Source organism: Streptomyces jumonjinensis (assembly GCF_009600885.1).
In the GTDB taxonomy this organism is placed as follows: domain Bacteria; phylum Actinomycetota; class Actinomycetes; order Streptomycetales; family Streptomycetaceae; genus Streptomyces; species Streptomyces jumonjinensis.
In genome coordinates, this window is record NZ_VCLA01000024.1 from 1 (window position 1) to 57,671 (window position 57,671).

The 57,671-nt window shown below is 69.7% G+C and carries 47 protein-coding genes and 1 pseudogene (1 of these 48 running past the window's edge); 28 read left to right on the top strand and 20 right to left on the bottom strand.

Going from position 1 to position 57,671, the window contains the following annotated elements; genetic code table 11:
* Nucleotides 1-254: 254 nt before the first annotated feature.
* From FF041_RS03170 to FF041_RS03180, 3 genes are all read left to right on the top strand, one after another.
* Complete coding sequence (locus FF041_RS03170) at nt 255-1,064, top strand: glycerophosphodiester phosphodiesterase family protein (RefSeq protein WP_323391079.1); 810 nt, start codon at nt 255-257, stop codon at nt 1,062-1,064.
* 73 nt (nt 1,065-1,137) lie between these two features.
* The gene (locus FF041_RS03175) at nt 1,138-1,794 is read left to right on the top strand and encodes an ATP-binding protein (protein ID WP_323391081.1); all 657 of its coding nucleotides are present in this window, start codon (nt 1,138-1,140) and stop codon (nt 1,792-1,794) included.
* A 393-nt stretch (nt 1,795-2,187) separates the two neighbouring features.
* Nucleotides 2,188-3,174 carry a DUF5926 family protein gene (locus FF041_RS03180; RefSeq protein ID WP_153485249.1) on the top strand — a complete coding sequence of 329 codons (987 nt, stop codon included), beginning with the start codon at nt 2,188-2,190 and terminating at the stop codon, nt 3,172-3,174.
* A gap of 1,146 nt (nt 3,175-4,320) precedes the next feature.
* Here the strand turns inward: FF041_RS03180 and FF041_RS03185 are convergent.
* The gene (locus FF041_RS03185; RefSeq protein WP_153520938.1) at nt 4,321-5,013 is read right to left on the bottom strand and encodes a bifunctional DNA primase/polymerase; all 693 of its coding nucleotides are present in this window, start codon (nt 5,011-5,013) and stop codon (nt 4,321-4,323) included.
* A gap of 599 nt (nt 5,014-5,612) precedes the next feature.
* On the opposite strand from FF041_RS03185, the gene FF041_RS03190 reads away from it, so the two are divergent.
* The gene (locus FF041_RS03190) at nt 5,613-7,406 is read left to right on the top strand and encodes a PP2C family protein-serine/threonine phosphatase (protein ID WP_153520939.1); all 1,794 of its coding nucleotides are present in this window, start codon (nt 5,613-5,615) and stop codon (nt 7,404-7,406) included.
* 299 nt (nt 7,407-7,705) lie between these two features.
* Nucleotides 7,706-9,163, top strand: a complete 1,458-nt coding sequence (locus FF041_RS03195) for an aminopeptidase P family protein (protein ID WP_323372033.1) — start codon at nt 7,706-7,708, stop codon at nt 9,161-9,163.
* A gap of 150 nt (nt 9,164-9,313) precedes the next feature.
* On the opposite strand, the gene FF041_RS03200 is transcribed toward FF041_RS03195, so the two are convergent.
* The gene (locus FF041_RS03200) at nt 9,314-9,772 is read right to left on the bottom strand and encodes an ATP-binding protein (protein WP_153485247.1); all 459 of its coding nucleotides are present in this window, start codon (nt 9,770-9,772) and stop codon (nt 9,314-9,316) included.
* A 366-nt stretch (nt 9,773-10,138) separates the two neighbouring features.
* Between FF041_RS03200 and FF041_RS03205 the strand changes: the two genes are divergently transcribed.
* The 9 genes from FF041_RS03205 (at nt 10,139) to FF041_RS03245 (ending at nt 20,401) form a co-directional block, all read left to right on the top strand.
* On the top strand, nt 10,139-10,966 hold the full coding sequence (locus tag FF041_RS03205; RefSeq protein ID WP_228388008.1) for a hypothetical protein: 828 nt from the start codon (nt 10,139-10,141) through the stop codon (nt 10,964-10,966).
* Nucleotides 10,967-11,064: 98 nt separating this feature from the next.
* Nucleotides 11,065-11,862, top strand: coding sequence for a YcnI family copper-binding membrane protein (locus tag FF041_RS03210; protein ID WP_153520940.1), 798 nt, complete (start codon nt 11,065-11,067; stop codon nt 11,860-11,862).
* An 81-nt stretch (nt 11,863-11,943) separates the two neighbouring features.
* On the top strand, nt 11,944-12,603 hold the full coding sequence (locus FF041_RS03215; RefSeq protein WP_153485244.1) for an SCO family protein: 660 nt from the start codon (nt 11,944-11,946) through the stop codon (nt 12,601-12,603).
* Nucleotides 12,604-12,689: 86 nt separating this feature from the next.
* Nucleotides 12,690-13,112 carry a copper chaperone PCu(A)C gene (locus FF041_RS03220; protein WP_407698103.1) on the top strand — a complete coding sequence of 141 codons (423 nt, stop codon included), beginning with the start codon at nt 12,690-12,692 and terminating at the stop codon, nt 13,110-13,112.
* Between the two features lie 23 nt (nt 13,113-13,135).
* Complete coding sequence (locus FF041_RS03225) at nt 13,136-15,181, top strand: copper resistance protein CopC (RefSeq protein ID WP_153520941.1); 2,046 nt, start codon at nt 13,136-13,138, stop codon at nt 15,179-15,181.
* A 94-nt stretch (nt 15,182-15,275) separates the two neighbouring features.
* Nucleotides 15,276-16,538, top strand: coding sequence for an iron uptake transporter deferrochelatase/peroxidase subunit (gene efeB / locus FF041_RS03230; protein ID WP_323391084.1), 1,263 nt, complete (start codon nt 15,276-15,278; stop codon nt 16,536-16,538).
* 103 nt (nt 16,539-16,641) lie between these two features.
* On the top strand, nt 16,642-17,577 hold the full coding sequence (gene pheA / locus FF041_RS03235) for a prephenate dehydratase (protein WP_153520942.1): 936 nt from the start codon (nt 16,642-16,644) through the stop codon (nt 17,575-17,577).
* 737 nt (nt 17,578-18,314) lie between these two features.
* Nucleotides 18,315-19,592 (top strand): serine--tRNA ligase, encoded by a 1,278-nt coding sequence (gene serS, locus FF041_RS03240; protein WP_323372030.1) that lies wholly within the window; start codon nt 18,315-18,317, stop codon nt 19,590-19,592.
* The gene (locus tag FF041_RS03245; protein ID WP_323372028.1) at nt 19,589-20,401 is read left to right on the top strand and encodes an HAD family hydrolase; all 813 of its coding nucleotides are present in this window, start codon (nt 19,589-19,591) and stop codon (nt 20,399-20,401) included. Before serS ends, FF041_RS03245 begins: the two co-directional genes overlap by 4 nt.
* Nucleotides 20,402-20,878: 477 nt before the next feature.
* Here the strand turns inward: FF041_RS03245 and FF041_RS03250 are convergent, their stop codons facing one another.
* From FF041_RS03250 to FF041_RS03265, 4 genes are read right to left on the bottom strand one after another with little or no spacing between them, the layout of a single operon-like run.
* Complete coding sequence (locus FF041_RS03250) at nt 20,879-21,598, bottom strand: ABC transporter permease (RefSeq protein ID WP_153520943.1); 720 nt, start codon at nt 21,596-21,598, stop codon at nt 20,879-20,881.
* A gap of 16 nt (nt 21,599-21,614) precedes the next feature.
* Nucleotides 21,615-22,526 (bottom strand): ABC transporter ATP-binding protein, encoded by a 912-nt coding sequence (locus FF041_RS03255; RefSeq protein ID WP_323391086.1) that lies wholly within the window; start codon nt 22,524-22,526, stop codon nt 21,615-21,617.
* Nucleotides 22,523-23,425 carry an ABC transporter permease gene (locus tag FF041_RS03260; protein ID WP_153485240.1) on the bottom strand — a complete coding sequence of 301 codons (903 nt, stop codon included), beginning with the start codon at nt 23,423-23,425 and terminating at the stop codon, nt 22,523-22,525. Before FF041_RS03260 ends, FF041_RS03255 begins: the two co-directional genes overlap by 4 nt.
* Complete coding sequence (locus tag FF041_RS03265) at nt 23,422-24,399, bottom strand: ABC transporter ATP-binding protein (protein ID WP_323391129.1); 978 nt, start codon at nt 24,397-24,399, stop codon at nt 23,422-23,424. The genes FF041_RS03260 and FF041_RS03265 overlap by 4 nt, the downstream gene beginning before the upstream one ends.
* 339 nt (nt 24,400-24,738) lie before the next feature.
* On the opposite strand from FF041_RS03265, the pseudogene FF041_RS03270 reads away from it, so the two are divergent.
* Together FF041_RS03270 and FF041_RS03275 are read left to right on the top strand one after the other, a co-directional pair.
* Nucleotides 24,739-25,644: pseudogene (locus FF041_RS03270) on the top strand (alpha/beta fold hydrolase); the annotation flags it as partial.
* A 46-nt stretch (nt 25,645-25,690) separates the two neighbouring features.
* On the top strand, nt 25,691-26,638 hold the full coding sequence (locus tag FF041_RS03275; protein ID WP_323391088.1) for a MerR family transcriptional regulator: 948 nt from the start codon (nt 25,691-25,693) through the stop codon (nt 26,636-26,638).
* A gap of 274 nt (nt 26,639-26,912) precedes the next feature.
* Here FF041_RS03275 and FF041_RS03280 read toward each other — a convergent pair whose 3' ends face one another.
* Entirely contained in the window at nt 26,913-27,836 is a 924-nt protein-coding gene (locus FF041_RS03280; RefSeq protein ID WP_153520945.1) for an LLM class flavin-dependent oxidoreductase, read from the bottom strand.
* 270 nt (nt 27,837-28,106) lie between these two features.
* Between FF041_RS03280 and FF041_RS03285 the strand changes: the two genes are divergently transcribed.
* A complete protein-coding gene (locus FF041_RS03285) occupies nt 28,107-28,973 on the top strand; it encodes a Cof-type HAD-IIB family hydrolase (RefSeq protein ID WP_323391091.1) in 867 nt (288 codons plus the stop codon).
* Nucleotides 28,974-29,149: 176 nt separating this feature from the next.
* Here FF041_RS03285 and FF041_RS03290 read toward each other — a convergent pair whose 3' ends face one another.
* The 6 genes from FF041_RS03290 to hisC form a co-directional block, all read right to left on the bottom strand.
* Nucleotides 29,150-30,427: a peptidoglycan DD-metalloendopeptidase family protein gene (locus tag FF041_RS03290; RefSeq protein ID WP_228388009.1), complete on the bottom strand. Its 1,278-nt coding sequence runs from the start codon at nt 30,425-30,427 to the stop codon at nt 29,150-29,152.
* A 218-nt stretch (nt 30,428-30,645) separates the two neighbouring features.
* The gene (locus tag FF041_RS03295; protein ID WP_153520946.1) at nt 30,646-32,364 is read right to left on the bottom strand and encodes a GAF domain-containing sensor histidine kinase; all 1,719 of its coding nucleotides are present in this window, start codon (nt 32,362-32,364) and stop codon (nt 30,646-30,648) included.
* A gap of 280 nt (nt 32,365-32,644) precedes the next feature.
* A complete protein-coding gene (gene cydD / locus FF041_RS03300; protein ID WP_323391093.1) occupies nt 32,645-36,181 on the bottom strand; it encodes a thiol reductant ABC exporter subunit CydD in 3,537 nt (1,178 codons plus the stop codon).
* 64 nt (nt 36,182-36,245) lie between these two features.
* Nucleotides 36,246-37,247, bottom strand: coding sequence for a cytochrome d ubiquinol oxidase subunit II (gene cydB, locus FF041_RS03305; RefSeq protein ID WP_153485232.1), 1,002 nt, complete (start codon nt 37,245-37,247; stop codon nt 36,246-36,248).
* Nucleotides 37,248-37,269: 22 nt separating this feature from the next.
* Nucleotides 37,270-38,778 carry a cytochrome ubiquinol oxidase subunit I gene (locus FF041_RS03310; protein WP_323391095.1) on the bottom strand — a complete coding sequence of 503 codons (1,509 nt, stop codon included), beginning with the start codon at nt 38,776-38,778 and terminating at the stop codon, nt 37,270-37,272.
* Nucleotides 38,779-39,112: 334 nt separating this feature from the next.
* Nucleotides 39,113-40,192: a histidinol-phosphate transaminase gene (gene hisC, locus FF041_RS03315; RefSeq protein ID WP_323372019.1), complete on the bottom strand. Its 1,080-nt coding sequence runs from the start codon at nt 40,190-40,192 to the stop codon at nt 39,113-39,115.
* A 383-nt stretch (nt 40,193-40,575) separates the two neighbouring features.
* Here hisC and FF041_RS03320 point away from each other — a divergent pair, with 383 nt between their 5' ends.
* The 3 genes from FF041_RS03320 to FF041_RS03330 all read left to right on the top strand — a co-directional run bounded on the left by FF041_RS03320 (nt 40,576) and on the right by FF041_RS03330 (nt 44,224).
* Nucleotides 40,576-41,688, top strand: a complete 1,113-nt coding sequence (locus FF041_RS03320; RefSeq protein WP_153485231.1) for a LacI family DNA-binding transcriptional regulator — start codon at nt 40,576-40,578, stop codon at nt 41,686-41,688.
* A 158-nt stretch (nt 41,689-41,846) separates the two neighbouring features.
* Complete coding sequence (locus tag FF041_RS03325) at nt 41,847-43,244, top strand: metallophosphoesterase (RefSeq protein WP_323391130.1); 1,398 nt, start codon at nt 41,847-41,849, stop codon at nt 43,242-43,244.
* A 149-nt stretch (nt 43,245-43,393) separates the two neighbouring features.
* Nucleotides 43,394-44,224, top strand: a complete 831-nt coding sequence (locus tag FF041_RS03330; RefSeq protein ID WP_153520949.1) for a hypothetical protein — start codon at nt 43,394-43,396, stop codon at nt 44,222-44,224.
* A gap of 177 nt (nt 44,225-44,401) precedes the next feature.
* On the opposite strand, the gene thiC is transcribed toward FF041_RS03330, so the two are convergent.
* Nucleotides 44,402-46,180: a phosphomethylpyrimidine synthase ThiC gene (thiC, locus tag FF041_RS03335; protein WP_153520950.1), complete on the bottom strand. Its 1,779-nt coding sequence runs from the start codon at nt 46,178-46,180 to the stop codon at nt 44,402-44,404.
* A gap of 223 nt (nt 46,181-46,403) precedes the next feature.
* On the opposite strand from thiC, the gene FF041_RS03340 reads away from it, so the two are divergent.
* Nucleotides 46,404-47,993 (top strand): YibE/F family protein, encoded by a 1,590-nt coding sequence (locus FF041_RS03340; protein WP_323391097.1) that lies wholly within the window; start codon nt 46,404-46,406, stop codon nt 47,991-47,993.
* 28 nt (nt 47,994-48,021) lie between these two features.
* On the opposite strand, the gene FF041_RS03345 is transcribed toward FF041_RS03340, so the two are convergent.
* From FF041_RS03345 to FF041_RS03355, 3 genes are all read right to left on the bottom strand, one after another.
* The gene (locus FF041_RS03345) at nt 48,022-48,462 is read right to left on the bottom strand and encodes an SsgA family sporulation/cell division regulator (protein WP_153520951.1); all 441 of its coding nucleotides are present in this window, start codon (nt 48,460-48,462) and stop codon (nt 48,022-48,024) included.
* A gap of 360 nt (nt 48,463-48,822) precedes the next feature.
* Nucleotides 48,823-49,041: a DUF5326 family protein gene (locus tag FF041_RS03350; RefSeq protein WP_153485220.1), complete on the bottom strand. Its 219-nt coding sequence runs from the start codon at nt 49,039-49,041 to the stop codon at nt 48,823-48,825.
* A gap of 171 nt (nt 49,042-49,212) precedes the next feature.
* Entirely contained in the window at nt 49,213-49,530 is a 318-nt protein-coding gene (locus FF041_RS03355) for a cupin domain-containing protein (protein WP_153485218.1), read from the bottom strand.
* Between the two features lie 51 nt (nt 49,531-49,581).
* On the opposite strand from FF041_RS03355, the gene FF041_RS03360 reads away from it, so the two are divergent.
* The 7 genes from FF041_RS03360 (at nt 49,582) to FF041_RS03390 (ending at nt 55,001) form a co-directional block, all read left to right on the top strand.
* Nucleotides 49,582-49,959 carry a phage holin family protein gene (locus FF041_RS03360; protein ID WP_153485217.1) on the top strand — a complete coding sequence of 126 codons (378 nt, stop codon included), beginning with the start codon at nt 49,582-49,584 and terminating at the stop codon, nt 49,957-49,959.
* A 118-nt stretch (nt 49,960-50,077) separates the two neighbouring features.
* Complete coding sequence (locus FF041_RS03365) at nt 50,078-51,211, top strand: cystathionine gamma-lyase (protein WP_153520952.1); 1,134 nt, start codon at nt 50,078-50,080, stop codon at nt 51,209-51,211.
* Nucleotides 51,212-51,496: 285 nt separating this feature from the next.
* Entirely contained in the window at nt 51,497-52,387 is an 891-nt protein-coding gene (locus FF041_RS03370) for a LysR family transcriptional regulator (RefSeq protein WP_153520953.1), read from the top strand.
* A gap of 52 nt (nt 52,388-52,439) precedes the next feature.
* Nucleotides 52,440-52,919: an NUDIX domain-containing protein gene (locus tag FF041_RS03375; RefSeq protein ID WP_153485213.1), complete on the top strand. Its 480-nt coding sequence runs from the start codon at nt 52,440-52,442 to the stop codon at nt 52,917-52,919.
* Between the two features lie 122 nt (nt 52,920-53,041).
* A complete protein-coding gene (locus FF041_RS03380; RefSeq protein WP_153520954.1) occupies nt 53,042-53,899 on the top strand; it encodes a GNAT family N-acetyltransferase in 858 nt (285 codons plus the stop codon).
* 95 nt (nt 53,900-53,994) lie between these two features.
* Complete coding sequence (locus FF041_RS03385; RefSeq protein WP_153520955.1) at nt 53,995-54,453, top strand: MarR family winged helix-turn-helix transcriptional regulator; 459 nt, start codon at nt 53,995-53,997, stop codon at nt 54,451-54,453.
* Nucleotides 54,454-54,548: 95 nt separating this feature from the next.
* A complete protein-coding gene (locus FF041_RS03390; protein ID WP_153520993.1) occupies nt 54,549-55,001 on the top strand; it encodes a GNAT family N-acetyltransferase in 453 nt (150 codons plus the stop codon).
* Between the two features lie 91 nt (nt 55,002-55,092).
* On the opposite strand, the gene FF041_RS03395 is transcribed toward FF041_RS03390, so the two are convergent.
* The 3 genes from FF041_RS03395 to FF041_RS03405 all read right to left on the bottom strand — a co-directional run.
* On the bottom strand, nt 55,093-56,472 hold the full coding sequence (locus FF041_RS03395; protein ID WP_153520956.1) for a serine hydrolase domain-containing protein: 1,380 nt from the start codon (nt 56,470-56,472) through the stop codon (nt 55,093-55,095).
* A 55-nt stretch (nt 56,473-56,527) separates the two neighbouring features.
* Nucleotides 56,528-56,890, bottom strand: coding sequence for a DUF4180 domain-containing protein (locus FF041_RS03400; RefSeq protein WP_153485207.1), 363 nt, complete (start codon nt 56,888-56,890; stop codon nt 56,528-56,530).
* Between the two features lie 177 nt (nt 56,891-57,067).
* Nucleotides 57,068-57,671, bottom strand: the final stretch of a protein-coding gene (locus FF041_RS03405) for a DUF6185 family protein (protein WP_153520957.1). 2,009 nt of this gene lie beyond the right edge of the window; 604 of the gene's 2,613 nt are visible here — the last part of the coding sequence; the start codon falls outside the window, past its right edge; it ends in the stop codon at nt 57,068-57,070.

Consider the following 57,671-nt stretch of genomic DNA (forward strand, 5'->3'; position numbering starts at 1 on the left):
GCTCTCTCCTCAGGTTCCACATCGTTCTTTCTCCGGCAGATGTCCGCTCGGTACCGCAGTCAGCATTTCCCACGGCTCGTCAGGCCACTGTAAGCAGGACCTGTGGGTAATCCGGCAATCATTTACTTCCGACAAAACGGACGGACACCCAGAGTGCCGAATCAGCCCCCGCACCGTCACTCCCCGGAGTTCCCGACCAGCCGGTCGCCCCCGTCCCCGCGCACGCCCTCCCCGCTCGGTGGCACCATGACGCGGTGACCCAAGCACGGCAGCACCACATCCAGGTCGTCGCCCACCGCGGAGCGTCCGAGGACGCCCCCGAGCACACGCTCGCCGCGTATATGAAGGCGATCGAAGACGGCGCGGACGCCCTCGAATGCGATGTACGCCTCACCGCCGACGGTCACCTCGTCTGTGTGCACGACCGCCGGGTCAACCGCACCTCCAACGGCCGCGGCGCCGTCTCCGCCCTGGAGCTCGCGGATCTCGCCGCGCTCGACTTCGGCACCTGGAAGGGCCGCGAGGACTCCGCCGAGAGCCCCGACTGGGGTGATCCGTCCCTCACCTCCGTACTGACCCTGGAGCGGCTCCTCGAACTCGTCGCCGACTCCGGGCGCCGTATCGAGCTGGCCATCGAGACCAAGCACCCCACCCGGTGGGCCGGTCAGGTCGAAGAGCGGCTGCTCCGGCTCCTCGGCCGCTTCGGGCTCGCCGCACCCGCGACGGCCGCCGAGTCCTCCGTACGCGTCATGAGCTTCTCCGCCCGCTCGCTGCACCGGATCGCGGCGGCCGCCCCGACCGTCCCCACCGTCTATCTGATGCAGTTCGTGACCCCCCGGACGCGTGATGGACGGCTGCCCGCCGGCGCGCGGATCGCCGGTCCGGGCATCCGTATCGTCCGCAACCACCCCGGCTACATCGCCCGGCTGCACCAGGCCGGACACCAGGTCCATGTGTGGACGGTCAACGAGCCGGAGGATGTGGAACTCTGCGCCCGGCTCGGGGTGGAGGCGATCATCACCAACCGGCCCCGGCAGGTGCTCTCCCAGCTCGGCCGGGGGTAAACCCCAGAAGCACCCGCCCCACCCATGACATTGAAGTGCACCGGCGCGTTTGGCCCGTGCGCGGCTGTCGGCCGTGCGTCACAGCTCCGGCCTCGAACGGTTTCCGGTCCAGTCCATTGGGGCATTCACACCGTGGCGTGGGACAAAGGAGGTCTCGGGGGTGGCGTTGGTGGTGGCACAGGAAGTGCCCACGTCGTCGAGCATGGCCGTACCGCATGGTCCTGCGGGCGTGGGGAAGGCGAGACACCGGATGCGCGCTGAGTTGTGCCGCAGCGGGATCCCGGAATCGGTGGTCGACGACGCAGTTCTGATTCTTTCCGAACTTCTCAGCAATGCCTACCGGCACGGCAGGCCGCTGGGGCATACGGAGGTGGGAGAAGGCGACGTACGCGCGGCGTGGCGCGTCGACAAGGCAGGCGAGCTGACCGTCGAGGTGACGGACGGCGGGGGTCCGACCAGACCCGTTCCGGCCACTCCCTCGGTGACCGCCCGGGGCGGTCGCGGGCTCAGCATCATCACCGCGCTCGCCCATGAGTGGGGTGTCCGGGACGGCGCGGGCGAGGTCACCGTATGGGCCGTGGTGAACGCGGGGCATCTTCACGGCAGTTTCGCTACGCGCGTCACTCCGCCCGGGACTCACCCCGGAACCCCTACTGGGACCCCTCCTGGAACTCCCCCCGGAACTCACCCCGGATTCGACTTCGCGGAGACCTACGACGAGCTCGGGTGAGCGGCCGAAACGCTGGCCGCGGACTGTCTGGGCGTCGGCCGACGACCACGTGGGAGTCGGCCGCCGGCCGGCGACTGGTGTGTCGGCCGATGACGACCAGGGCGCCGCCCGATGATCCACCGATACGTCGGCCGACGGCGACCAGCGCGTCCGCCGCGAACCGCCGATACGTCGGCCACTGACCGCCGAGGTGTCGAAGGCCGGCCGCCGGCACGCCGGAGGCGCTCGAAGTGAACACGGCGCCCGCAGTGCCGGGCACCCATGGCGCCGGGAGCTCGCCGGACGGCTAGGCTCGCGTCCGGACACAGCATCGCCGCACACGGGATGCGCAGCTCAGCGCTTCGCATGCCGTAGTCGGCCAGCAGCACCGCCGCACTCGGGAGAAGCGTCACCATGGCCAAGAAGCGCCCCCAGACCAAGGCATCCAAGCCTCAGCCCAGGAATCGGGTCAGCGGCGCCCAGGAGCCCGTACCCGTGGTCGGCGCCCGTGAGCCCTGTCCCTGTGGATCGGGCCGCCGTTACAAGGCCTGTCACGGCCGGGCCGCCGCGCACGCCGTGACCGAGCTGGTCCAGCGCCCGTTCGAGGGGCTGCCCGGCGAGTGCGACTGGGTCGCCCTGCGCGAACTGGTGCCCGCGGCCACCGTGAAGCTCACGCTCAAGGGCGGACTGCCCGACGGGGTGCCGTCCGTGACCCTCGCGACCGTGCTGCCGATGGCCTGGCCCGCGCTCCGCCGCGACGACGGCTCCGTACTCCTCGGTCTCCAGAACGACACGTCCTCCGGCGACCTCAGCCGCGACCTGGCCGACACCCTCAGCCGCGCGCTGACGACGGAACCGGGCAATCCGGTTGCCGCGGAGCGCGTATCGAGCGAGGGGCAGCGGCTTCAGGACCTTCTCGACCCGGACGCCTCGTTCGAGCCGGAAGTCCATTCCGGTTTCGAGTTCTGGATCCCCGAGTCCACGGAGGGCTCCACCCCCGAGGTGGCCGCGTCCCTGGAGCGTGCGAACTCCGCCGCGATCCCCACGGTGAAGCTCGCGGGCGTCGACGCCGCGTACTGGTGCGAGACCCCGGAGAAGAACCACCTGCGCTGGGTCATGCCCCACTCCGAGGAGAAACTGCTGGACGCGCTCGCCCGGCTGCATGTCGCCGGCGCCACCTCACTGGGCGAGGGGACCCGGCTCGTCGGCTCGTTCCGCGCGCACGGACTGATGGTCCCGGTCTGGGACCTGCCGAGCGCGATGAGCGCCGAGGAGTGCGAGAAGCCCGCCGCCGAGTTCGCCGGGCGACTGGCGGAAGCTCTCGCTTCGGACGTTCCGCTTACCGCCGATGAGCGCCGTGCACGGGGCGGCCTCACCAACCGTCAGGTCACCCTGAGCTGACCCCTGGGCCCGTGGCCGGGCTTCCGGCCACGGCAGAAGAAAAGCCACGTGACTCCAGTCACAACTCGCACTAAGGACAGCTGAATCCCTGTCCGAATACCCGAGATCGAATTTGCGAACCGCCGATCTCTTGTTACCGTTCTAGAAGCCCGGTCGCTGGTGCATCCCCCGTCGCCAGCGGCCGGGCGTCTCCATTTCCCGAAAAGGTGAACGGAACGAGTCGCTCCGCTGACAGGCAGTCAACGTGCCTGAGAGGCAAGGAAGTTGCCCCCGGAGCCTCGGAGCAGGGGATCCTCGGCCAGGCGGGCCGAATCCACCGCAGCCAGGAACTCCACAACCGCCCAATGTCTCCATGGTCATGCCAGATGGATGACCCTTGGAATGCGGCTGCGCAGCCTCATGAGCACCAGGCTCACCACCTGCCTCAATGACAAAGTTGATCTGTACATGCGACCTTTGCATCCATCGGGGTCCGTATCGAGGTCCGCATCGGCGTCGGTACCGAACTCAATTCCGCAGCCGCCGCGTTCCCCCGCCCCGGTCACAGGGGTGCCTTCCGGCCCTTCGCCCTGCGGACACCGCTTCCCAGCCGGTGAGGTGCGGTCGCACGGCCGCTGAGGTGCGGTCGCACGGCCTGTGAGGTGCGGTTTTCCGGTCGGCGAGACCCGGTCTCCCGGCCCGCCACCCGGGCGGATCGAAGTCGCCGCACCGGAGCGGCCATGCAGCGGGAGACGGCGCGGTCCCGGCAGCCGCGGCCCCCGACAGCCGCACCGGCGAAAGCGGCGCGTCCGGATCCGTACGCAGCGAACCGAGGTGAACACGGTGAGTTTCGGCCTTCTCTGGCGCTCTTGACCCTCTGTCGAATTTCCCGTACGAACCCGGCGGGCCCCAGGCGAACCCAGCCGGCCTCAGGCCACCCCGCTGGCCTCACTGGCCCCACCAACCCCAGCGACTCGGCCTCCCCCGGCCCGGAACGCCGACGCCCCGGCCGGTGGACCCGGCCCCGAGAGGAACCGGTCCGCCGTCCGGGGCGTTCACCGTACGAGCGACAAGCCGGTCAGCCGGAGGCCGGACGGTGCGCCGCCGCCCGACGCGCACCCCTGGGCCCACCGCATCCGCCGTCGCGCCATGCAGCTGTGCCGTGGCTCAGTAAGCGAGTCTGCTACCGCCGTCCGGCGCGTTGACGCTCGCCTCCACCAGTGCTTCCACCACCGCCTCCACCCGTGGCAGCCAGGGGGCGCCGGCCCCCGGCAGCGGCGCCCGCTCCCAGCGGATCTGCCCGCTCCCCGTCTCCGACGGAGGCAGCGCCAGATATCCGCCCTCGCCGTGGAAGCGCAGCGAACTCGGCACGCAGTCCTGGGCGAAGAGCAGCTCACCGAGCTGTTCGAGGCTGTACGGGGCGACCAGCAGCGACCACCGGGTGGGGGTCGCGACCACAGGCCCCAGCCGTAGCTCCAGCCGGTCCAGCGCCACCAGCGCCCGGGCCCCGGCCATCGCCGGGAGGCTCACCGCGCACGGCGCGCTCCCCCCGGTCGCCAGAATCACCGGAGCCGTGGGCCGGTTGGCCCACCACCAGCGCACCATGCGCTCGTCGGTGGACGCCGCGAGGACTCCGGGATCGAAGGGGTGCGCGCCGGGTACCACGCACTCGGGATCGGGGCAGGCGCAATCCCGCCCGCGGTCACTGCGACCGCCTGCCGCTCTCAGTCCTGCGCCGGGAAGTACGGGCCAGTGCCACTCGGCGGCACAGATGAGTGCCGCTTCCAGCTGTGCGGGCTGTGCAGGCCTCCTCTTGCGCCGAAACCGGAGCCTGCGTCGCCTTCCGAGGATCTCGCGCATGTGCGCTCGTTCCTTTCCGTTGAACGCCGAGGTCCACATCACACCATGCGTGCCGCTTTTCGCTGTGCGTACTCAATGCGTACCAGGTGTACGAGTACATACCGATCGGCGTGTAACCGCCCCTTTGCCAGTGGCATGAACGGCCCCGCTTCGCCTGCGGCAGGATCACCGCCGAGGGCCGGCCTGTGGGCTGTGCTCCCTATCAACGCGCTCTCTGCGATGACACACACTGGCGCTCTGCTGTCCGCGCCCACTGCTTCCGGGGGTGCCCCACTGGTGCGGGGATCCGCCCTTGCGGGGATCGGCCGTGGAGTTCTGGCGCGGCTTACGGCTATGAGGACGCCTGAGCCGATCGCCAGGTTCCAGGGTGATCCCAATTGCCCCTGGCCACCACTGTTTACGTACCCAACACGTTTGGTATGACGCTTTCCGCGGAGGCCGCTCCGGGGACCGTGCCCCGGAGATCCACCGAGGGATCTACTGCCGAACGCCCTCAGTCGATCGCAATTGGCCTCTGCTAGGTGCATTTTCCAGCCAAGTTTACGATTGCCCCAAGGTTGGTTCAAGGTCTCACAGACACCATCAATCCCACTGGTGCAATGCTGGACATCCCCTTCCTTCTGCGTGTAGATGTGGATCCATGGGTAGCCGCGCAGAATGACATGAATGACATGGGGGTTTGCGATGCTATTGAGCGATACGCACCATCCCGGAAGCCGCCTGAGATGAGTACCCCTCATCTGCCGAAAGTGGCTGGAATCAATCCGCCAGTTCCTCACCCCGCGCACACTGCCGCCGCCATTCCTGATCTTCTCTCCGTCTCGGCCGCCCCGGGCGGTCCGGCCGGAATCCCTGCGGGAGTGCCGCCGGGAGCCGTGATCCAGGACCGGCTGGCGGGCTGGGTCTCCGATCTGACCACCCTCCATGAGCTGACCGAGCGGCTGGCCGGAACCGATTCGCTGAATGCCGCCCTCCATGAACTGCTGGACGCGGGCGCGGCCCTGGTCGGAGCCCGGCGCGGGATGGTCGTCCTCGAACCGCCGCCGGACGCGGCCCCCATGAGGCCCGACCGCTTCGGCCCGGACCGGGGGTCCGCCCTCACCCGAGGGCTCGGGTTCAGCCATGCCGAACTGGGTTATATCGAGACGATTCCCCGTTCCGTGACCGCCTACGGCCGGGTTCTGGAGAGCCATGAGCAGCCGCCGGCCCCGGTGCCGCCTCCGCTCTCGACGGCCCAGACCTCACCGCCGCCTCCCCTCTCGACGGCCCAAGCGCCGGTGACCCCGCTTCCGCCGGCATCGGCGCCCCCGCCGTCGTACGCACCGGAACCGGCCGTTCTGCCCGAGGCCGTCGCCCACCCCGATCTCCTCGGCGATCCCTCGCTCGACCCCCGTCACCGCGAGGTCGCCCTCCGTCTCGGCTACACCGCCAGTTACACCCAGCCGCTCGCCTCCGCGGCGGCCGGCACCCTGGGCGCGGCCGTATGGATGTATGACGAGCCCACCGCCCCCGGGGAGCGCCGGCGCCGGCTGGTCGGCCTCTACGCGCGGTACGCCGCCGAGCATCTGGCCCGGCTGCTGGAGCTGGAGCACGCCCGCGAGACCATGGCGGCCGTCGCCGAGGAGCTGCTGCCCAGCAGGCTGCCCCGGGTGCCGGGGGTCCGGCTCGCCGCCCGGCACCGCACCGGGCCGCGCGGCGGCGGCGACTGGTACGACGCGCTGCCCCTTCCGGAAGGCGCGCTCGGGCTCGCCGTGGGCTCGGTCAGCGGCTCGGGGCCGAGCGCGCTGGCCGCGATGGGCAGGCTGCGGGCCTCCCTGCGGGCGTACGCCGTGATGGAGGGCGAGGATCCCGTCGCCGTCCTCTCCGATCTCGAACTGCTGCTGCGGCTGACCGAACCGGCCCGTACCGCCACCGCGCTCTTCGCCTACGCCGAGCCCGCGGCGAGGAAGGTCGTGCTCGCCGGGGCCGGGCACACCCCGCCGCTGGTGATCGGCGAGCGGCGCACCGAGTACGTCGAGACCTCCCTGTCGGCGCCCCTGGGGATGCTGGCCTGCTGGGAGGCCCCGAGCGTCGAGCTCTCCCCCGAGCCCGGAGAAACGGTGCTGCTCTATACGGATGGACTGCTGCGGCGTACCGGAGAGCCGATGGACCGGGCCTTCGCCCGGCTGCACACGGCCGCCGCGGGTGTGCCGAGAGCGATCCGCGAGGATCCGGGGGCGGTGGCCGACCATGTGCTGAACGCGATGCTCGGCGCGGACAGAGGCGCGGGCGCGGACAGAGGCGCGGGCGGTGCGGCGAGCCGAGGCCCGAGCGGAGGCCCGAGCGGAGACGTGGGTGGGCTCAAAGGAGCTGACGACGAGGACATCGTGCTGCTGGCCGCCCGCTTCGACTGAGCGGTCCCGCGCCCTCCGTTTCCCTGCCCCTCCCCGCGCCCTCCGTTTCCCTGCCCCTCCCGGCCCCTGGATGGCCGGTCTCCGCCCCCGCACCCCGTCCGGTCAGCCCCCGTCCCTCCCGGCCCCCGTCGTCCATACGTCCCGGCCGGCCGCGTCCGTACAGCGTTGACCTCCCGGTTTCCGGTCCGGACCGGAAGATCACCCCCGTCCGTTATGTCTCCCTTCTCACATCTCGCGAGGCTGTATTCACGTCACACATACGATGGAGACCGGTCCAGTGTCGTATCGAGGAGGCAGACGTGGCCGAGGAGCTCACCCCGAGTACCCCGGAAGAAGAAGAGCCGCAGATCAAGCAGCGCAAGAACACGCTGTACCCGAGCGTGTCCGACGAGCTCGCCGAGAACATGGCGGGCGGCTGGGCGGACACCGAGCTCCACGATCTCCAGCCCATAGCGCAGGCCGGGCACACCGCCGACCGCCGCGCCGCGCTCTCCGCCCGCTTCCCCGGCGAGCGGCTGGTGATCCCCGCAGGCAATCTGAAGACCCGCTCCAATGACACGGAGTACTCCTTCCGTGCCTCCACGGAGTACGCCTACCTCACCGGCGACCAGACCGAGGACGGTGTGCTGGTCCTCGAACCCACCGCGGCCGGCCACCGCGCCACCGTCTATCTCCTCCCGCGCTCCAACCGCGAGAACGGCGAATTCTGGCTGTCCGGCCAGGGCGAGCTCTGGGTGGGCCGCCGCCACTCCCTGACGGAGGCCGAGCAACTGCTGGGCATCCCCGCCAAGGACGTCCGCGAACTGGCCGACTCGCTGCGCGAGGCGGCGGGCCCGGTCCGCGCCGTACGCGGGCACGACGCCGGCATCGAGGCCGCGCTGGCCGACAAGGTCACCGCCGAGCGCGACGAGGAACTGCGCGTCTACCTCTCCGAGGCGCGCGCCGTGAAGGACGCGTTCGAGATCGGCGAGCTCCAGAAGGCCTGCGACTCCACCGCCCGCGGCTTCGAGGACGTCGTCCGGGTGCTGGACAAGGCGGAGGCCACCAGCGAGCGCTATATCGAGGGAACGTTCTTCCTGCGCGCCCGCGTCGAGGGCAACGACGTCGGCTACGGCTCGATCTGCGCCGCCGGTCCGCACGCCACCACCCTGCACTGGGTGCGCAACGACGGTCCGGTCCGCTCCGGCGATCTGCTGCTGCTGGACGCCGGTGTGGAGACCACCTCTCTCTACACCGCCGACGTCACCCGCACCCTGCCGATCAGCGGCCGGTACACCGAGATCCAGCGCAAGATCTACGACGCGGTCTACGACGCCCAGGAGGCGGGTATCGCCGCGGTGAAGCCGGGCGGGAAGTTCCGCGACTTCCACGACGCCTCCCAGCAGGTGCTCGCCGAGCGGCTCGTCGAGTGGGGTCTGCTCGAAGGACCGGTGGAGCGCGTCATCGAGCTGGGGCTTCAGCGCCGCTGGACCCTTCACGGCACCGGCCACATGCTCGGCATGGACGTCCACGACTGCGCCGCCGCGCGGGTCGAGGCATATGTCGACGGCACCCTGGAGCCGGGGATGTGTCTGACGGTGGAGCCCGGGCTCTACTTCCAGGCCGACGATCTGACCGTGCCGGTGGAGTACCGCGGTATCGGCGTACGGATCGAGGACGACATCCTCGTCACCGAGGACGGCAACCGGAATCTGTCGGCGAGCCTGCCGCGGCAGGCCGACGAGGTCGAGACCTGGATGGCCTCGCTCAAGGGCTGACCATCCGGTCCACGCATGCCACGGCCTCAGGGGTCGGACCGCACCGGTCCGGCCCCTGAGTGCTGCCCCCGAAGGGACATCCCCAGGGATCAGGGCTCGGGGCTCGGGGCTCGGGGCTCGGGGCTCGGGGCTCGGGGCTCGGGGCTCGGGCTACGACACCTTGAGCAGCGCGTCTTCCCGGAACTTGAGGACCTTGTCGAAGCTGATCACCGCGCCACGACCCGGCCGGTTCCCAAAGTGGACATGATCCGCGAGCTGCTCGATCAGACAGAGCCCGCGCCCGCTCTCGGCCAGCGTCGGGAACTGCGCTCTGGCGTGGGCGCGGCCACCGTGCCGGGCGGGAAACCCGGGCCCGGAGTCGGCCACTTCGATACGGCACTTCTCGCCGTCCATATACGCGGTGACCCGGTACGCCCCCGATGCCTCGCCCGGGCTCTGGCCGCCGCCGTGCTCCACGGCGTTCGCGCATGCCTCGCTGAGTGCGACCGAGAGATCGAACGAGATTTCGGGGTCGACTCCCGCCGTCTCCATCGTGCCGAGCAGCAGGCGCCGCGCGAGCGGGACGCTCGCAGCCTCGCGCCGCAAGTGGAGAGACCACCAGATGCTCATGCTCCAGCCTCCTGGCTGCGGCTCGACATACCGATACGTATTGCCCCTGGAGGCCACCCGTAAGCACGGTGCCGGTGTGATTGCGCTCATTCGGCCGACGCGCATGGCCGGGATGGTGGTGTGGCCGTACCGTACGCACCCGGGCCGGCCGCGGTGTGCTCCGCCATCGGCGCAGGCGGGACCGCCCGGGCGCCCCGGACCGGAGCCGCGCCCGGGCCCTTCGGCGAGGCTGCCTGGACCGGGCGAACGGGGATCTGGACCCAGCAGGACAGGGATCTTGACCGGGCCGGCCGGAGAGACGGACAGAGAGGACCTACCGGACCTGCCGTAGGGAAGCCGGGGGCGCAGTGGGATGATGACCGGGCCATGTCGTCCCCGTCCTCGCCGCCCTCTCCGCCGTCTCCACCGGGCCCGCCCGGCGGTACGCGCACGGGAGTCGGTACACGGCTGCTGAGGGCCGCGGTGTTCACCGCGGCCTGCGTCGCGCTGTCCGCGACGGGACACGCGCTGGCCGCCTGCGAGACCGTCCCCTGGTGGACCCTGGCGGCCGGCTTCATCGGGGTCTTCGCGCTCGTACTCCCCTTCACCGGCCGGGCGCGCTCACTGCCCTCGGTCACCGTGGCCCTGGGCGCCGGGCAGCTCGCTCTGCACACCCTGTTCGGCCTGGGCCAGCAGCATCAGCTGCGCCTCCCGCCCGCCGCCGACGACGCGCTGATCCGGATGGCCGCGAATCTGGTCTGCGGCGCGGGCGCCGCCGACCTCACCCCGGGCGACGCGCACCGCGTCATCACCACGGCCGGACTGACACCGCCGCCGCACGGACCCCACCCCCCGGTGCCACAGCCCGAACTGCTGCCCTCCCTCCCCATGCTGCTGGGTCATCTGCTGGCCGCGCTCGCGACCGGCTGGCTGCTGCGCCATGGGGATCTGGCGCTGGCCCGGCTGATCCGGCTGTACGCCCGCTCCGCGCACGAGGCCGCCGGAGCCGCGCTGCTCCGCTCCCTCCGCGCCGCGCTCGTTCTCGTACGGGCGCTGGGCGCCGACCCGGCCCAGGCCCCGGGCTCCTCGGCGGGCGCTCGGCGTGCCGCCGACGAACCCGAACCGCCGGGTGCGGGCGACGCTCTCCAGCACACGGTGATCCGGCGCGGCCCGCCCGCGCGACCCGTCCTCACACGACTCGTACTCGCAGCCTGACACGGCCCGCTCGGCATGCATGGGGCCGTGGTGCCGGCGCATCTCTGTGCGCCTGGCATATCCCCCCTGTCTCTCCTCACCCGTGGAGTGTCTTCGTCATGAGCGTCATCCGCGCCCACCGCGCCACCGGTCTTTCTCCCGTCTTCTCACGCACCTCCTTCCGCGTCGCCGTCGCGACGGCGACCGCGGCCTCCGCCGTGCTGCTGCTCGCCGGACCCGCCGCCGCGCATGTCAGCGTCCAGCCGCAGGGCGAGGCCGCCCAGGGCGGTTACGCCACGGTCAACTTCAAGGTCCCCAATGAGCGCGACGACGCCGCGACCGTGAAGCTGGAGATCAACATGCCCACCGAGCGCCCGCTGGCGTCCGTGCTGCCGCAGCCCGTGCCCGGCTGGAAGATCTCGGTCACCAAGACCAAGCTGGACAAGCCGCGGGACATGCACGGCAAGCAGATCACCGAGGCGGTCTCCAAAGTCACCTGGACGGCGGACGGCTCCAAGATCGGGCCGGGGCAGTTCCAGCAGTTCCCGGTCTCGCTGGGGCAGCTGCCCGAGAAGGCCGATCAGCTGGTCTTCAAGGCGCTCCAGACGTACGACGACAAGGAGGTCGTACGCTGGATCGAGGCGCCGGAGGAGGGCGCCGCCGAGCCCGAGTCGCCCGCGCCCGTCCTGGAGCTGTCGCCCGCGACCGGGGACCATCACGGTTCGGCGGCCGGTGCCGATGACGACTCCGACGCCAAGGGCGAGGAGGAGGCCGGCGAGCACGGCGGGCACGCCGGGAAGAGCGCGTCCGCCGATGACTCCGACTCCACCGCCCGCGTGCTCGCGGTCGTCGGCATCCTGGTGGGCGCCGTCGGCGTCGCCTTCGGTGTGCTGGCCGGCCGTCGCCGCGCCTCCTGAGGCTCCGTCCTCGTATCTCCGTAACTCCCGTACCCCATCTCCCGTACCCCCTCTCCCGTACAGACTCTGGGATGCCTCTCCATGCGTAAGAAGACCGCGCTCGCGACCGCGCTCGTCGCAGCCGCCGCCCTCACCCTGTCCGCCTGCTCCACCGGCGGCGATGATTCCGGGAAGGAACCCGTGGCCGAGATCTCGGCTCCGGAGGACGTCAAGCCCGGCACCGTGCTGGACCGGCCGTACACCAAGCCGGACCTGGTGCTCACGGACACCAAGGGCAAGAAGTTCGACCTGCGGGAGCAGACCAAGGGCAAGCCGACGTTGATCTTCTACGGCTACACCAAGTGCCCCGATGTCTGCCCGCTGACGATGAGCAATATCGCCATCGCCGAGAAGACCCTTCCCAAGGCCGACCAGGAGAAGCTCCAGGTCGTCTTCATCACCACCGACCCGGAGCGGGACACCCCCGAGGTGCTGGGCGAGTGGCTGCCCAGCGCCGGCGACGCGTCCTTCATCGGGCTCAGCGGCGACTTCGCGACCATCCAGGCGGGGGCCCTTCAGATGGGGATCGGCATCGATCCGGCGAAGAAGGAGAAGGACGGCACGGTCGTCTCGATGCACGGCGCACAGGTGATCGCCTTCTCTCCGAAGACGGACAGCGGCTATGTGCTCTACGGCGAGAGCACCACGGCTGATCAATTCGCCGAGGACCTCCCGGAGCTGGTGCGCGGAGAGAATCCGTGAGCGGGAGCCGGAAGAGCCGGGCCGGGGACGAGAGCAAGGGCGCGAGCAGGAGCGGACTCAAGGCTCTGGCCGGCATCAGTGCCGTAGTGCTGAGCACGGGACTGATACTGACGGGCTGCTCCTCCGAGAGCAGCCGCGGAAAGCCGGAACTCAAGGTCGACGGCGCCTTCATGCCGGAACCCGTCGGCGACATGGCCGCCGGATTCCTCACCGTACGGAACGACGGCGGCGAAGCCGACAAGCTCACCTCCGTCACCAGCGCGCTCTCCGACGATGTGACGATCCACGAGTCGAAGAACCAGAAGATGCGGAAGGTGGCGGCGTTCGACATCCCCGCCGGGGGCGAACTCGCTCTCGAACGGGGTGGCAGCCACGTCATGTTCATGGAGCTCAAGCAGCGGCCGAAGCCGGGCGGACACGTCTCGGTGCGGCTGCACTTCGAGAAATCGGACCCGATCGCGGTTGAGCTCGCGGTCAAGGAACCGACGTACAACCCGAAGAAGCACTGAGTACCGAGGGGACTGACCACACCATGACAGCCACCGCCCCGCGCCTCGACCCGCTCCCGGTCCGGTTCGCGAGCACCGCGCCACGGGCCCTGCCCCTGCTGCGAGCGCTGCTCGCCGCGGCCGTGCTGATCGGCACGGCGCTCGGCGCCCTGCTCGCGTCGGCCGGACCCGCGGCGGCCCATGCCGCCCTGACCGGGAGCGATCCGAAGGACGGGGCGGTGGTCGCCACCGCCCCCACGGAGGTGACGCTCACCTTCTCCGAACAGATCGCCATGGGGAAGGACTCGATCCGGGTCCTGGACCCGAGCGGCGAACGCGTGGACAAGTCCACCGTCCGCGATCTCTCCCAGGGCGGCACGGTCGGCTACGGCGTCGATCTGCGGCCCGATCTGCCCGATGGCACCTACACCGTGGCGTGGCAGGCGGTCTCGGCCGACAGCCACCCCATCTCCGGCGCGTTCACCTTCTCCGTCGGCGCTCCGTCCGAGACCGAGGTCGCCCAGGCAGGGGGGCAGACGGGCGGCGGGGCCGTGGGCACGCTCTACGGGATAGCCCGCTATCTGGCGTACGCCGGTTTCACCGTGCTGACCGGGGCCACCGCCTTCATCCTGCTGTGCTGGCGGCGGGGGGCGGGGGTCCGGCCGCTACAGCGGCTCGTGGCGCTGGGGTGGGTGACCCTCACGGCCTCCACTCTCGCGATGCTGCTGCTGCGTGCCCCGTACACCGGGTCCGGCAGACTCGCGGACGTCTTCACCCTCGCCGGGCTGCCGGAGGTCCTGGAGACCAAGACCGGCGCGGCGCTGGTCTCCCGACTGCTGCTGCTCGGCGCGGCAGCGCTGTTCATCTCGGTGCTCTTCAGCTCGTACGCGCGTCGCGAGCGCACAGACGACAGCGCTGTCGGCGCTGACGGCGACGGTGCCGGGGACCGCGCCCGGGAGAAGGACCTCACCTTCGGGCTGGCCGTCGGCGGCTCCGTGGTCGCGACCGGGATCGCCGCCACCTGGGCGCTCTCCGAGCATGCCTCGACGGGCATCCAGACGGGCATCGCGATGCCCGTCGATGTGCTCCATCTGCTGGCCGTGGCCTGCTGGCTCGGCGGTCTCACGGCGCTGCTGACCGCGCTCCACCGGGTGCCGTCGATCGAGGCGGACGCCGTACGGCGGTTCTCCCGGACCGCGTTCATCAGCGTCGTCGTCGTGGTGGCGACCGGGATCTACCAGTCCTGGCGGCAGATCGGCTCCTGGTCGGCGCTGACCGGCAGCGAGTACGGGAAGTGGCTGCTGGTCAAGGTGGGGCTGGTGGTGCTGATGGTCGGCCTCGCCTGGTTCTCCCGGGCGTGGACCGCGCGGCTGGGGCAGACATCGGACGCCACGGATGACACAGACGCCACGGACGGCACAGACGCCGTGAACGGCACGGACAGCACCGACAGCACCGACAGCACCGATGAGACGCATGACGACGCCGTCGGCGAGATGGAACCGGAACGAGCCGCTCAGCTCGCCCGTCAGCGAACCGCTCTCGACACCGCCCGCCGCAAGAAGGAGCGGGACGCGGACCCCGGACGATCCGGACTCCGCCGTTCCGTACTGGCCGAGGCGGGCGTCGCCGTGGTCGTGCTCGCCGTGACCACCGTGCTGACGACCACCGAACCCGGCCGTACGCAGGAGGAGGCGGCCAAGGCGAACACAGGCGGCGTCTCGGGGGCCGCCCCGGCGGCGCCCCAGGGCCCGACCGAGGTGAAGCTGCCCTTCGACACCGGCGGCCCGAACGGCCGGGGCACCGTACGGCTCACCCTCGACCCGGCCCGTCCCGGCGGCAATGAGCTGCACCTCTGGATCGACGGCCCCGGCGGCAAGCCCCTGGACGTGCCCGAGCTGAAGGTGTCGTTCACCCTCCAGGCCAAGAAGATCGGCCCGCTCCCCGTCACCCCCTCCCGGCTCGCGGCGGGACACTGGAGCGCGGGCTCCGTACAGATTCCGATGCCCGGCGACTGGCAGGTCCAGGTGACCGTACGGACCTCCGACATCGACCAGACGACCATCGACAAGACCGTGAAGATCGGCTGAGCCCGTGAAACCCCTCAAACCCCGCACCCCGCTGGAATCCCGTACCTCGACCGGGTCCCGGACCCCGGCCGAGTCCCGGACCCCGGCGGAATCCGTGGATCCAGAAGGCTCTGCTGAGCCCAGGGCCGCCCTGGACGGCGTCTCCCGGCGGCGGCTGCTCACCACCGTCGGCGCGGCGGGTGCGGGCGGGCTGGCGTTGGGGGCCGCGGGCGGGGCCGCGGCGCATGCCGCCGCGGCCGGCGACGCCCCGGACCCGCTGTCCGCCGTCGGCTCCGGCACCGTCGCCTTCCACGGCGAGCACCAGGCCGGCATCACCACCCCGATGCACTCCAAGGGTCATCTGATCGCCTTCGACCTGGCCCCGGGCGCGGGCCGCAAGGAGGCCGCCGCGCTGATGCGCCGCTGGTCGGCGCTGGCGGCACGGCTGATGGCGGGCCGTCCGGCCGAGGGGGACGACACCGGTGTGGCCCTGGACGCGGGACCCTCCTCGCTGACGCTGACCTTCGGGTTCGGCCGTACCTTCTTCAGCCGTACGGGCCTCGCGGCACGGCGGCCGGCCGGGCTCGACCCGCTGCCCGCGTTCTCCGCCGACCAGCTCGACGCCAGACGGTCGAACGGCGATCTGTGGGTGCAGATCGGCGCCGATGACGGCCTGGTCGCCTTTCACGCGCTGCGCGCGATCCAGCGGGCGGCAGGGAACACGGCCGGGGTGCGCTGGCAGATGAACGGGTTCAACCGTTCGCCCGGGGCCACCGCGCGGCCGATGACCACCCGCAATCTGATGGGCCAGGTCGACGGGACCAACAATCCCCGGCCGTCCGACCCCGACTTCGCCCAGCGGATCTTCGTGCCGTCCGGCGGCGAGCCCGCATGGCTGGCGGGCGGCTCGTACGCCGTCGTACGCCGCATCCGGATGCTGCTCGACGACTGGGAGGCCCTCTCCCTCACCAAGCAGGAGCAGATCATCGGGCGGCGCAAAGCGGACGGCACGCCGCTCACCGGGGGTACGGAGACGACCGCACTGGCGCTCGACGAGCTGGGCGCGGACGGCAAACCGGTCATTCCGGCCAATGCCCATGCCCGGATCTCCGCGCCGGAGCAGAGCGGCGGGGCGGCGATGCTGCGGCGGCCGTTCTCCTATCACGACGGAATCGGCGCGGACGGCACGCCGGACGCGGGGCTGCTCTTCATCTGCTGGCAGGCGGATCCGCTGCGCGGCTTCGTGCCGGTGCAGCGGAAGCTCGACCGGGGGGACGCGCTGTCGCCGTTCGTACGGCATGAGACGAGCGGGCTCTTCGCGGTGCCGGGCGGGGCGCGCGAGGGCGAGTACGTGGGCCAGCGGCTGCTGGAGTCCTGAGGCCGTCCGGCAGGCGGGCGGCGGCAGCAGCAGCTGCCCACATGTCGGACAATTCGCTCGCAACAGGGCTCGGAACCCACCTCGGGCCCATTAGGGTGACCGCATGTCAGCCATGCGCTACACGTATCTGGGCCCCGAGGGCACCTTCACCGAGGCCGCCCTCCGCACCCTCCCGGAAGCCGCCACCCGGGAGCTCGTCCCGATGGTGTCCGTGCCCGCCGCGCTCGATGCCGTACGCAATGGGGACGCCGCCGCCGCCCTGGTGCCGATCGAGAACTCCGTCGAGGGCGGTGTCACCGCGACCCTCGACGAGCTGGCGGCGGGCAGTCCGCTGATGATCTACCGCGAGGTGCTGCTGCCGATCGCGTTCGCCCTGCTGGCGCGGCCGGGCACCAAGCTGTCCGATGTGAAGACGGTGACCGGGCATCCGGTCGCTCAGCCCCAGGTGCGCAAGTGGCTGCGGGCGAATCTGCCGGACGCCCTGTGGGAGTCGGCCGCGTCGAACGCCGACGGCGCGCGGCTGGTCCAGGAGGGGAAGTACGACGCGGCCTTCGCGGGTGAGTTCGCGGCGTCGACCTACGGGCTCGAACCGCTGGTGACCGACATCCACGACGCGGAGAACGCGGAGACCCGCTTCGTCCTGGTGGGCCGCCCCGCCAGACCGGCCGCGCCGACCGGCGCCGACCGGACCTCGGTGGTCATCTGGCTGGGCGACGACCGTCCGGGCGCGCTGCTGGAGCTGCTTCAGGAGTTCGCCGTACGCGGGGTCAACCTGATGCTGATCCAGTCGCGGCCCACGGGCGCGGGCATCGGGAACTACTGCTTCGCCGTGGACGCCGAGGGGCATATCTCCGAGCGGAGGGTCGGCGAGGCGCTCATGGGGCTGAAGCGGATCTGCCCGAAGGTGCGGTTCCTCGGCTCGTACCCCAGGGCGGGGGTGGCGGTGGAGGATGTGCCCGGGCCGCGTCCGGGAACGTCGGACAGGGAGTTCACCGAGGCGTCGGACTGGCTGACGCGCTGCCAGGACGGGCGGGCCTGAGCCTCCGGGGCCTCTGGGGCTCCGGGGGTTCTAGGGGCTCTAGGGGTCTCTGGGCCTGGGGCCTCTGGCTCGGGGGCCTCTGGGTCCGGGACCCCTGTGGCGCCTGACCGACTGGCCGCCTGATCGCCTGGCCGACCTGACTGAATCTGTACTACCTGCCGATTGTCGATACCCACAGGGTTATCCACAAGCCCAGACTCGACCTGGGGATAAGTCGACAACTCCGCACCGTCTCGTCGATGAATCCGCCCACCCGGCTCGGATTCACCCTCGACCCGCCCCTGAGCTCGCAGCCGGCCCAGACCGGCCCAGGCCGCCTCCGTACCGCCTTCACTTCACCGGCCACCCCTCCAAGGGGTTCACTTTCCACCTAAATGCCCACATTGAAACGATTTGCTAGGGGAATCTCCCCCTACGCCCTCCACTCGCACTCCGGCGCAAGAATGATCGCTTCAACGATCCACAACCTTTTCACACAGCCTGTGGATAACTTTCCCGATCTCCCGACCCCTGTGGACAAGACAGACCCAAGTACCCCGCTCCACAAGGGACATGGGTCAATTCAAGCCTTCCACCTTGCTCCTTTCCGATGAACGTCTTCGCGCTTATTTGACGATGCTCCGGTAGATTAGGGAACCCTTCTCCTTAATCCGGCAAAAGCCACTAGTTTGGGCAAATTACCCCGCAAAGTTATAGGAAGTGGCCTGTCGGGGAGCGCTCACCGGTAGCCTGGTGGGGTGATTGACCTTCGCCTGCTCCGTGAGGACCCCGACCGTGTCCGCGCCTCCCAGCGCGCCCGTGGAGAGGACGTCGAGCTTGTCGACGCCCTGCTCTCCGCCGATGAGCTGCGCAGGTCGTCCGGCCTCCGCTTCGACGAGCTGCGCTCCGAGCAGAAGCAGCTCGGCAAGCTCATCCCCAAGGCCACCCCCGAGGAGCGCGCCGAGCTGCTGGCGAAGGCCGAGCAGCTGAAGACCGGCGTCAAGGCCGCCGAGGCCGCGCAGAACGAGGCCGAGGACGAGGCCCGCCGACTCCTTCTCCAGCTCGGGAACATCGTCCATGAGGACGTCCCGGTCGGCGGCGAGGAGGACTTCGTCGTCCTGGAGACGCACGGCACCGTCCGCGACTTCGCCGCCGAGGGCTTCGAGGCCAAGGACCATCTGGAGCTGGGCGAGGGCCTGGGCGCCATCGACGTCGAGCGCGCCGCCAAGGTGTCGGGCTCGCGTTTCTACTATCTGACCGGTGTCGGCGCGCTGCTGGAGCTCGCGCTCGTCAACGCGGCGATCGCGCAGGCCACCGAGGCCGGTTTCATCCCGATGCTCACCCCGACGCTGGTGCGCCCGCGCGCCATGGAGGGCACCGGCTTCCTCGGCCAGGCCGCGGAGAACGTCTACCACCTGGAGAAGGACGACTACTACCTGGTCGGCACCTCCGAGGTCCCGCTCGCCGCGTACCACATGGACGAGATCATCGAGGCCGACAAGCTGCCCCTGCGGTACGCGGGCTTCTCGCCGTGCTACCGCCGGGAGGCCGGGACGTACGGCAAGGACACCCGCGGCATCTTCCGTGTGCACCAGTTCGACAAGGTCGAGATGTTCTCGTATGTCGCTCCGGAGGACGCGGAGGCCGAGCACAAGCGCCTGCTGGAGTGGGAGAAGCAGTGGCTGACCGGCCTGGAGCTGCCTTTCCAGGTGATCGATGTGGCCACCGGTGATCTCGGCGCCTCCGCCTCGCGCAAGTACGACTGCGAGGCGTGGATCCCGACCCAGGGCAAGTACCGCGAGCTGACCTCGGCGTCGAACTGCAACAGCTTCCAGGCACGCCGGCTGTCGGTCCGGATGCGCGAGGGCAAGAAGGTGCAGCCGCTGTCGACGCTGAACGGCACCCTGTGCGCCGTGCCGCGCACGATCGTGGCGCTCCTGGAGAACCACCAGCTGGCCGACGGCTCGGTGCGTGTTCCGCCGGTGCTCCGCCCGTACCTCGGAGGACGGGAAATCCTGGAGCCGATCGCCAAGTGAGCACGGCGCCCTTTCCGTACCGGCTGATCGCCACGGATCTCGACGGCACACTGCTGCGAGGCGACGGAACCATCTCGCAGCGCACCCGCGATGCGCTCGCCGCGGCCACCGCGGCGGGCGCCGCGCATCTCGTCGTCACCGGCCGGTCCGTGCCCTGGACCCGGTACATACTGGATGATCTCGGCTATGACGGTCTCGCGGTCTGTGGTCAGGGAGCCCAGCTCTACCATGCGGGCGAGCACCGCATGCTGACCTCGGTCACCCTGGACCGTCAGCTCGCGGCTCTGGCCCTGGCCAAGCTGGAGGCCGAGGTCGGGCCGATGGAGCTGGCCGCGAGCCGCGACGGGCTCAGCGGCGAGGTCCTGGCGAGCTCCGGTTTCTCGGTCCATGAGAACCCTCTGCCGATGATCCCGCTCACGGATGCGGCGCAGCTGTGGGAAGTCCCGCTGAACAAGGTCTATATCCAGCACCCCACGCTCGACGACGACACCCTGACGGAGATCGCGCGGAAGACGGTCGGCGGGCTGGTGGATGTGGTCATGGCGGGCCCGGGGATCGTGGAGATCATCCCGCTGGGACTGACCAAGGCCACCGGTCTCTCCCTGGCCGCCCGCAGGCTGGGCACGCGCGCCGCCGACACCATCGCGTTCGGCGATATGCCGAACGACATACCGATGTTCGGCTGGGCGGTGCGCGGTGTCGCCATGGCCAACGCGCACACCGAGCTGAAGGCGGTGGCCACGGACATCACTGCGTCGAACGACGACGACGGCATCGCGCTGACGCTGGAGAGCCTGCTTGCGGGCTGATCGCTCCGGCTCGATGGGCCTGATCATCCGGCCCTGATCACCCGGCCCTGATCAGCTGTTCCCGCTCGGCCGGTCCTCCGGGAGGGGGCGGTCCGCGCTTGCGCGCGCTCGAAGCGACCGCCCCCGGGCAACATGCTCACGGGCGGCTTGGCGGAGCCTCAGAAGGCTAATCCGCGTCCTGCCCGGTGCTGCCCTGTGGGGAGCCCGACGGACTCGTATGCGTACATCCGGTCATCGTCGCGCTCCTCTCCCGGTAGGTGGCACCGTTCGAACCGATGTCCGTACGGTGCTATCACCCTGCCCGGAAGCGCGGTCGGCCGCCACCGATTTATCCCTGCTGGGCGACGCCCCGCCGGGCGTCCGCCGACACCCGGCCCCCTTCACTCCGTACGCACGCCGGCCCCCGTCCGTATGCCTGGGACGGGGGCCGGCGTATGAGCGCGAAGGCTCGCTCGTCAGCGCGAAGGCTCGCTCGTCTCACTCCTCGCCCGCGAGCTTCAGCACTCGCAGCTTCTGGCCCGCGTACCAGGTCGCCGCGACCGTGACGACGGAGAGCAGCACGACGGCGACGGGCAGGCCGACGTCCGAGCCGATCAGGCCCTCGCCGCCGATGTCCTCCGCCAGCGCGAGCGCCCACTGCTGCACGCTCAGGGTGCGCGCGCCCGGGACCAGGGTGCCGAAGAATGCCTCCCAGCCCAGGGCGTAGATGAGTCCTATGACCACCGCGTTCCTGCTGACGGTGCCGAGCAGCAGGAAGAGCGCGCTGTAGGCGATCGACGCGACGAGCGCGGCGACGGTGTAGGCGATCGCGATCTGCTGGCCGTTGCCGTTGAGGATGTAGCCCGCTATCAGCGTCGGTACCGCCGAGAAGACCATCGTCACGGCGATCGCGACGATCAGCTTGGTGAAGATGATGGACGACCGCTTCACCGGCTTGGAGAGCAGATAGACGATCGAGCCGTCGTCGATCTCGGGCGCGATCGATCCGGTGCCCGCGATCACGCCGATCAGCGGCACCATCGCGGCGATGGCGAAGCCGCCGAGGACATTGGCGGCGATCTGATCGTCGACGCCGTTGAAACTGCGGACGGCCACCGAGATGGCCAGCAGCAGCGCGGGGAGGATGAAGAGGATGGCTGCTCGGCGCCTGCCGAGTACGGCCCGGTAGGTGAGCCGGGCGACTGTGGGGTTGTACATGACGTCACAGCTCCTTTCAGGCCGTTACGAGGTACGAGAAGACCGATTCAAGAGACTCGTCCGAGGGCGAGACCGTGAGCAGCCGGATGGAGTGCTCCCGCGCGACCTTGGGGAGCAGCTGGGTGAAGCGGCCGAAGTCGACGGCCTGGATTCGGAGCGCGCCCTCGGCGAGGTCCACCTCGATACCGGCCGTGGAGGGGTCGGCGATGAGTGCGGCGGCGAGCGCGCGGTCGTCGCTGGAGCGCACGAGATAACGGTGGGGGCGGTCCGTCATCAGCCTGCGGATCCTGCGGAAGTCTCCGGACGCGGCATGGCGACCGGCGACGATCACCTCGATATGCGAGGCGAGCTGCTCGACCTCCTCCAGGATGTGCGAGGAGAAGAGCACGGTCCTGCCCGCGGCGCCCATACGCCGCAGCAGATCCATCAGCTGCATCCGCTGACGCGGGTCCATGCCGTTGAAGGGCTCGTCGAGCAGCAGCACGGACGGGTCGTGGACCAGCGCGGAGGCCATTTTCACCCGCTGGCGCATGCCCTTGCTGTAGGTCGAGATCTTGCGGTCCTGTGCGTACTCCATCTCGACGGTGGCGAGCGCGGCCTGTGCCTGCTTGGCGCCGAGGCCGTGCAGTTCGGCGTTGGCGAGGACGAATTCGCGGCCGGTGAGGAAGTCGTACATCGCCTCCCGCTCCGGTACGACGCCGATCTGCCGGTAGACGGACTCATTGCGCCAGATCGGCTGTCCGTCGAGGGTGACCGTTCCCGTCGAGGGGGCGAGGAAGCCGCCCATCATATTGATGAGGGTGGACTTGCCCGCGCCGTTGGGGCCGAGCAGTCCGGTGACGCCGGGGCCGATGGTCATGGAGACGTCGTTGACGGCCACGACATTGCCGAACCAGCGCGAGGTGTGGTCGATGGTGATGGCGGTCACAGCCCGGCCTTTCGGTAGCGGCGCATCAGGATGCCGTACGAACCGGCGATGAGCGCGAGGACGACCAGCAGATAGAGCACTCCGACACCGGCGTCGGGGCCCGCCTCGGCCGGGAAGCCGGAGGTGGCTCCGAGGAAGGCGGTCTGCACGCCGTCGATCAGGGTGCTCGGCGAGAACAGGCCGAACCACTTGATCACATCGGTCGAGTCGGTCTCCCAGGCGATGGCCTGGACGATGGTGACCGCGACCGAGCTGATGGTGAGCGTTCCGATGATGGCGGCGACGCCGAATCCCCGGCGGGGGGTGAGCGCGGCGAGGACCAGGCCGATCCCGGCGAAGAGCACGGACATCAGCGCCACGGAGACCAGGGCCTGGGCGACGCCGGCCGTCTGGTCGGCGAAGTCCATCTCGGCGAGCAGCGCTCCGGCGTAGAGGATCACCAGCGGCAGGGCGGTGACGATGAGGAGCGCCGACGCCATGGCGCCGTACTTGGCCAGGACGTAGTCGACGCGCTCCAGGGGCCGCGAGAAATACAGCGGAACCGTCTTGAAGCGCAGGTCGCGGGAGACGGACTGCGGGGCCTGGGAGGCCAGATAGAGCCCGATGACCGGCTGGAGCATCAGCGCGTAAGCGGTGTATTCGAGCGGCAGCTTGGTCGCCTTGGTGGCCACGGCGACCGCGACGACGATCACCGCGGGCAGCACCATGAGCCCGAGCAGGATCATCGGCAGCACCTTGGACTTCGCCGAACGGCCGAGGCCGTAGGCGCCGCGCAGCGACTGCACATAGAGGGAGCGGCGGACATAGGCGCGGCCGAGACGGCGACCGTCGTAGTCGCGGTATCCGATGTTGTGGATACGGGTGGTCTCGGGGGCTGCCCCGGGGGTCTGCGTACTCATCGGTTCTGCGCCTCCATCGGCTGTTCCGCGCCCTGGGCCGCGGCGCCCGGGCGGAAGACCTCGGCGATGTGGTGGCGGCGCTGTTCCATGCGTACGAGTCCGAGGCCGAGCCCGGCGACGGTGTCGCGCACCAGGTCGTAGGTCTCCTCGCCGGTGGCCTCGATGAGCAGGACGTGGCCCGCTCCGGGCAGTCCCTCCTCGACGCCTTCGTGGAAGGCGACTCTGGCCGCGGTGAGCTTCTCGTGGAGCGCGGCGCTGCCGTCGGGGTGCTCGTCGCTGTCGGTGACCTCGATCGCGAGGGTGGTGGTGGCCTGGGTGAAGTCCCTGGTGGAGCTGGAGCGCAGCAGGGAGCCGCCGTCGATGACGACGACATGGTCACAGGTGCGTTCGAGTTCGCCGAGGAGGTGTGAGGTGACGAGGACCGATATGCCGAAGTCGGTGTGGATACGGCGGATCAGACCGAGCATCTCATCGCGGCCGACCGGGTCGAGGCCGTTGGTCGGCTCGTCCAGGAGGACCAGTTCGGGGTCGTGGACCAGGGCCTGGGCGAGCTTCACCCGCTGCTTCATACCGGTCGAGTAGCCGCCGATGGGGCGGTAGCGCTCTTCGTAGAGGCCGACATGGCGCAGGGTGTCCGCGGTGCGCTCACGGGCGGCGGTCGGCGGCAGTCCGGACATGCGCGCCATGTGGACGACGAACTCGGTGGCCGAGACGTCGGGCGGCAGACAGTCGTGCTCGGGCATATAGCCGACCTGCTCGCGGATGGCGCTGCCGCTGGTGGCGACGTCGAGGCCGAGCACGGCGGCCCGGCCTTCCGTGGCGGGGGACAGACCCAGCAGGATCTTGATCAAGGTGGACTTGCCGGCTCCGTTGGCGCCCACCAGACCGGTCACGCCCGGTCCGATGTCCAAGGAGAGCCGGTCAAGCGCGGTCACCCGGGGGAACCGCTTGCTCAGGCTTTCGGTCACGATCACAGTCACGCTTCGACGGTAGTGGCGCAGGACACAACGGGCGTCAACCCTGACGGCTGGATCGGTGTCCGACTCAAGACGTACGCGACCCTGAGGCGGGGATACGAAAGAGAGCGGTTACGGAACCGGTGGGTAGCCGGTGGTCGCTCGGGCGGGCGGGTGGTCGCTCGGGCGGACCTGGCTGAACCTGTCCCGGGCCGGCCTGGCCTGGCCCTGCCCGGCCCTGCCGGCGAGTTTTCCACAGGGCGGCGCAGGGCCCTTGACGTAGCCGTCGGGCATTGTCACATTCATCAATGTCACGTTATGGCCGGGGTGTTCGGTCTCGGGTAGGCGGGAGAGAGCGTGAGTGTGCAGGGCGCGCGTGAGCGCTGGGTCCGTACGGGTGGAATCGAGCTGTGCGTCGCCGAGCTGGGCGATGACTCACTGCCCACGGTCGTGCTCGTCCACGGCTATCCGGACAGCAAAGAGATGTGGTCCGAGGTGGCCGCCCGGCTGGCGGACCGCTTCCATGTGGTGCTGTACGACGTCCGGGGCCATGGCCGCTCGACTGCCCCGAAGCCGCTGCGCGGCGGCTTCACACTGGAGAAGCTGACGGATGACTTCCTGGCGGTCGCGGACGCGGTGAGCCCGGACCGGCCGGTGCACCTGGTCGGCCATGACTGGGGCTCGGTCCAGTCATGGGAGTTCGTCACGGTGAAGCGCACCGAGGGCAGGATCGCCTCCTTCACCAGCGTCTCCGGGCCGTCCCTGGACCACTTCGGGCACTGGATCAGAGAGCGGGCGGGCAAGCCGACGCCCCGCGGGCTGGCCCAACTGCTGCGCCAGAGCGCTAAGTCGTGGTACGTGCTGGTGCTCCACGCCCCGGCCCTGCCGGAGCTGGCCTGGCGGGGGCCGCTGGGCAGACGCTGGCCGAAGACGCTGGAGCGGCTGGAGGGCATCCCCAGGGGCGACTATCCGACCGCGTCGCTGCCGAGCGACGCGGCGCACGGGGCCTGGCTCTACCGCGACAATGTCCGCGCCCGGATGAGCCGCCCCCGCTCCGACGCGTACGCCCATGTGCCGGTGCAGCTGATCACCCCGACCGGTGACGCGTTCCTCTCCGAGCGGCTCTACGACGATCTGGACCGGTGGGCGCCTGAGCTGCTCCGGCGCACCCTCCCCGCCAAGCACTGGGTGCCGCGCACCCGGCCCGACCAGGTGTCCGCCTGGATCACCGACTTCGTCATGGCGCGCGAGGACGGTGCTTCGAACGGCCCGTCACCGGCGTAGACGGTCTGTCATCGAGGGAGTGGGCGTGTCCGAACAGTCAGTCGCAGTCGCCGAGTACCGGATCGAGGATCTGGCGCATCACAGCGGGGCCACGGTCCGCACGGTCCGCGCGTATCAGGACCGCGGGCTGCTTCCGAAGCCGGAGCGGCGGGGACGGTCCAATGTGTACGGTCCGGCCCATCTCGCCCGGCTGCGCCAGATCGCCGATCTGCTCGATCGCGGCTACACCCTCGCCTCGATCAAGGATCTGCTGGAGGCGTGGGACACCGGGCGGGGGCTCGGCGGAGTGCTCGGACTGGTCGCCGAGGTCCAGAAGCCGTGGACGGATGAGAAGGCCGACCGGATCACCCGCGCGGAGCTGAACGCCAGATTCGGCGGCGGACCGGATGACGCGGCGGTCGCGGAAGCCCTGGAGCTGGGGGTGCTGGAGCCGGTTCCGGGCCGGGACGACGAGTTTCTCGTGCCGAGCCCCCAAGAGCTCGCCGTCGCGGCCGAGCTGTCTGCGGCGGGGGTGCCGCTGAGCGCGGTCTCCGGGCATCTGCGGGAGCTTCGGGGGCAGATGGAGCACATAGCCTCCCGTTTCCTGGAGTTCACCACCGAGCATGTCTTCGCCCGCTATCCGGGGCACCGGCCGCCGACCGAGGAGGATGCGACCGAGGCGGCGGACATGGTCCGGCGGCTCCGCCCGCTCACACAGCAGACGGTGGACGCCGAACTGACCCGGGCCATGCGGACTTTCGCCACCCGCCGTCTCCAGCGGCATCTCACGACGGACGACCCGCCTTCGACCGGCCGTGAGCCCCGTCCGATCAGCCTGCCCGCGGAGACGATCCATGCGGTGCAGAACCTGGTTGGGCCGGAGAACGCCATCGCGTTCATCACCGCCGCGACCGAACGTGAGCTTCAGACGCGCGCGTTGGACGCACTCGCTCCAAGGAGCATGAAATCAGAGCACTTTGATCAAAAGATCTGATGTCACACATGAGTTGTCCACAGCTTTGCCAATTACCCTGTGGGTAAACCGATTTACCTGTGGATCAAACCTGTCGAGCGATATTTTTTTCAGTGGCGAAGGCAACAATACGCGGTCCAGTCCGACGGTATGGACAGCCGACAGAAATACCGGAGAGGCTCCTCGGCCGGTTCCTGCGGGCTCCCGGGCGAACCGTCGCGGAGGCGGCCGGGACCCGGGGCATCCGGCGGAAGAGCACCGGCTGATCCGGCGAATCCGGCGAAAGGACACCGGATCAGCCGGCCGGGACGGTCTCGGCGCCTCCCTGGAGCTGGGCGAGCGCCTCGGTCGCGATCCGCTCGAAGACGGCCTGATCCGCGGCGAAGTCCGAGTCCGGGATCGGGGCGTGGATCACGATCTCCGTGAACCCGAGCTCGTAGTGCCTGCCGGCGAAGTCCACAAAAGCGTCCAGAGACTCCAGCGGCACGCCCCGGTCCGGTGTGAAGCCGGTGAGCAGGACCTTCTCCAGCCCGGCCGCGTCGCGCCCGGCGTCGGCGCACGCTTTGCCGAGCTTCTCGATCTGGCCGCGCAGCGCGTCCCGGGAGTCCGCCGGGGTGCCCGTCTCGAAGATCCCCGGATCACCGGCGGTCACCCACGCCCGTCCGTGCTCCGCCGCGAGCCGCATACCGCGCGGCCCGGTCGCGGCGACCGCGAACGGCAGCCGGGGCCGCTGCACACAGCCGGGGAGATTATGGGCCTCCACCGCCGAGTAGAAGGTCCCGCGGGAGGTCACCGCGGGCTCGGTCAGCAGTCGGTCCAGCAGCGGCAGAAACTCGGCGAACCGGTCGGCCCGCTCCTTCGGCGTCCATGCCTCCTGGCCCAGCGCCGTGGCGTCGAAACTCTTGCCGCCCGCTCCGATGCCCAGCGTGATCCGCCCGCCGGAGATGTCGTCCAGCGAGATCAGATCCTTGGCGAGGGTCACCGGATGACGGAAGTTCGGCGAGGTGACCAGGGTCCCCAGACGCATCCGCTCGGTGGCGGCGGCAGCCGCGGTCAGCGTGGGGATCGCGCCGTACCAGGGGCCGTACCGGAAGGTGCGCCACGACAGATGGTCATAGGTGTAGGCGGTGTGGAAACCGAGCTGCTCGGCGCGCAGCCACTCATCGCGACCGCCCTGGGACCAGGGGCGGACAGGGAGGATCACGGTGCTCAGACGCATGCGTCGAGCGTACGGGCCCAGTGATGGCGATGTCCCCATAAGTCATTCTTCACTCCGGAGGGATCACGCACCCCGGAGCCCCGGAGCAACAGGAGCCCTCGGAGCCACCGGAGCCTCCGAAGCCCCCGGAGAGCAGGATTCAGCCAGCGCGCTCCCCCTTCGCGCTCCTTCCACGCCAACCTTCACCGTCGAGCCCCGTGTACCCCCGCTCGCGCACTCGGATGTGCGCCCTCCCGTACTCACGTGCGATGTGTACGAGAGAATGGAACGGTGACCTCTGCTACCGATCCCCAGCCCGTGGCCGTAGTCCCCCGGCTGATCGCCACCGATCTGGACGGAACCCTGCTGCGCGACGACAAGTCGGTCTCGGAACGCACCGTCGCCGCCCTCGCCGCCGCCGAGAAGGCGGGAATCGAGGTGTTCTTCGTCACCGGCCGCCCGGCCCGCTGGATGGGGGTCGTCAGCGAGCATGTCCACGGCCATGGGCTGGCGATCTGCGCCAACGGCGCGGCCGTGGTGGATCTCCACACGGGCGGCCGGGTGCTGAAGGTGCACGCCCTGGAGCGGGGGACCGCTCTCGACGTCGTGCACGCCCTGCGCGCCGCCGCCCCCGGCGTCTCCTTCGGAGTCGAGACGGCCATGGGCTTCCACCACGAGCCGCACTATCCGCGGCAGATCTCCTATGACCCCGGCACCATCGTCGCGGTCGCCGAGAAACTGCTCCAGGAGGAGCGGTCCGGATCGGACGTCCCGGTGCTCAAGCTGCTCGCCCACCATCATGAGCTGGCCCCCGACGCCTTCCTCACCCTGGCCCGTTCGGCCGCCGGCGCGCTCGCCTCCATCACCCGGTCGAGCCCCTCCGCCCTGCTGGAGATAAGCGGCCCGGGCGTGAGCAAGGCCAGCACCCTGGCGCTCTGCTGCGCCGAGCGCGGGATCTCCCCCGCCGAGGTCGTCGCGTTCGGCGATATGCCCAACGATGTGGAGATGCTGACCTGGGCGGGGACGTCGTACGCGATGGGCAACGCCCACCCCGATGTGCTCGCCGCGGCCTCCGGCCGTACCGTCGCCAACAACGACGACGGCGTCGCGGTGGTCATCGAACAGATCCTGGCCGGTCTTCCAGGACGCGAGGTCTGACGCACGACCTGGCATCCGCGGCAGGAGATCCGACGCGCGGCCGGTCTCTCACGGCGCGCGATCCGGTGTCCGGCCCGCTGTCCACCTGCTGTCCGGCCTGTCGCACGGCCCGCTGCCCGGCTTGGCGCCCGGCCTGGTGTCCGGCCGCGTGCAGGACCCCGAGAAGGGGTACGGCGTCACACCCGTACGCCCCGCTCCCTCAGCCAGTGCGCCGGATCCACCCCCGACCCGAGGTAGGGCGTCAGCCGGACCTCGAAGTGCAGATGCGGCCCGGTCGAGTTCCCCGTGGTGCCCGCCAGACCGATCAGCCGCCCGGGATGCACCCTGTCGCCCCGGGCGACGGCCGCCGACGCCAGATGCGCGTACTGCGTGTAGTACCCGCCCGGGTGCTGTACGACGATCTCCAGGCCGAAGGGTCCGCCGCAGGAGACCGACCACACCCGGCCCGCGCCCACCGATCGCACCGGTGTGCCGATTCCCACCGCGAAGTCCTGCCCGGTGTGCCGGTGCTCCCAGCGCTTCCCCGCACCGCCGAAACCCGCCGACAAGCGGTACCGCTCCACCGGCGCCACCCAGGACGCCTGCGCCGCGACGACCCGCCCGGCCGTACCGGATTCCGGCGCGGACCCGCCGATCCGGATCCGCGCCGGCGGTCGCGCGTTCCGGTCGCCGGTGAACACCACCGGCACCGGAACGGCGCCCGAACGGGCTCCCGGTACGGCTCGGAGGGCCGTCTCGGCGAAGGACGGTCGCGCGGGCACGGGAATCCCCAAAATCCCCGGCACGGGCTTCGGCGGCGTCCCGCGTACCGGCGGCGGCGCGGAAAGACGCCGGGCACGTACCGGGCACACCTCCACGACGGCGTCGCGGACCGCCTCCGCCCTGAGCGTCCGCTGGGCGACCTCCAGCCTGGTCTCGATGGTCCGCCGCGCCGCCGCCAGCCGTGCTCTGCGCCGGTCCAGCTCCCGCCACGCGGCCCGGGCCCGCCCCTCCGCGACCGTGAGCCGCCGCGCGGCCTCCCGGGCCCGGTCGAGCAGCCCGCTCAGGGTGTCCTCCGCCTGCATGGCGTAGCGGCGGCCGAGCAGCAGCTCCTCGGGGTCCCTCGCGTACAGCAGCCGGGCGGTCAGGGAGAGCGGACCGCCCGTGCGGTAGCGGGCCCGGGCGACCGCGCCCACGGCGTCATGCACCGCGGCGAGCTCGCGCCGTCTGCGGTCGAGCCGCTTCTGCAGCTCCCCCGCCCTGATCCGCTGGGCCTTGGCCGACCGTCTGCCCCGTTCGTACGCGGCGGCGGCCCGCGCCGTCTCCTCGTACAGCCGTGTCACCTCGGTGCCGGGATCCGCGCCCACCACCCCGGAGGCCGCCGCCCACGCGGGCACCGCGGAAGAGGGCCCCAGCAGCAGCGCGCACAGCACCATCGGTACGAGCGGCAGCCGGCCGCAGCGTCTCACCCACATGCCGGGATCGTCGCGCGGCACCGGGGCGAACCGGGGTACCCGCGAGGTGCCGCACCGCGTGTCGTACCGCCATCCGGCCCAGTGTCCGAGCCTGGGGACCGTCTGGGGACCGTCTGGGGGCCTCGGATTCCGCTGGGCTCGCGTGCTCCGGCGCCAACACCGCGGAGGATTCCGTCCGGCCCTGCGGAAGGCTTTCGGAGGCTTTCGGAGGCTTTCGGTCAGAGCGGGGCCTCCCAGCGCACCGTGGTCCCCTGCCCGTCCGCCCCGATCCCCGGACCGCACACGCTCGAACCGCCGAGCGACTCGGCCCGCCGGGCGAGATTGCGCAGCCCGCTCCGTCTGCCGCCGTCCGGGATGCCGACCCCGTCGTCGGCGACCGTCAGCCGTACGCCGTCACAACCGTCGGGCAGCTTGACGGTGGCGTCCACGACCACATCGATACGGGAGGCCCCGGCATGCCTGAAGGCGTTGGAGAGCGCCTCCCGCAATGCCGCGATCAGGTTCTTGCCGGTGAGCTCTCCCACGACCGTGTCCACCGGGCCGTTGAAGCGGTGCCCCGGTGTGAAGCCGAGGGGCACGGCGGCCATGTTGATCTCGCGCAGCACCCTGGTCCGCAGCCCCGAGGGCGCCTCGGCCGGGCCCTGCTGGAGCGCGAAGATGGCCGTACGGATCTCCTGAATGGTCACATCGAGTTCGTCGACCGCCTTGCCGACGCCGTCCTGGACGGCGGGCACGAGCGATTTACGCTGTGCGCCCTCCAGCATCATCCCGGTGGCGAAGAGCCGCTGGATCACCAGATCGTGCAGATCGCGGGCGATCCGGTCGCGGTCCTCGTACACCGCGAGGCGCTCCCGGTCGCGCTGCGCCTCCGCCATGATCAGCGCCAGCGCCGCCTGGGAGGCGAACTGGGTGGCGAGGGTCCGCTCGGCCTCGCTGAACGGGCGGGCGCCGCGCGCCCGTGGGGTGGCGAGCGCGCCCAGCACCCGTCCGCCGCTATGCAGCGGCAGCATCATGCTCGGCCCGTACCGCTCGGCGAACCCGGTGATCATCCGAGGGTCGGCAGCCGCGTCCACGACGAACACCGCTTCACCGGCGAGCAACTTGACGACCAGCGGACTCTCCGCCGGAACGACCGTGCCCAACAGCGTGCCGATGGGGCGGTCACAGGCCACGGCCGCAATCTCCAGACCGCCCTCCCTGGCGGGGAGCAGCACGATCCCGGCGGCGGAGTCGGCGAGTCTGCGGGCCTGTTCCGCGACGACGGTCAGGGCGTCGTCGGCGTCACCGCCGGAGAGCAGGGCGGTGGTGACCGCCACCGAGCCGTCGATCCAGCGCTCACGCTGGCGGGCGGCCTCATAGAGGCGGGCATTGCCGATGGCGATGCCCGCCTCGGTGGCGAGGACGCGCACCATATGGAGGTCGTAGTCGTTGAACTCGCCCCCGCCGTTCTTCTCCGCGAGATAGAGATTGCCGAAGATCTCGCCCTGTACCCGGATGGGGACGCCGAGAAAGGTCCGCATCGGCGGATGGCCCGCCGGGAATCCGGCGAAGCGCGGATCCGAGGTCAGATCGGCGAGTCTGACCGGGGCGGGGTCGTGGATCAGTGCGCCGAGCAGCCCCCGGTGGCCGTCCGGCCTGCGGCCGATCCGCCGGGCTGTCTCGGCGCCGACGCCGTAGGTCACGAAGTCGGAGAGGCCCCTGCCCTCCTCGTCCACGACGCCGATGGCGGCATAGCGGGCGTCGGCGAGCTCGGCGGCGGTCTCGCAGATCCGGTCGAGTGTGGAGTGCAGTTCCAGACCGGTCCCGACGGAACGCATGGCTTCCAGCAGCTGGGGGACGCGGGCCGTCAGCTCGGTGGACAGGCCCTGGAGACTGCGGGTCGCCACGGTCGCGGCTTCGAGCGGGTCCTTGGCGTCCTTCGGTTCGGGCACGGTCATGCTCTTGAGCCTAGTAATTCCGTTTTAGGGAGGAAAGTCGGCTGCTTCCCGAAGGAGTGACGCCGAAGGGCGGTGCCGCTGAGGCGCTTCCGGTCGCCGGGCCCGGCTCCCTGGACCCGGCTCCCTAACCGGCCTCCCCGGCCCCGGCCCGGCGGGCGACGCCGAGCCCTCCCGCCCGGAGCCGCCCACCGGTCCAACCGCTTCCGGGCGGGAGGGCCCGGCCCCTCGCCGGTCCAACCGCTTCCGGTTCAACCACCCGCGGGCTCAACCCCTCGCCGGCTCAGCCACCCGCCCCCGAGGCCCCCGCCCCGAGCAGATCCGCGGCCCGCTCCCGCTCCAGCATCCGCCGCAGCGGCCCCTCGGCCCCGGCCAGCTCCGCATAGGTACCGCGCTGCACCGCCCGGCCGTCCTCCAGTACGACGATCTCGTCCACCGTGTCGAGCCCCCGCAGCCGATGTGTGATCAGCACGGTCGCCGCGCCCCGGGCCGTACGCCCCTCGGTGGCCGCCAGCAGATCCGCCGTCAGCGCGTCGGCGGTCGCCAGATCGAGATGCTCGGCGGGCTCGTCCAGGACGAGCACGGGGAAGTCGGCCAGCAGCGCGCGGGCCAGCGCGAGCCGCTGCCGCTGACCGCCGGAGAGCTGCGCCCCATGCTCGCCCACCAGGGTGTCGAGCCCATCGGGCAGTTCGTCGACCCACTCCAGCAGCCGCGCCTCCGCCAGCGCCCGGCGCAGCTCCTCCTCCGTCGCCTCCGTGCGCGCGAGCTTGAGGTTCTCCCGTACCGAGCTGTCGAAGACATGGGCGTCCTGGGCACAGAGCCCGACCAGCCGCCGGACCTCGTCGCCCGCCAGCGCGTCCGCGGCCACCCCGCCGACCGTATAGGCGCCCTCGCGGGTGTCCAGGAAGCGCAGCAGCACCTGGGCGAGCGTGGTCTTCCCGGAGCCCGAGGCTCCGACGACGGCGATACGGACGCCCGCCGTGAGCGTGAGATCCAGGCCGTCGAGCGCATCGCGGCCGGCCTCCGGATACCGGGCCCGCAGCCCCCGCACCCGGAGCGGGAACGGTGTGGCCGGGGCGGCGGCCGGCTGCTTCGGCTCGTGTACGGGAACGGGCGCGTCCAGCACCTCGTACACCCGCTCGGCGCTGCGCTTGACCCGCTGCCGGTACTGAACGGCCAGCGGCAGACCGTTGACGGCTTCGAAGGCGGCGAGCGGGGTGAGCACGACGACCGCGAGCAGCACACCGTCGAGCCGTCCGTCCGCCACCGCCCGCACTCCGGCGAGTGTGGCGAAGACGACGGTCAGTCCGCAGGCGAGGCTGGTGAGTCCGCTGCCGAGTGCGGTGGCCGCCGCCCCCCGGGAAGCGATCCCGGTCAGCCGGCGGTCGGCCTCACGCGCTCCTTCCAGCCGGTTCCCCAGCGCTCCGGCGACGGTGAGTTCGGCGGTCCCGCGCAGCAGATCGACCAGACGGGTGGCGAGCACCCCGCGGGCCGGGGCGAGCTGCCGCTCGGCGCGGCGGGCGACCGCCCCGCTGAGCAGGGGTACGGCGAGCCCCGCGGCGAGCAGTCCCACCGCGAGGACGGCCCCGGCCTCGGGCAGCAGCCAGGCGGTGAACCCGACCGATGCGACGCCGACCGCCACGGCCGCGCCCACCGGCAGCAGCCAGCGGAGCCAGTAGTCCTGGAGGGCGTCCACATCGGCGACGAGCCGGGAGAGCAGATCGCCGCGTCTGCTCCGCCGCAGTCCGGCGGGGGCGATGCGCTCCAGACGGCCGTAGACCGCGACCCTCAGCCCGGCGAGCATCCGCAGCACGGCGTCGTGGGAGACCACTCGTTCGGCGTAGCGGAAGACGGCCCGGCCGATGCCGAAGGCGCGGGTGGCGGTGACGGCCATCATCAGATACATCACGGGCGGCTGTTCGGAGGCCCGGGAGATGAGATAGCCGGAGACGGCCATGAGGCCGACGGCGGATCCCAGCGCGAGAGTGCCCAGCAGCAGCCCGAGCCCGAACCGGGACCGCTGCTCGCGGGCCGCGTTCCGTACGCGGGTGAGGGCCGGGGTGCCGGTGTCGGCGGCCCCGGTGAAGTCGTACCGGTCCTCGTCCGCCAGCGCCGCCGTCTCCGCGCCGGTGCCGGACGGCGCGGTGGCGCGTACGGCCCCGGTCTCCGTGCCGCCGCCGGACGGGGTGGTGCGGGTGAGGGTGACCACCCGGTCGGCCACGGCGAGCAGCGCGGGCCGGTGGACCACCAGCAGCACGGTCCGTCCCGCCGTCAGTCTGCGTACGGCCTCGACCAGGCCCGCTTCGGTCTCCCCGTCCAGGGCCGCGGTGGGCTCATCGAGCAGCAGCAGGGGCCGATCGGCGAGAAAGGCCCTGGCCAGGGCGATCCGCTGGCGCTGGCCCGCCGAGAGTCCCGCGCCGTCCTCCCCGAGCACGGTCTCCATGCCTTCGGGGAGCGCGGTGATGAACTCGTAGGCCCCGGCGTCCCGCAGCGCGCTTTCCACGGCTCCGTCGTCGGCGTCCGGCCGGGCCAGTCGTACGTTCTCGGCGACCGTTCCCGCGAAGAGACAGGGCCGCTGGGGCACCCAGGCGATCCGCTCGTGCCAGCGAGCGAGGTCGAGGTCCCGGAGGTCGGTGCCTCCGATGCGTATCCGGCCCTCGGTGGGTTCGGTGAAGCCGAGCACCACATCGAGCAGGGTGGACTTGCCGATGCCGCTCGGGCCGACCAGGGCGACGGTCTCCCCTGGTTCCACGGTCAGCGACGCGGCGTCCAGCGAAGGTTCCGCCCGCCCCGTATGGCGGACGGTCACCGCGTCGAGCTCCAGGCGTGAGTCCGCCGGCGGCTCGTGTGTACCGCCGGCACGCGGCTCGGTCTCCAGAACGGCGAAGATCTCCTCGGCGGCCGAGAGCCCTTCGGCAGCCGCGTGGTACTGCGTCCCGACCGTCCGGATCGGCAGATACGCCTCCGGAGCCAGAATCAGGATGACCAGCCCCGTATAGAGATCCATATCGCCGTGGACCAGCCGCATGCCGATGGTGACGGCGACCAGGGCGACGGAGAGGGTGGAGAGCAGCTCCAGGGCGAAGGAGGAGATGAAGGCGATACGCAGCGTGCGCATGGTGGCCCGCCGGTACTCCGAGGTGATGGAGCGGATCGACTCGGCCTGGGCCTTGGCCCGCCCGAAGACCTTGAGGGTCGGCAGTCCGGCGACCACGTCCAGGAAGTGGCCCGAGAGCCTGGACAGCAGCCGCCACTGGCGGTCCATCCGGGTCTGGGTGGCCCAGCCGATGAGGACCATGAAGATCGGGATCAGCGGCAGGGTGACCACGATGATGGCGGCGGACACCCAGTCCTCGGTGACGATGCGCGCAAGCACCGCCACCGGCACCACTACCGCGAGGCCCAGCTGCGGCAGATAGCGCGAGAAGTAGTCGTCCAGCGCGTCGATGCCACGGGTGGCGAGGGCGACCAGCGATCCGGTGCGCTGACCGCTCAGAAAGCCGGGACCGAGTTCGGTGGCGCGAGCCAGCAGCCGTTCCCGCAGCTCGGATTTGACCGCGGCGCCGGCGCGGTGCGCGGCGAGCTCGGTCAGCCAGGAGACCGCCGCCCGGCCGACCGCGACCGCCGCCAGCAGCACCAGCGGAGTCATGAGGTCGGCGGCGGAGAGCCCCTTCTCGAAGGCTCCCACCACCGTCTCGGCGATCAGCATCGCCTGGGCGACGACCAGCGCCGCTCCGACAAGTCCGAGGAGCACCACCGCGAGCAGAAAGCCACGGGTGGCCCGGGCGTATCGGAGCAGACGCGGGTCGATCGGTTTCACGTGAAACATCCCCTGCCGATGGGACCGATAGGGCCAATGGAGCCGATAGGACCGATAGGCATGGCTAGTGGGCGTCGGCGATGTGCTGGGTACCGATCCGCTTACGGAACACCCAGTACGTCCAGCCCTGGTAGAGCAGCACGACCGGGGTGGCGATACCCGCACACCAGGTCATGATTTTCAGCGTATACGGGGTCGACGAAGCGTTGGTGACCGTGAGGTTCCAGGCATCGTTGAGCGAGGACGGCATGACGTTCGGGAAGAGCGTCAGGAAGAGCATTCCGACCGCGGCGATGATGGTCACCCCGGAGAAGGCGAACGACCAGCCCTCGCGTCCGGCCTGGTTCGCCACGATGGCGGCCACCAGCGCCGCCACCGCGATGATCATCGCGACCAGGCTGCTGCCGTCTCCGTGCATACCCTGGGTCCAGATCAGGAAGCCGAGCGCGAGCACGGCCGTGACCAGCCCCAGCTTGAGCGCCAGCGCCCTGGCCCGCCCCCGGATGTCCCCCACGGTCTTCAGTGCGACGAAGACCGTGCCGTGGAAGGTGAAGAGGGAGAGCGTCACCAGTCCGCCGAGCAGCGAGTAGGCGTTGAGCAGGTCGAAGACGTTGCCGACGTACTCCATCTCACTGTTGATCTTGACTCCCCGCACGATGTTCCCGAAGGCCACACCCCAGAGGAAGGCCGGAAGCAGCGAGGTCCAGAAGATCGCGTTCTCCCAGTTGCTCTGCCAGCGCTCCTCGGGCCGCTTGTGGCGGTATTCGAAGGACACCCCGCGCACGATCAGACAGATCAGGATGAGCAGCAGCGGCAGATAGAAGCCGGAGAAGAGGGTGGCGTACCACTCGGGGAAGGCGGCGAAGGTGGCGCCGCCCGCGGAGAGCAGCCATACCTCGTTGCCGTCCCAGACGGGACCGATGGTGTTGATCAATACCCGCCGCTCCTTGCGGTCGCGGGCGAGCAGTTTGGTCAGGACGCCGACCCCGAAGTCAAAGCCTTCGAGGAAGAAGTAGCCGATCCACAGGACGGCGATCAGGACGAACCAGACGTTGTGGAGTTCCATGCCTCAGCAGCTCCTCAGGGCCTCAGTACGAGAAGGCCATCGGCCGGTCGGGATCGCGGTCGTCGCCGCCGATCTTGGTGGGCGGGTTGAGGTCCGCCTCGGTGAGCTCGGGCGGTCCCAGCTTGACGTACTTCACCATGAGCTTGACCTCGATCACGGCGAGCACCGCGTAGAGCAGGGTGAAGATGATCATCGAGGTGAGCACCTCGCCCTGGGAGACGCCGGGGGAGACCGCGTCACTGGTGCGCAGCACTCCATAGACCACCCAGGGCTGCCGCCCCATCTCGGTGAAGATCCAGCCCCATGAGGTGGCGATCAACGGGAAGGTCATGGTCCACAGGGCGACGATCCAGTACCAGCGGGAGAATCGCGGGCTGAGCGCCTTCTTGCGGAAGAGCACCAGATTCGGCACTTCGTCCTCACCCGTCCGCAGCGCCTGCGGCAGCAGGAACTTCTTGCGGGTGAGCCAGAGGCCGAGCAGCCCGATGGCGAAGGACGCCATCCCGAAGCCGATCATCCAGCGGAAGCCCCAGTAGGCGACGGGGATATTGGGCCGGTAGTCACCCGGGCCGAACTTCTCCTGCTCGGACTTGTTGATGTCGTTGATTCCGGGGACGTACGAGTGGAAGTCGCCGTTGGCGAGGAAGGACAGCACGCCCGGGATCTCTATGGCGACCTTGTTGTGGCCCTTGTCCACGTCTCCGTAGGCGAAGAGCGAGAAGGGGGCGGGGGCCTCGCCGTCCCACAGGGCCTCGGCCGCGGCCATCTTCATCGGCTGCTGCTTGAACATGACCTTGCCGAGGAAGTCGCCGCTGACAGCGGTGAGCATTCCGGCGAAGATCACGGTGACCAGGCCGAGCCGCAGCGAGGTCCGCATCACGGGGATGTGCTTCTTGCGGGCCAGATGGTAGGCGGCGATACCGACCATGAACGCGCCGCCGACGAGGAAGGCGGCCGTGATGGTGTGGAAGAACTGAGTGACCGCGGTGTCCTGGCTGAGCACCTGCCAGAAGTCGGTGAGCTCGGCCCGGCCGCGCTCCTCGTTGATGCGGTAGCCGACGGGGTGCTGCATCCAGGAGTTGGCGGCCAGGATGAAGTACGCCGAGAGGACGGTGCCGATCGAGACCATCCAGATGCAGGCCAGATGGACCCTCTTGGGGAGCTTGTCCCAGCCGAAGATCCACAGGCCGATGAAGGTGGACTCGAAGAAGAACGCGATCAGCGCCTCGAAGGCGAGCGGGGCGCCGAAGATGTCGCCGACGAATCGCGAGTAGTCGGACCAGTTCATTCCGAACTGGAACTCCTGCACGATTCCCGTGACCACACCCATGGCGATGTTGATCAGGAAGAGCTTGCCCCAGAACTTCGTCGCCTTGAGGTACTTCTCCTTGCTCGTGCGGACCCAGGCGGTCTGGAGGCCCGCGGTGAGCGCGGCGAGGGAGATCGTCAGCGGGACGAACAGGAAGTGGTAGACGGTGGTGATACCGAACTGCCATCGCGCCAAGGTCTCCGGCGCCAAAGCCAAGTCCACGTCGTCATCTCCTTACATCGACGAGGTCGATCGGCAGTTTGCCTGATTAATCCCAGCGATCGCGGGATGAACAGGACACGCTTGTGAACGCGTTCACATTCACAAGCAATTATGTCTCACACAGGATCCGCACTGAAGACCGGGGTACCCCCTACGCGCCGGACCGCCCGGAGAGCGGACACAGCACTGCCCCGGACCGGCGGACCGGTCCGGGGCAGCGGGCTGAGAAGAGGCGGGCTGAGCGCTTCCGCCTGCCCGGGACGTTCCCGGGGCGCGGGCTTTCCCGAGGCGCGGGCTTTCCCGGGACGCGCTTCAGCCTTCCCGGGGCGCGCTCCTACCCTCCGTTACGGAACGCGTCCGCGGTGCGCAGAAAGAGATCGTTGGCCTCGTCCTCGCCGATGGTGATCCTTACTCCCTCCCCCGGGAACGGCCGCACCATCACCCCCGCCTTCTCACAGGCGGCGGCGAACTCGACCGTCCGCTCGCCGAGCCGCAGCCAGACGAAGTTCGCCTGGGTCGGGGGCACGGTCCAGCCCTGCTTCACCAGGGTCTCGTGGACCCGGGTCCGCTCGCAGACCAGCGAGCCCACCCGGCCCAGCAGCTCATCCTCGGCGCGGAGCGAGGCCACCGCCGCGTCCTGCGCGAGCTGGGACACCCCGAAGGGCACCGCCGTCTTCCGCAGCGCGGCGGCCACCGGCTCATGGGCGATCGCGAAACCGACCCGCAGCCCCGCCAGACCGTACGCCTTGGAGAAGGTGCGCAGCACCGCGACATTGGGGCGGTCGCGGTAGATCTCGACGCCGTCCGGGACCTCGGGGTCCCGGTTGAACTCCCGGTACGCCTCGTCCAGCACCACCAGGACATCCGAGGGAACCCGGTCGAGGAACCGCTCCAGCTCGGCCCGGCGCACCACGGTGCCGGTCGGATTGTTGGGGTTGCAGACGAAGATCAGTCGGGTCCGTTCGGTGACCGCGTCCGCCATCGCGTCCAGATCGTGCACCTCACCAGCGGTCAGCGGCACCCGCACCGACGCGGCACCGCTGATCTGGGAGATGATCGGATATGCCTCGAAGGACCGCCAGGCGTAGACGATCTCATCGCCCGGGCCCGAGGTGGCCTGAACCAGCGACTGGGCGACGCCCACCGATCCCGTACCCGTCGCCAGATGCTCCACCGGCACACCGAAACGGTCCGCCAGCTCGTTCACCAGTGCGGTGCAGGCCATGTCCGGATAGCGGTTGAAGGTGTGCGCCGCGGCGATCGCGGTCTCCATCACGCCCGGCAGCGGCGGATAGGGATTCTCGTTGGACGACAGCTTGAACGCGACCGGACCGTCGGCAGCCGCGGGCCTGCCCGGCTTGTATGTGGGGATGCCGTCCAGCTCGGCGCGCAGTTTGGGGCTCGTCTCGCTCACCGCGGGTCCTCCTCGACCGTCCGTGCATCACGGAACCAACACCAATGCTGCTCACCTTATGAGGATTCCGGCCGTACGCGTACGGCCGGAAGGGAATGCGCATCCCCCCGCGCAGAAAGAGGGGGGAGCGCTCGTTTCCCTGGCGCACGCCGGTAGCTCGCTCCGTGGCGCGCATCCCCCGTAGAGGTGAGTTGATACCTCCCCGATACATCGACTACTCACCAGGTCTATGCAACCGGACACCCCAGACGCAATAGATGTAACGTTCAACTCCTTTACTTTCTAAGGCAGTTGATGGGTTACGATCATGCAGAAACGTGCCTGTCAACGAGTGAATATGCGACCGGCCCAACCGCCCATGCGAGCCCTACTATCGGCTCGCCATGACAGCAGCAGGGAAACACCAGGTGAGCCGGACGGACACATCCCGCCGGGGGAGCCGGCAAGGTCGGGCGGGCATCCGAGACGTCGCCGCCGCAGCCGGTGTCTCCATCACGACTGTCTCCGACGCGCTCAACGGGAAAGGCCGGCTCCCCGACGCCACCCGCCGGCATGTCCGCGAGGTCGCCGACCGGCTGGGCTATCGCCCATCGGCCGCGGCCCGCACCCTCCGTACCGGAAAGTCGGGGCTCATCGGCCTGACCGTGACGACATACGGGGATGAACCTTTCACCTTCACGGAGTTCGCCTACTTCGCCGAGATGGCGAGAGCAGCGACCTCGGCCGCGCTCGCCCGCGGCTACGCGCTGGTGATCCTCCCCGCCACCTCACGTCACGACGTCTGGTCGAATGTCGCCCTCGACGGCACGATCGTCATCGATCCCTCCGACCACGACCCGGTCGTCACCGAGCTGGTCCGCCAAGGGCTGCCCGTCGTCTCCGACGGCCGCCCGGCCGGCACCCTCCCGGTCACCGCCTGGGTCGACAACGACCACGAAGCCGCGGTCCTCGATCTCCTCGACCATCTAGCCGACGCCGGAGCCCGCAGAATCGGGCTTCTCACCGGCACCACCACCGACACCTACACCCGGCTGTCGACCACCGCGTATCTCCGCTGGTGCGAGCGGGTGGGCCAGGACCCGGTCTATGAGTCCTACCCCGCCCATGACCCCTGCGCCGGAGCCGTGGCCGCCGATCGGCTGCTCGCCCGCCCCGACCGGCCCGACGCCGTGTACGGACTCTTCGACCCCAACGGCACCGATCTGCTCGCCGCCGCCCGGCGGTACGGACTCCGCGTCCCCGATGATCTGCTGCTGGTCTGCTGCAGCGAATCGACGGTGTACGCCACCACCGAACCGCCCATCACCACGCTCTCCCTCAAACCGCGCAGGATCGGCACGGCGGTCGTCCAGCTCCTCATCGACGCGATCGAAGCGGTCGACGTGGACCGGCCGGTCGAACAGGTGATACCGACTGAATTGATCATCCGGACGTCCTCACAGCGCCGCTCCCCGCGGACCACAGTGAGCGCACCGCGCTCCCCAGCACCGGACTAGACCTCTCAATACGGACGAAACAGCCGACGCATCAGGGGTGCGGAAGGATTCACCACCCCTGGTGCGTCACAGAGCGCGGGCCTCATTCCTATGATGGGCGGACGACACCGCGGACCACCCCGACCAGGCTGGGCCGAGAGGTGAACGGCGGCGCGACGGTGGTGGAGGGGTCGATGACTCAGGGGGCCGGTCAGGGACCCGTGGTGCGGACGGCGACATTGCGCGATTTCCGCGTTCCGCCGTATGCGCAGGTACCCGTTCAGTCGCAGACTCCCGACGACCAGCCCCAGCCCGAGGCGCCGCCCCGGGTGCCCGCCCAGGCCCCGATGCCCCAGGCCACTCAGCCGGCCCACCCGGACCCGATGGCCCAGACCCAGGCGTCCCACCCGGATGCCATGCCTCAGGCACCCCAACCGGCGCACCCGGATGCCATGGCCCAGGTCTCCCCCTCGGCGCACCCGGACCCCGTTCCCCCCGCACCGCAGCACGCTCCACAGCCCACTGCGGCCACTCCGGCCACTTCAGCCGCTCACCCGTCCCCGGTGCCGCCGCCCTACGCACCGCAGGTCCAGCACCCGGCCGCCGTGCACTCGGTCCACCCCGGCAACGCCGTGCCGGAGGACGAGATGCCCGAGGGATACACCCCCACGGAGCGCGACCTCCCGGTGATCGGACGCGGTCCGGACGGCTCGATCCTGACGCGCCCCGCCACGGGCGAGTCCGCCGCCCCCGACGGCCTGGGCCCGCTCTATGTCGTCGGCGACGTCCATGGATATCTCGACGAACTCGTCGACGCCCTCGTCGCGCAGGGCCTCATCGACGCCGACGGCCACTGGACCGCGGGCAACGCCCGCCTCTGGTTCCTCGGCGACTTCACCGACCGGGGCCCCGACGGCATCGGCGTCATCGATCTGGTGATGCGTCTCTCCGCCGAGGCGGCGGCGGCCGGCGGTTACTGCAAAGCCCTGATGGGCAACCATGAGCTCCTGCTGCTCGGGGCCAAGCGATTCGGCGACACCCCCGTCAACTCCGGTGCGGGAACCGCCACCTTCCAGGCCGCCTGGCTGCTCAACGGCGGCCAGAAGTCCGATATGGACCGACTCCAGGACGTCCATCTCCAGTGGATGGCCCGCCTCGACGCGGTGGTGGAGGAGGACCGGCATCTGCTGCTGCACTCCGACACCACGGCGTATCTCGAATACGGCTCGACGATCGAAGACGTCAACGAGACCGTCCACGAGATCCTCACCCGCAATGACGCCGACGAATGCTGGGATCTCTTCCGCAAGCTCACCAAGCGCTTCGCCTTCCGCGACAGCGCGGGCCCCCAGGCCGTACGCGAACTGCTCGCCACCTACGGCGGCAGCCGTATCGTGCACGGCCACAGCCCCATCCCCTATCTGCTGGGCGAGGTCGGAACCGAGGACGGCGAGGACGGCGACCGCCCGGTCGTCGAAGGGCCGCATATCTACGCGGACGGTCTCGCGATCGCCATGGACGGTGGCGTGACCATGGCCGGAAAACTTCTTGTCGTCCAGCTGCCGATCCTCAACTGAGCCAACCCCTGCACGCTAAATTCCCAAACCCCCTGTCACCTGGTGCCATCACGGCTCTACCATCGGCGTATCCATAAGCAGGCTCTCCTCCGTTTCCGCCCAACTGTCCGCTTGACAAAGGACAATTCGGCTCGACGGAGCATCGGGGGATGCACATGAGAAGCGCTCCGCACCTGCTGACCGAGGACCGCGCAGAGTTCGAGCGGATCCTCGACGACGCACTGCGCAACGCAGATGACAGTCCGGATCTCGCCGCCATGGGGCAACGGCTCAACGCCACCCAGCTGCGCACCATGGCCCTGAACGCGACGACACTCATCACCAGTGCCGCCGCAGCCGAGTACGAGCACTACACAAGAATCCGCGAGGAGATGCGCTCTCCCACGGCCGCTGCCTCCGTGCACCATTCCCTGCTCTCGCCCGCCGAAGGCGAGGAGGCGGATGGGAACGGCGCCGGACCGATGGCCGTGATCACTGTGCTCGCCCCGGTCCTCGCCGGGACGGCGGCACTGATATTCCTGCTCATCGGCTATCTGCTGAGAATGCTCGACCCCGCCCCTTCCTTCGCGACCTCCCTGGTGGCGGCGGGCTGGTTCTTCACGGCGCTGACGGCTGCCGCCATGCTGTTCGCCGCCATCGCCCTGCTGACCACTGCCCTGCGCAACAGCACGACCCAGGTCACGGCGGAGGAGACGACCGACGAGCTTCCCGACGAGCTGGCCCGCGCCAAAGACGCCTGGCGGCACGCTCTTCTGGAGCGGGGCATTCTGCCTTTCCTGCGGGCAGCGCTGTCGGATCCCAGCGCCGACCCGCAGTCCAAGAATCCGCCGCGCCCGGTGAGCCGTATACCGAAGGCGAGCTACAGCGGGCCGGACTACTCCAGCCCGAGCGAAGGCTCTCCAGCGGGCCGACGCCCCACGTTCACCAGCCCGGATTTCACCAGCCCCGACTTCAGCGGCCCTGAGCACCAGTCGGATTGACCTCCGGCCCGGCACCCAGACCCAGACCCAGGCCCGGACCCGGACCTGGGCCATACGGCCCGCAGGTCCGGGTACCGGACGGTCAGACGGTCAGACGGTCAGACGGTCAGACGGTCAGACGGTCAGACGGTGCGAACGACCGGGACCTCCGACAGGATGCCGCCGAGCCGGAAGCCGTCAGTCCGCGATCGGCAGATACACCCGGTTGCCCGCCTGGGCGAACTCCCTGGACTTCTCCGCCATGCCGTCCTCGATCTCCTGCTGCGACTCCCCGTGCTGCCTTCTGATGTCCTGGGAGATCTTCATACTGCAGAACTTCGGACCGCACATCGAGCAGAAATGCGCCGTCTTCGCCGGTTCGGCCGGCAGGGTCTCGTCATGGAACTCCCGTGCCGTATCCGGATCGAGAGCCAGATTGAACTGGTCCTCCCACCGGAACTCGAAGCGCGCGTCGGAGAGCGCGTCGTCCCACTCCTGAGCGCCCGGGTGCCCCTTGGCAAGGTCCGCCGCATGCGCGGCGATCTTGTAGGTGATCACTCCGGTCTTCACATCGTCCCGGTTCGGCAGGCCCAGATGCTCCTTGGGCGTGACGTAGCAGAGCATGGCCGTGCCCCACCAGGCGATCATCGCCGCCCCGATGCCGGAGGTGATGTGGTCATACGCGGGCGCCACATCCGTCGTGAGCGGGCCGAGCGTATAGAAGGGGGCCTCCTCGCAGATCTCCTGCTGGAGGTCGATGTTCTCCTTGATCTTGTGCATCGGGACATGCCCGGGGCCCTCGATCATCGTCTGCACCTGAAAACGCTTGGCGATCCGGTTGAGTTCCCCGAGCGTCCTCAACTCCGCGAACTGCGCCTCGTCGTTGGCGTCCGCGATCGATCCGGGCCGCAGCCCGTCCCCGAGCGAGTAGGTGACGTCGTACGCGGCGAGGATCTCGCAGAGTTCCTCGAAGTTCTCGTAGAGGAACGACTCCTTGTGGTGCGCCAGACACCAGGCGGCCATGATGGAGCCGCCGCGCGAGACGATGCCGGTCTTACGGCGCGCGGTCAGCGGGACGTACCGCAGCAGCACACCCGCGTGCACCGTCATGTAGTCGACGCCCTGCTCGGCCTGCTCGATGACCGTGTCCTTGTAGATCTCCCAGCTCAGCTCCTCGGCCTTGCCGTCGACCTTCTCCAGCGCCTGATAAAGCGGAACGGTGCCGATCGGCACGGGGGAATTACGCAGCACCCACTCACGGGCGGTGTGGATATTGCGTCCCGTCGAGAGGTCCATCACCGTGTCCGCGCCCCAGCGCGTGGCCCACGTCATCTTCTCGACCTCCTCCTCGATGGAGGAGGTGACCGCGGAGTTGCCGATATTGGCGTTGACCTTAACCAGGAAGCGCTTGCCGATGATCATCGGCTCGATCTCCGGGTGATTGACGTTGACCGGCATCACCGCCCGGCCCGCCGCTATCTCCTCGCGCACCACCTCGGGAGAGACGTTCTCCCGGATGGCCACGTACTCCATCTCCGGCGTGATCTCGCCCCGGCGGGCGTACGCCAGCTGGGTCACCGCCTGTCCGGCCCGGCCCCGGCGGGGCTGGCGCGGACGGCCGGGGAAGACCGCGTCGAGATTCCGGAGCCCGCCGCGCGGCGCGGTGTGCTTGATCCCGTCGTCCTCCGGGCGGACCGGACGGCCCGCGTACTCCTCGGTGTCGCCCCGGGCGATGATCCAGTTCTCTCGCAGCGGTGCCAGTCCACGACGTACATCGGTCATGATCGCGGGATCGGTATAGGGGCCGGATGTGTCATAAAGCGTCACATCCCTGCCATTGGTGAGGTGAACTTGTCGAACCGGCACCCGGAGATCGGGGCGTGAACCCTCGACATACCCCTTGTGCCAGCCCGGCTCGCGCTCGCCCTGGCCGGTGTTCTGATCGACAGCAGGCGTGCGTGCATCCTGAACGGTCATGAGACCTACTCCCTACGCCGGCATTACCCGGTAACAGGTTCGGCGGTCGACGCAGCGGATTCCGCAGCCGTGGTACTGGCATTGGCCAGACGGCTTATGCGGAGATCAGCGCCCTCTCAGCCCGGTGCTCCGAGCTCCCGCGTGTGCAAAGGTGGCACCACGCTAGCGTCATCTCTGGCGTGCTGAACAGAGGGCCCACCTCCGTTCTTGCGATGATCGGTCGGTGACCTCTTCGCCGCCCGACCCCCAGCAGGAACCCGATCCCCGGCAGCCGGCCGGTCCCCCGGGGCAGCGGCCATGGCCGCATCCGACCGGCTATTCGGACACTTCCGGACATCCTCAAGGCACCGGCCCGGCGTCTGCGCACAGTCATGGCCAGGGTCATGGCCACAGTCACAATCACAGCCACAGTCACAGCCATGGGCCGGCCGCTCCGGTCTCCCGGCATCTGCGCAGAGTCATCGCAGCCGTGCTGATCCCCTTCGCCACCGCGGTCGTCGTGGGGCTTCTGGTGCTCTGGCCCGGTTCCGTGCCCGGTCATGAGCCCACCGGGGTGGGCTTCGACCGGCAGACCGAGCAGGCGACGGTGACCCGGGTCGAGAAGGTCGACTGCGAGGATGTGAACGCCGGTCAGGCGCCGCCGACCGGGGACACCAGCACGCCCCAGGGGCGCGAAGCAGTCAACGCCCTCAAGGGTGACTGCGGGAAGGCCCGGATCAAGGTCACCACCGGCGAGAACAAGGGCCGGATCTTCACCGAGATCGTCCAGCCCGCCGCATCACGCCAGTTGAAGCAGGGCCAGGATGTGGTGGTGGCCTTCGCCCCCGACGCTCCCCGCGAACTCCAGTACGCGGTGATCGATGTGGACCGTACGTTCCCGATGGCGCTGCTGGCCGGGATCTTCGCCCTCGCGGTGGTGCTGGTGGGGCGTATGCGCGGGGTGATGGCGCTGATCGCACTGGTGATCTCCTTCGCCGTGCTCACCCTGTTCATCCTGCCCGCGATCCTGGAAGGCTCCAATCCGCTGGTCGTGGCGGTGGTCGGATCGAGCGCCATCATGCTGATCGCGCTCTATATGTGCCATGGGCTGACCGCGCGCACCTCGGTGGCGGTTCTCGGCACTCTGATCTCGCTCATACTGATCGGGCTCCTCGGCTCGCTCTTCATCGGCTGGGGAAGTCTGAGCGGCAATACCGATGACAACACGGGTCTGATTCACGGTCTCTACCCGCATATCGATATGAGCGGCCTCCTGCTGGCCGGTGTGATCATCGGCTCGCTCGGTGTGCTCGACGATGTGACGGTGACCCAGACCTCGGCCGTATGGGAGCTGCGTCAGGCGGATCCGGACATGGGCCCGAGGGCGCTGTACCGCGCGGGCATCCGTATCGGCCGGGACCATATCGCCTCGGTGGTCAATACGCTCGTCCTGGCCTACGCGGGGGCCGCGCTGCCGCTGCTGCTGCTCTTCTCGGTCGCGCAGAGCAGCGTGGGGACGGTGGCGAACAGCGAGGTGGTGGCGGAGGAGATCGTACGGACCCTGGTGGGATCGATCGGTCTGGTGGCGTCGGTACCGGTGACCACCGCGCTCGCGGCGCTCGTCGTCTCCGCCGACCGGCCGGCCGGGGCGACGGCGGGTCGGGCGGATCGGACGCCCGCACCCGTACCCGTACCCGGCGGGGGCACGGTACGGGCTACGCCGCCGGGGCAGGACTGGCGCCCCGGAGAGGGAAGGGCGTCGGAGGGCAGCGGGGCGCAGGGGCGCGGCGGGCTCATCGGGCTCGGTGGCAAGGGCCGCCGCCGTAAGAGATAGCGGCCGCGGACAGGGGGCACCAGCCGGTTCAGCCCGCGTTCTCCTCGGCCTCGGCGAGAATGGCCTTGAGCGCCCGGTCGAGATCGGCCTCGAAGTCGCCGTACGACCGCTCCCGCCCCAGCGGCACCAGCCGGTCGGTGCGGTCGAGGAAGGCCGCGATCGGCGCCGCGCTCACCAGAAACAGCGCGCGGTCGCCGCGGACCTGGAGCCGGATGCCGATGTCGGCGCACTCCCCGGGGCCGGCCGGCGCGATGTGCACATCGCCCTCACCACTGGGACAGAGCAGACCGTCCATCAGGAGATCGCGACCGAAGGACCAGGTCACAGGGGCGTCTCCGGGTAGATGGAAGGTCATCCGCACGGCGTAGGGATCCTCCGTCTCGTACCGAAGCTCCACCGGGATCCGGAGTGAGAGCTCCTCGGAGACAAGGAAGCTCATCAGGACCTCGGACTGGACCGACTCGCGCATCGTGCACCCCGCAGTGAAGGAAGACTGCTGAAAGCCTGTCGAAAACGGCCAGGAATGATCTCCCTGGCCCTCTTGCCGCAATCGCGCTGAAAGCACTAGAGGAGTACAGGGAGTCATTTTTGGATACCGAAAGAGAACGCAAACGCACCCCGTAACCTCTCAACCCCCTTGCGTAGCTGTTCGATCGCAGGGAGCGGCCGTCGCTCCTCATGGAGGGGTGGAGAAATAGCCAGGGACGCCGCCGTGGACGGGATCCCGAGGCCGTGGCAACGGCTTGCCACTGTAACGGCCTTCTCAGGGGATGGATTTGGCAGTCAACAGGTGTTCCCCCGCCCGGGTTAACACTTGTACCGCTTGTGGTTACCAGTCCCCTCGGGAGTTCGACGATGACGTGAACTTCCGTACGACAAAGACGAGTCCGGCTATCAGCGCGACCGAGAGCAGCAGCTTGAAAAGCAGTCCGATCACAAAGCCGACCACGCTGGCGATCAGACCTCCGAACACGGCGAGCGCGATGACGGGCACCACGATCCACTTCACCCACCACGGCATCCCGGTGAAGATCTCTCGTACGGCCATCGCCCTACCTCTTTCCTCTGCGCCTTCTTGGTTCCTTCGCGATCGTGTCTTCGATGCTAGGGGGGCGAAGGCCGGAACGGGGGTTCCGGAGCCCTTGCTCTCCCCTGAGCGAACCCCTAGGGACCGGTGGGGGCTCCCCTCCGCTTCCAGCGGGAGTCCGGCCGGAGAGCGTCAGCTCTCGGGAGGAGAGAAGACGACCATCACCCGCAGATCCTCGGTGATGTGGTGGAACTTATGGGAGACCCCGGCCGGAACATACACAACGCTCCCCCGCGCGACCTGGGTCGTCTCCATGCCGACCGTGACGGCGGCACGGCCGCTGACCACGAAGTAGACCTCGTCCTGGGTGTGCGGCAGCTGTGGGTCGAGCGCCCCCGCGTCGAGCGCGTAGAGACCGACCGACATATTCCGCTCCCGCAGGAACTGCAGATACGCGCCGTCGTTCGCGGCTCGCTCCGCCTCCAGCTCGTCCAGTCGGAATGCCTTCATCGTCCGTCCGCCCCTGCCGTCGTCCCGATCGCGTCTGCCACGATCAGACACATGATGAATTTTGTAGTCAAGACGATCGCCAACGCGGCGGCGCTGGCCGTGGCCATCTGGCTGCTCTCGGGCATCACCCTCACCGGTGACGACACCGGCGGAAAGGCCCTGACCCTGCTGATGGTCGTGCTGATCTTCGGCCTGGTCAATCTGGTCGTCAAGCCCGTGGTGAAGCTGCTGACCCTGCCGCTGTTCATCCTCACCCTGGGGCTGATCACCGTGGTCGTGAACGCGCTGATGCTGCTGCTGACCTCCTGGCTGGCCGACAAGGTCGATCTGAACTTCCAGGTCGAGGGTTTCTGGACCGCCCTGCTGGGCGCCCTGATCGTCTCCGTCGTCTCCTGGGCCCTGAACGTCGCCCTTCCCGAGCGGGACTGACCTCGCCCCGCCTCAGCGGGACCGAACCGGCCGTAGCGAACCGGCCGTAACAAACCGAGCGGTACCGACCCGAGCGGGACCGAACCAGACGTAACGGACAAGGACCGGGCACACGCATATGAACAGCACCACTGACGCGGGAGACGGCACCAGAGCGGTACGGGCGGGGCTGCCCGAACCGGTGAAGTACGAGCCGACCCTGCCGGGCCCGGTCTTCGCGGCCCACTTCCATCTGCCGGGCGAGCCCACCGGCCCGTACACCTACGGCCGTGACACCAACCCGACCTGGACCCATCTGGAGCGGGCGATCGGGGAACTGGAGGCTCCGGGGGAGTCCGTCGAGACCGTGGTCTTCGCGTCGGGAATGGCCGCGATCTCCGCCGTGCTGTTCTCCCGGCTGCGGGCCGGCGACACGGTGGTGCTGCCGGGCGACGGCTACCAGGCGCTGCCGCTGATCGCCGAGCAGCTCGACGCGTACGGCATCGAGGTCAGAACCGCGCCGACGGGCGGCGACGCCCAGCTGTCCGTACTGCGGGGCGCGCGGCTGCTGTGGATCGAGAGCCCGTCCAATCCGGGGCTCGATGTGTGCGACATACGGAGGCTGGTCGACGCGGCGCACGCGGAAGGCGCGCTGGTGGCCGTCGACAACACCCTCGCCACCCCGCTGGGACAGCGCCCGCTGGAGCTGGGTGCCGATTTCTCGGTGGCCAGCGACACCAAGGGGATGACGGGCCACGGCGATATTCTGCTCGGCCATGTGACCTGCCGCGATGCTTCTCTGGCCGCGGATGTGCGGCGCTGGCGCAAGGTGGCCGGGGCGATTCCGGGGCCCATGGAGGCATGGCTCGCCCACCGGTCGCTGGCCACGATCCAGCTGCGCATCGAACGGCAGTGCGTGAACGCGCTGGCGCTCGCACAAGCGCTGGGCGGGCGCGGCGAGGTGACCGGGCTGCGCTATCCGGGGCTGCCCACGGACCCTTCGTACCCGCTCGCCACTCGCCAGATGCGGCGCTACGGCGGGGTGGTCTCCTTCACCCTGCCCGACCGAGGACACGCGGAGCGGTTTCTGGACGCCCTGCGGCTGGTGGACGACGCGACGAGCTTCGGCGGGGTCCGCTCTTCCGCGGAACGGCGGGGCCGCTGGGGCGGCGATGCGGTGCCGGAGGGCTTCATCCGGCTGTCGGCGGGCGTGGAGGACACCGACGACCTGGTGGCGGATGTCCTGCGGGCGCTGGACGGAGCGGCCCGATAGACGCTCCGGACCCGACCCGGATGCGCTGGAGTGCTCTCCGGGGCCATGGACGGCGACGCGGGTCCTGCTCCGGGCACGGCAGGTTCGCGGGCACTCTGGCGGGCGGTCCGGGCCTCCCCCCTCATGGCTCGGACCGCCCCGGTTCATCCCCCCGAAGAACCGCGCGAACCAGGCTAGTTGACTCTGCGTCAGTGTCCAATCACAGTAGCGACAGCGACCTATCGACTTATTTATCGATGCCCGGTCCGTGTCCGTGGGGTACAGCCGGTGTCAGGAGGGCTCGGAATGGATCTGGCCCTGCTGCGCACCTTTGTCACCGTGCACCGAGCCGGCTCCTTCACCCGGGCAGCGGCCCTGCTGGGACTCTCCCAGCCCGCGGTGACCGGGCAGATACGCGCCCTGGAACGGCAGCTGGGGCGGCCGCTCTTTCTGCGCCAGGCCCGCGGGGTCACCCCTACCGCCATCGGCGATGAACTGGCCCACCGGGCCGCGCCGCATCTGGACGCGCTCGTCGAGATCGCCGAGGCCGGTCTCGACGAGGAGTCCGCCATCCGGACCCTGCATCTGGCGGGTCCGCCCGAGTTCACCTCGCTCAGGGCGCTGCCCGCCCTCACCCCGCTGATCTCCCGTGGACTGGCGCTGCGGGCCTCCTTCGGCAACACCGAGGAGACCTTGGAGGGGCTGGCCGCGGGACACCACGATCTGGCCATCACCACGGCCCGGCCCCGCGGCGGGTTACTGACCTCGACCCCTCTCTGCGACGAGGAGCATGTGCTGGTGGCGTCCCCGCGCTGGGCCGCCCGGCTGGGACCCGGTGTGCTGCACGGGGGCCATGTGGTGCTGGAGCAGCTGCCCGTGGTGGAGGTCCATGAGTCCCTGCCGCTGGTCTCGCGCTACTGGTCCGCCGTCTTCGACTCCCCGCCCGCCGCCGCGGGCGCCGTCATCGCTCCCGATCTGCGCGCTGTCCTGGAGACCGCGGCCTCAGGCGCCGGACTGGCCGTGCTGCCGCGCTATCTCTGCATGGAGGCCCTTGAGCGGGGACGCCTGGTGGCGCTCCTGGATCCTCCAGTGCCTCCGCTGCGGACCTATTTCCTGGTCGTACGCACCGGGACCCTCGCTCTTCCGCCCGTCGCCCGGGCGCACGAGTGGCTGCTGCGCGCGGCCGTCGACTGGTGACCGTGCCGTCCGGGAGAGTTTCAGAACGGGCGGCGCGGGCCATTTTCCAGTCATGACCGAACGTCCCGTGGTCAAGCGCACCGCCCGCGCCATTCTGCTCGATGGCGACGATCTCATCCTGATCAAGCGCACCAGGCCGGGTGTGGATCCCTACTGGCTGACACCGGGCGGCGGGGTCGAGCCCGGGGACTCCACTGTGATCGACGCTCTCCACCGCGAGGTGGACGAAGAGCTCGGAGCCAAGATCACCGATGTGGTGCCGTGCTTTGTGGACACCGTGGAGCACATCGCCGGGGGCGGGGTGACGGGGGTGAAAGTGCAGCACTTCTTCGTCTGCCGGCTGGCCTCCATGGACCCCTCCCGGCGGCACGGCCCGGAGATCGACGAGCCCTGCGGCGAGTACGAGATCGTACGGGTGCCCTTCAGCCGTATGGGGATCGCGACGGTCCATCTCGTACCTCTCTCACTCCGGCACTATCTGGACGGCAACATCGAGGGTGTGCGCGCGATGCACGCCCCCGATCTGGGCTGACCCCGACCGGGCCGCGCCCCGGGGCCTCACCCGGCGCGTCGGCGCGGCCGGCGACCGCGCGATGGAACCACTTCCTGGAAAACACTGGACGAGCGATCACTGCGTCAGACAGCCTGACCTCTATGCCGACACCGCTCCCAGAGCTGCCCATCCGCCGTCTCACCATGGGCGATCTCGTGTCCTGCGCCGATCTCTCCGAGAATCGTGGCTGGCCTCGCGAGGAGCACAAATGGGGGCTGCTGCTCGCGGCGGGAACGGGATACGGCATCGACGATCCCTCGGGCAAGGGCCTGGCGTCCGTCTGCGTGATCACTTCTTACGGTCCCCGGCTCGCCGCCATCGGGATGGTGCTCGTCGCCGAAGCCCATGCGCGCCAGGGCATCGGCCGCCGGATGATGCGGCATGTCCTGGAGCAGGCCGGGGACACCCCGCTGACTCTGCACGCCACCCCCGCTGGACGACCGCTCTACGAGGAGCTGGGCTTCACCGCCGTCGGCAGCGCCGAGATGGTCATGGGGCCCTTCCGGAACCATGGCCCGGCCACGACCACCGTGGCCACTCGGCCGGCGACCGCGGAGGACCTTCCCGCCATCGTCCATCTGGACAACGAGGTCTTCGGCCTGGACCGCACCCATATGATCACGCGGCTGCCCGCCTTCGCCGACCAGATCCGGGTGGCGGAGGAAAAGGGCGCTCTGACGGGATACGCGGCGGCCTGGCCGAACATGGACACCCATGTCATCGGTCCGCTGATCGCCCGGGACACCGAGACCGCACAGGCCCTGATCGCCTCGCTGGCCGCGGGCACGGACCGCCCGCTGCGCACCGACATCGATGTGCGCCACCAGTCGCTCCTGACCTGGGTGAAGGCCCAGGGCTTGGAGACGGTCGCCTTCAACACGGTGATGACCTACGCCATCGACGATCTGCCGGGCGACTGGGCCCGCCGCTTCGCTCCCCTGTCGGTCGCACTCGGCTGATCTCCAGGAGCAGTCGGCATTCATTGCCAACGCGGGATATTGCGAGCGTCGACTACCCTGGGGACATATCGCTCGGGTCTGAAGGAGGACGACAGATGACCGCGACCGATTCCTCACTCACCGCGCTCTCCCAGGGCTGGTGGGCCCTGTCCCAGCTGCACGGGAAGATCGAGACCCATGCCGAGCGCGCCCTGGAGCGCAGGCACGGTCTGAGCATGCGCGAGTTCTCCCTCCTCGACGTCCTGAGCCGCCAGCACAGCGGCCCCGGCGGGCATCTCCAGATGAAGCAGGTCGCCGAGGCGGTCGTCCTGAGCCAGAGCGCCACCACCAGGCTCGTCACCCGGCTGGAAGACCGTGGTCTGCTGCGCCGCTATCTCTGCGACACCGATCGCCGGGGCATCTACACCGATGTCACCGAGACCGGACAGGGCCTGCTCGCCGAGGCCCGGCCCACCCATGACACGGCGCTGCGGGAAGCCTTCGACGAGGCTGCCGAGAACCCCGCTCTCGCGCCCCTGGTACGGACCGTCGAAGAACTGCGGGTGCCCGCCTGAGTCGTGTCGTCGAAGTCCCGTCTGCCTGGCGGGCGGACGATGCTGCTGTGACGACACTTCCCAGCCGACCGGGCCGCCTCCGTAATCTGCTGATCATGAACGAACTGGTGATACGACCCGCGATCATGGACGAAATCCCGGCGATCGTGGCGATGCTGGCCGACGATCCGCTAGGGGCGCAGCGGGAGACCCTGGAGGACCTCAGCCCGTACTACGCGGCCTTCGAGCGGCTGGACCAGGACCCGAATCAGCACCAAGCGGTCGCCGTCCGCGAGGGCCGGGTCGTCGGCACCCTCCAGCTCACGATCATTCCCGGACTGTCCCGTCGTGGCTCCACCCGCTCGGTCATCGAAGGGGTACGCGTCCACGCGGATGAGCGCGGAAGCGGTCTGGGCACCCGGCTCATCGAGTGGGCGATCGCGGAATCCCGCCGCCAGGGCTGTCAGCTGGTTCAGCTGACCTCCGATGTCACCCGGACCGATGCCCGCCGGTTCTATGAGCGGCTGGGCTTTGAGCCGTCGCACATCGGATTCAAGCTCGCGCTCTGACCGGCTGCCCCGCGACTGGGGGGCGACTCATCCGGCGTCCCGTGGGCTGTCGTGTTTCACGTGAAACACGACAGCCGCCCACTCGCCGGCATCACCGGCCGAGCCCGCGCCATCCTTCGGGATCGACACCGCCGGGCACACCGGCGTCCGGCTGATAAGGCTCCCGGGTGAACACAAAAGACCCCAGGTCGAGATGGTGTACGGAACCGTCCTCCCGGCGCACCACCCGCAGCGTCTCCCCCGCGCAGTAGCCGTTCTGACCGGTCCAGGTCCCGTCGCCCCCGGCGACAAAGCGGGATCCACGGCTGGTGCCCAGCTGCGGCTGGAGTTCCACGCCCCGGTCGGCTGTGAGTCGAAGGCTGAACGCATAGGTGCCCCAGTACCCGAGGCCGGTCAGCGCGAGCAGTTCCTGATCGACCTCCGGGAGCGGCTGCCAGGGCCTGGGGATACGCGGCTCGGCCTGGGCCACGATCCCTACGAGATCGGCGGCCACGACGGCGGTGAGGGGCCCGGACGTGGCATTGGCGAGCACAGCGGCGGCGATCCCGTCGTCCACGCTCACCCACAGGCCGGCCAGAAAGCCGGGCAGCGAGCCGCCATGGCCCACCAGAGTGCGTCCGTCCCTCCGTACGATCTGCATGCCCAGCCCATAGGCGCTGTCCCATTCATCGCTCTCGGCGGGCGCCGAAGGGGTGCGCATCTCGCGCACGGACGATGCGCGCAGTACCCGGTCGTCGCCCTCCGCGAGGAAGAGGGCGAACCGGCAGAGGTCTCCGACGGTCGACCAGAGCTGTCCGGCGGGGGCCATCAACCCGAGGTCCTCGGCGGGCTCGGGCAGCAGCACATCCGCCCAGGGGTGTACCGCCCAGCCGTCGGCATACGGGGTGCGCGGTGCGGCGCTGGTGCGGTCCAGAGCGAGCGGTTCGAGGATCTCGCGCCGCAGAACCTCCTCCCAGGGCTCCCCGCGTACCGCCGCCACCAGTGAACCGAGCACCGTATAGCCGGTGTTGGAGTAGTGATGGCGAAGGCCCACGGGATGCGTACGCGTCCCGTCGCCGAGGACATCGGCGAGCTCCGGCCGCAGCGATCCCGGCGTCCGCTCCCACCAGGGCGAGGGAGGCTCGGCGCTCAGCCCCGCACTGTGGCCGAGCAGTTGAGCGATGGTCACATCTCCCACACCGGTGCCCTGAAGATGCTTCTCCAGGGGGTCCTGAAGGTCGAGGAGCCCCTCGTCCCGCAGCCTCATCACCGGCACAGCCGTGAAGGTCTTGGTGATCGAGCCGATGCGGTACTGGACGTCATCGGATCCGGCCCCGCGGGCGGAGGGGCGGGCTCCGGTCCACACCACCTCTCCCTCCCGCGCCACTCCGGCGGCGAGCGAGGGCGTACGCCCTTCCGACTGAGCGACGGCGATGCGGTGCAGAAGAGCCCGCTCCGTGGCGGGGAGGAGCGCTGCGGGGTACGTGGTCATAAAGGAAGGTCTATCCGAGTCCTCCCTCCGAGTCGACTCGGAGGGACGGGAGACCTCAGCCCTTCAGCCGCTCGTGGAACTCCTCGGTGTCAGCCAGAAACCATGTCTGCCGTCCGCGGTTGCACTCACGGACGAAGTCCCGCAGCGCCGAACTGTCCTCGGTGTGACGGGAGATGTCACCGATGACGGCGATCCCCACGCGGTAGTTGACGAACTTCTGGATGATCTCACCCGCGATACGCGTGCGCAGGCGGAAGAAGCCTTCGTCGAACCGGCCGGCGGGGATGACGACCCACCGGGCGTCCTGGTACATGGCGTCCCCGATGAGATCCAGAACATCGTTCGCACACCCGATGGTCTCGCCCTCGGCAGGGCATATCAGGACGGGGACGTCATGGATCTGCTGCACGGTGCTCATGGCAGCCAAGGCTACGTTCGCCGGCTGACCCGGTCGACGTTATTACCGAGGCCCACGGAATCCGCCCCCTGTGACGGCCTGATCTGTGCGGTCGCCCGGCCATGCCCTGGGGCGCAGAGCGTCCGGCCTCCCATTCCCGCTGGGCGATCCGGCCCCCGCCCGGTGGAAGCGGGAGCGCTACTGCTTGGTGACGCTGCCGGCCAGATCGTGCCAGATCGCCGCGGCGGTCGCCATCAGGGCGAGGACGTAGGCGATCTGTGTCGCGATGCCGCGCAGCTGATAGATCGACAGAAGCAGACCGAAGCTCGTGGGCCAGAACTGCCTTTCCTCTCTGAAGGTCGACATGTCCAGCCAGAGGCTGGTGAGCGTCAGAATGATAAGCATGAACATGACATACAGGAGCGCCTTGCTCAGTTCGGTGTCGGTGATGCGGCTGAGCAGGGCGCCCACACCGACCGGTAGGGCATAGGCGACGGTCAGACTCAGCGCGCGCACCGGGCTGCGGCGGCCGGGCAGAACGCGCCAGAGCGCTCCCAGGACCATGCCCGCACCGGCCCAGGCGATCTGCCATGCACAGAACTTCGCCACGATCTCCAGCAGTCCGTTGGGCGTGTGCAATGTGAACAGCCAGGTTCGGTGATCCGGGAAGCTGGTCAACCAGACCACGGCGAAGCTCGCGGGAATTCCGAAGACGAATGCCAGCTTCGCGGCATGCCGCGCATTGTCCCACCAGTGGGGTCCGGGCCCCCAGGCAAGGGCGACGTCCACCACGGAATAAACC

Excerpts from the sequence above, each read along its gene's own strand:
- FF041_RS03345 (WP_153520951.1), bottom strand. The coding sequence starts at position 48,462 with ATGCGCGAGTCGGTCCAGTCCGAGGTCCTGATGAGCTTCCTTGTCTCC.
- FF041_RS03370 (WP_153520953.1), top strand. The coding sequence starts at position 51,497 with ATGGATCTGGCCCTGCTGCGCACCTTTGTCACCGTGCACCGAGCCGGC.
- FF041_RS03250 (WP_153520943.1), bottom strand. The coding sequence starts at position 21,598 with ATGTACAACCCCACAGTCGCCCGGCTCACCTACCGGGCCGTACTCGGC.
- FF041_RS03390 (WP_153520993.1), top strand. The coding sequence starts at position 54,549 with ATGAACGAACTGGTGATACGACCCGCGATCATGGACGAAATCCCGGCG.
- FF041_RS03330 (WP_153520949.1), top strand. The coding sequence starts at position 43,394 with ATGCACATGAGAAGCGCTCCGCACCTGCTGACCGAGGACCGCGCAGAG.
- FF041_RS03380 (WP_153520954.1), top strand. The coding sequence starts at position 53,042 with ATGCCGACACCGCTCCCAGAGCTGCCCATCCGCCGTCTCACCATGGGC.
- FF041_RS03355 (WP_153485218.1), bottom strand. The coding sequence starts at position 49,530 with ATGAAGGCATTCCGACTGGACGAGCTGGAGGCGGAGCGAGCCGCGAAC.
- cydB (WP_153485232.1), bottom strand. The coding sequence starts at position 37,247 with ATGGAACTCCACAACGTCTGGTTCGTCCTGATCGCCGTCCTGTGGATC.
- FF041_RS03190 (WP_153520939.1), top strand. The coding sequence starts at position 5,613 with ATGCTGGACATCCCCTTCCTTCTGCGTGTAGATGTGGATCCATGGGTA.
- FF041_RS03225 (WP_153520941.1), top strand. The coding sequence starts at position 13,136 with ATGACAGCCACCGCCCCGCGCCTCGACCCGCTCCCGGTCCGGTTCGCG.
- FF041_RS03350 (WP_153485220.1), bottom strand. The coding sequence starts at position 49,041 with ATGGCCGTACGAGAGATCTTCACCGGGATGCCGTGGTGGGTGAAGTGG.
- FF041_RS03360 (WP_153485217.1), top strand. The coding sequence starts at position 49,582 with ATGATGAATTTTGTAGTCAAGACGATCGCCAACGCGGCGGCGCTGGCC.
- FF041_RS03400 (WP_153485207.1), bottom strand. The coding sequence starts at position 56,890 with ATGAGCACCGTGCAGCAGATCCATGACGTCCCCGTCCTGATATGCCCT.
- FF041_RS03180 (WP_153485249.1), top strand. The coding sequence starts at position 2,188 with ATGGCCAAGAAGCGCCCCCAGACCAAGGCATCCAAGCCTCAGCCCAGG.
- FF041_RS03260 (WP_153485240.1), bottom strand. The coding sequence starts at position 23,425 with ATGAGTACGCAGACCCCCGGGGCAGCCCCCGAGACCACCCGTATCCAC.
- thiC (WP_153520950.1), bottom strand. The coding sequence starts at position 46,180 with ATGACCGTTCAGGATGCACGCACGCCTGCTGTCGATCAGAACACCGGC.
- FF041_RS03365 (WP_153520952.1), top strand. The coding sequence starts at position 50,078 with ATGAACAGCACCACTGACGCGGGAGACGGCACCAGAGCGGTACGGGCG.
- pheA (WP_153520942.1), top strand. The coding sequence starts at position 16,642 with ATGTCAGCCATGCGCTACACGTATCTGGGCCCCGAGGGCACCTTCACC.
- FF041_RS03290 (WP_228388009.1), bottom strand. The coding sequence starts at position 30,427 with ATGTGGGTGAGACGCTGCGGCCGGCTGCCGCTCGTACCGATGGTGCTG.
- FF041_RS03295 (WP_153520946.1), bottom strand. The coding sequence starts at position 32,364 with ATGACCGTGCCCGAACCGAAGGACGCCAAGGACCCGCTCGAAGCCGCG.
- FF041_RS03375 (WP_153485213.1), top strand. The coding sequence starts at position 52,440 with ATGACCGAACGTCCCGTGGTCAAGCGCACCGCCCGCGCCATTCTGCTC.
- FF041_RS03395 (WP_153520956.1), bottom strand. The coding sequence starts at position 56,472 with ATGACCACGTACCCCGCAGCGCTCCTCCCCGCCACGGAGCGGGCTCTT.
- FF041_RS03210 (WP_153520940.1), top strand. The coding sequence starts at position 11,065 with ATGAGCGTCATCCGCGCCCACCGCGCCACCGGTCTTTCTCCCGTCTTC.
- FF041_RS03205 (WP_228388008.1), top strand. The coding sequence starts at position 10,139 with ATGTCGTCCCCGTCCTCGCCGCCCTCTCCGCCGTCTCCACCGGGCCCG.
- FF041_RS03385 (WP_153520955.1), top strand. The coding sequence starts at position 53,995 with ATGACCGCGACCGATTCCTCACTCACCGCGCTCTCCCAGGGCTGGTGG.
- FF041_RS03280 (WP_153520945.1), bottom strand. The coding sequence starts at position 27,836 with ATGCGTCTGAGCACCGTGATCCTCCCTGTCCGCCCCTGGTCCCAGGGC.
- FF041_RS03215 (WP_153485244.1), top strand. The coding sequence starts at position 11,944 with ATGCGTAAGAAGACCGCGCTCGCGACCGCGCTCGTCGCAGCCGCCGCC.
- FF041_RS03200 (WP_153485247.1), bottom strand. The coding sequence starts at position 9,772 with ATGAGCATCTGGTGGTCTCTCCACTTGCGGCGCGAGGCTGCGAGCGTC.
- FF041_RS03320 (WP_153485231.1), top strand. The coding sequence starts at position 40,576 with ATGACAGCAGCAGGGAAACACCAGGTGAGCCGGACGGACACATCCCGC.
- FF041_RS03185 (WP_153520938.1), bottom strand. The coding sequence starts at position 5,013 with ATGCGCGAGATCCTCGGAAGGCGACGCAGGCTCCGGTTTCGGCGCAAG.